This is a genomic window from Streptomyces sp. NPDC045022 (assembly GCF_056432605.1).
Window position 1 is genome coordinate 540,754 of record NZ_JBWKIR010000001.1, and the last position, 56,152, is coordinate 596,905.

Sequence of the window (56,152 nt, forward strand, 5' to 3'; positions counted from 1 at the left end):
TGGCCAGGCTGTTCATGGTGAACAGGTGACCGGCCGCACCGGTACGGACGGCCCCCGGCGGCGTCACACCTTCCGGTAGCCGTAGGCCTCCGCCGGGGCGACGGGGGAGCGGCTGGCCAGGCTGTTCATGGTGAACAGGTGACCGGCCGCACCGGTACGGACGGCCCCCGGCGGCGTCACACCTTCCGGTAGCCGTAGGCCTCCGCCGCCGCGGCCTCCACCGCGTCCAGGTCGCCTCCCGCGGCCGCGGTGACCACCGCCGCCACCGCACCCTCGACGAACGGGGCGTCCACCAGCCGCGCGCCGTCCGGCAGCTCGTCGCCCTCCGCCAGCAGTGCCTTCACGGTCAGCACGGCGCTGCCGAGGTCCGTGAGCACCGCGACCCCGGCCCCCCGGTCGACCGAGGCCGCCGCGGCGGAGATCAGCTCCGCGCTGGTGCCGAGCCCGCCGCCCTCCGTGCCGCCGGCGGGGGCCACGGGCACCGCCGTTGCCCCGCCCGCCAGACCCTTCGCCAGCTCGGCCACCGAGGCGGCGACCGCCGCGCTGTGCGACACCAGCACTATCCCGACCAGCTTGTCGGCGCTCACGGTCAGCCCTCCGCCGTCGCTGCCGTTTCTTCGAGCGCGGCGATCAGCAGTGCCGACGACGTCGCTCCCGGGTCCTGGTGGCCGATGCTGCGTTCGCCGAGATAGCTCGCCCGGCCCTTGCGGGCCTGCAGCGGGGTGGTGGCCACCGCGCCCTCCTCGGCTGCGGCCCGTGCGGCGGCGAAGCCGTCCCCGAGCGCGTCCACGGCCGGCACCAGGGCGTCCAGCATGGTCTTGTCGCCGGGCGCCGCCCCACCGAGGGTCATCACCCCGTCCACGCCCGCGCGCAGCGCCTCGGCCAGCTGCTCCTCGCCGACCTCGGCGGCATCGCCGAGCGCCTTGCCGGTCCGGCGCAGCAGAGTGCCGTACAGCGGCCCGGAGGCGCCGCCGACCGTCGAGATCAACTGCCGCCCGGCCAGGGTCAGGACGCCGCCCGGCGTGTCCGGCGCGTCCTTCTCCAGGACGGCCGCCACGGCCCGGAACCCGCGTTGCAGATTGCTGCCGTGGTCGGCGTCGCCGATGGCCGAGTCGAGGGCGGTGAGCCGCTCCGCCTCGCGGTCGACGGACGCGGCGACCGCCGCCATCCAACGGCGGAAGAAATCGGCGTCGAGCACTGGATCTCCTTGCGTGGTAGGGGTGTTGACCGGCGTGGTGGGAACGGGGATCGCCTGCTCCGCCGTATCACATCCCCCAGCGCAGCGCCGGTGTCTTCACCGGCGCGTCCCACAGCCTGAGCAGTTCCTCGTCGGCCTGGCACAGCGTCACCGAGGTGCCCGCCATGTCCAGGGAGGTGACGTAGTTGCCCACCAGGGTGCGGGCCACGGCGACACCGCGCTCCCGCAGCACCCGCTGCACCTCGGCGTTGAAGCCGAACAGCTCCAGCAGCGGGGTGGCACCCATGCCGTTGACCAGCACGAGCACCGGACCGCGCGGGGGCATGTCCTCCAGGATCGCGTGCACCGCGAAGTCCGCGATCTCCCCGGAGGTCATCATCGGGCGCCGCTCGCGGCCCGGTTCGCCGTGGATGCCGATGCCCAACTCCAGCTCACCGTCCGGCAGGTCGAAGGTGGGACTGCCCTTCGCCGGTGTCGTACAGGCGCTGAGCGCCACACCGAAGCTGCGGGAGTTCTCGTTCACCTGGCGGCCGATCGACTCCACCCGCTCCAGCCGCTGCCCCTCCGCCGCGGCGGCACCCGCGATCTTCTCCACGAACAGCGTCGCGCCGGTACCGCGCCGCCCGGCCGTGTAGAGGCTGTCGGTCACCGCCACATCGTCGTTGACGAGCACCTTGGCGACCTGGATGCCCTCGTCCTCGGCCAGCTCGGCCGCCATGTCGAAGTTCAGCACGTCGCCGGTGTAGTTCTTCACGATGAACAGCACGCCGGCCCCGCTGTCCACGGCGGCCGCGGCGCGGGCCATCTGGTCCGGCACCGGGGAGGTGAACACCTCCCCGGGGCAGGCGGCGGACAGCATGCCCGGGCCGACGAACCCCCCGTGCAGCGGCTCGTGTCCCGAGCCACCGCCCGACACCAGCCCGACCTGTCCGGCCACGGGCGCGTCCCGGCGGACGATCACCCGGTTCTCCACGTCCACGGTCAGATCGGGATAGGCGTCCGCCATGCCACGCAGCGCGTCCGCCACGACCGTCTCCGGCACGTTGATCAGCATCCTCATCGGTATCTCCTAGTGAGCCTTGCGGGTGGGCCGCGTGGTCCGACGTCGGGCCGAGTTCGCCGATAGAGCTCATGGCAAGTATCGACCTTGGACCAGGTGAGGTCACGTGCAAGCGCTCGTCGTCACGGTCCGCGATGAGTGGGGCGCCTGGGAGCGGCCTCGGGCGTCCATCGGCGCTACACAACGTGAGCAGGCGCTGCCGGTGCACACCCGGCACGGCGCGCGGGCCGCATCGGCCGGGCCGTCCGGGGAACTCGGGCGCCCGGGGACCCGGAGGCCCGTCGGCCGGCGGAGGAGGTGCCGTAGCCGTGGAGGACTGGGAGACGGGGGACATGCACGACGAGGTGCGGCTGTCGCCGCGCGAACGGCTCGCGCTGCTGCGGATCGAGGCGGACCTCCGGCAGGACCGCCGGTTCGCGCGCCGCATGGGCGCGGCACAGCGCGAGGTCTGGCTGCCGGTGGCGGTGCTGCTGTTCGCGGTCGCGTCGGTGTTCGTGGCCGTCATGGGCATGCGTACCTCGGACCCGGCGCTGCTGTGGTGCTTCGCGCTGCTGTTGCCGCTGACCCTTTCGCAGGCGTTCCGGCTGCTGTGCCGGGCGGTCCGCGGCGGGCCCCGGCAGGACACCCGGGCCGGCCCCTGGCTCTGAACCGTCCCGGGCACCTGCGCCTGCCTCTGGCGCCTCTCCCCGCCTCTGACGAACCGCGCCTCTGCCCCGTTCCCGCACGTGTGTGCCTCCGCGGCTTCGAGGCGTTCCGGCGGGCGCCCGGGCCCGTGAGCCGTTCCCGCACGTGTGTGCCTCCGCGGCTTCGAGGCGTTCCGGCGGGCGCCCCGGCTCGTGAGCCGTTCCCGCACGTGTGTGCCTTCCCGGCTTCGAGCCGTTCCGGCGCGCGCCGGAACCTTGAACCGTTCGGTGCGCGTACGCCGGGCGCACCGCAGGCCTCCCGGCGCCCGCCCCGCCAGGACGGCGGACGGGCGCCGGGAGGCCCGCAACCGGTGCTGCGGCGAACCGCGGCGCGCTCAGCTCTCCTTGCCGCGTCCCGACATCGCGTCGCGCAGCCGGTCCACCAGACCCACGCCCGGTGCCAGCAGCTTGTTGGCCGGGGGCTTGTCCGGCGCCGACGGGTGCGGACGTGTGGGGGCCGTCTTCTTCGCGCGGCGGACCTTGTCACCGAGGTCCATCAGCGCGTCGGGGGGACAGGCCGCCTCCAGCTGCGGGAAGAGGTTCTGCTCCTCGTCGGTCACATGGGACCGGATCTCGCTCATCAGCTGTGCCATGAGCGAGTCGAACCGCGGATCGTCCGCCGGGCAGCCCTCCAGGTCCTTCATGATCTGCTCGGCCTTGGCGTGATCCTCGAGCTCCTTGTCGGCCAGGGCGTCCCCGCCCGTGAGGTGCTGGCGCACCGCCGGGTACAGATAGGCCTCCTCCGCGACCGAGTGGCGGACCAGCTCCATCGTGGCCTGGTCGGCGAGGTTCTTGCGTTCTGCGGAGCCGGGCGGCAGCGCCTCGATACGGCCGAAGATCTCCTCGACCTCGCGGTGATCGGTCGTCAGTTCCTGGATGACGTTTCCGCCGTGACCCATGTCGTTACCTCCTGCGAGCATCGCGGCAGCCGTGAGCGGCCGGCCGTCGCCGCGCCGAGTGCCCCGGGCACGGCGCGTCACACGGCCGTCCCCGGCCGATCAGCGCATCGAGTGGCATGCTGCGGCCATCCGGCCGGGCTCGGACAGCGCCCACTCCCACCAGTGGTCCAGGATGCCGTCGCTCGACGCGCCCGCGTCCACCAGCGCCGGCCAGCCCACGGCCCGGGCCTGGGCGCTGACCTTGGCGCCGCCCGCGACCGGGTCGACGGCGATCACCGGCGTGCCGGTGCGCAGGGCCAGCACCAGGCCGTGCAGCCGGGTGGTGACGACCACGTCGCAGCGCGACACGAGGCCGAGGAACTGCTCGGCCGTGGCACACATCCGCCAGTCGCCGGTGGCCAGACGGGTGTCGACCGGCACGCGCGCGCAGTCCTTGCCGGCCAGCCAGGCGGTGATCCGCGCGTTGACGTCCTCGTGCCGACGGCGCCCGCCGTACTCGCCCTGCCCGTGGGAAAGGATCACCCCGGCCACGGGCGGCGGCGGACCGGCCGGGGCCCGGGCCGCGAGATCGGGGCGGGCCGGGGCCGCGGTGCCGTCCCGGGCCACGATCGTGTGGAAACCGGTGGCCGCCGGGTCCGCCGGATCGACGACCGAGACTCCACCCGCCAGTCGGCGACAGGTTCTGAACCGGTCATGCAGGGCTGTGACTTGCGGCCCGTGCACCGGACCGCACACGAAGAGGAGCGTGTCGTACGCCCCGGGCTCCGCCGTCTCCAGCGACAGCTCGCCCGGGCGGAAACCGGGGCTCCATGCCGTGTCGTGCCGGATCCCCGCTCCGGTCAGCGCCGCCGACATCTGCCGCTGGGCGAGCACGTCGCCGGCCGTCGCCTCCCCGTCCAGGAAGCTGAACCAACCGGTCAGAAGCAGCCGCCCGGGCTCCTGGCCGGGCGCGCGCAGCGTGCGCAGCAGGGCGGTCGTGAGGTCGTCGTACATGGCGCTCCCCACCGTGGTGTGCGGTCGCCGGAGTCGCGCGAGTACCCGCCAGCACGGAGAATAAGAATCAACGTATGAAACCAACTGGCAGGGGAACTCAGCTGCCAGCGCCGTCCAGCCAGTGGCGGCTCACCAGGGCGGTCCTCCGGATCAGGGGACCCCGGCCCTGTCCCTTCCCTTCCCGAACCGGCCGACGACGCCGGACCGGCGACGCGGCACGCGCCGAACGCCCAGGCAGGAGCGTTCACAGGGCGCGGACGACGTGGACGAAGGAATAGCCCCATGACTGGTGACACACCGTTTTCCTGGCGGCGCGCCCTCGTGACCGGCGGCGCCGGCTTCCTCGGCTCCCACCTGTGTGAACGGCTGCTGGATTCAGGGGTCGAAGTCGACTGCGCCGACAACCTGGTCTGCGGCCGCCGCGAGAACGTCGCGCACCTGGAGGACCGGCCCGGCTTCCGGTACGTCCACTGCGACGTCTGTGAACCGGACTGCCCGCGGCGGCTGCCCGGCCCGTACGACCTGGTGCTCCACTTCGCCTGCCCCGCCTCGCCCGCCGACTACCTGCGTTTGCCCCTGGAGACGCTGGACGTGGGCAGCCTCGGCACCCGCAACGCCCTCGCGATCACCGAACGCGACGGCGCGCGCTTCCTGCTCGCCTCCACCTCCGAGGTGTACGGCGACCCGCTGGTGCACCCGCAGCACGAGGGTTACTGGGGCAATGTGAACCCGGTCGGGCCACGCAGCGTCTACGACGAGTCCAAGCGGTTCGCCGAGGCCCTCGTCACCGCGCACGCCGGAACCCAGCGGACGAACGCCGGGATAGTGCGGCTGTTCAACACCTACGGCCCGCGGATGCGCGCCCACGACGGCCGGGCGGTGCCGACGTTCATCTGCCAGGCCCTGGCCGGGGATCCGCTCACCGTCACCGGTGACGGCAGCCAGACCCGCTCGCTGTGCTACGTGGACGACACGGTCGACGGCATCCTCCGGGTCGCCGCGAGCAGGTCGGTGCGGCCGGTGAACATCGGCGGCAGTGACGAGATCACCGTCGCGGACCTGGCCCGCCGGGTGGTCGCCCTCACCGGCTCCCGCTCACCGATCGCCTTCGTCGACCGGCCGGTCGACGACCCCGGCCGGCGCCGCCCCGACACCACCCTCGCGCGCGAGCTGCTCGGCTGGTCGCCGCAGGTTCCCTGGGAGGAGGGCCTGAAGCAGACCATCGCCTACTTCGCGGCCCCGTCCACGGACGGAGAGCCGGCCCCGCCGCAGTCCTGACCAGACCCCCGCCCGTTCGCCGCCCTGGAGACAGCGCATGCACGTCCTCGGTATCAACGCACTCTTCCACGACCCCGCCGCGGCCCTGATCACAGACGGCAAGGTCATGGCGGCGGCGGAGGAGGAGCGGTTCTCGCGCCGCAAGCACGGCAAGCGTCCCGTGCCCTTCTCCGCCTGGGAGCTGCCCGAGCAGTCGGCCCGCTGGTGCCTGGAGCAGGCCGGGCTCACCGCGTCCGACCTGGACGCCGTCGCCTATTCCTACGACCCCGCGCTCGCCCGCCCCGCCGAGCAGCTGGGCCTGCACGACCCCTGGGACCACCTGCGCCAGGAGTACGCCCGCCAGGCACCGGACTTCCTCGCCGAGGCGCTGCCCGGACTCGACCCGGCCAAGGTCCGCTTCGTCCCGCACCACGTGGCGCACGCCGCGTCCGCCGGGCCGGTCTCGCCGTACCCCGACTGTGCCGTCCTCGTCCTGGACGGCCGCGGTGAGTGCGGCTCCCACCTGGCCGGGCGCTACACCAACCGCGAACTGACCGTCCTCGGCACCCAGGAACTGCCCGACTCCCTCGGCCTGTTCTACGAGGACCTCACCCAGCATCTCGGCTTCCTGCGCAGCAGCGACGAGTTCAAGGTGATGGCGCTCGCCTCCTACGGCACCCCGCGTTTCGCCGAGCGGCTGCGCGAGTACGTCCACGCCGACGACCGGGGTGGCTTCCGGGCCCGCCCCGTGCCCTGGGCCGATGTCGTCCCGCCGCGCCCGGCCGGCGGGGCCTGGAGCCAGGACCACGCCGACCTCGCGGCCAGCGCCCAGCTGTGTCTGGAGGAGGCCGTGCTGGCGCTCGCCCGCTGGCTGCGCGAGCGCACCGGCGAGGACGCCCTGACCATGGCCGGCGGTGTCGCCCTGAACTGTGTCGCCAACACCCGGCTGTGGCGGGAGAGCGGCTTCCGGCACGTGTGGGTGCAGCCCGCCGCCGGAGACGCCGGTACGGCCCTGGGTGCGGCCGCGCACATCGCCGGCCAGAAGGACACCGTGGAGCCGATGCCGACCGCCGCGCTCGGCCGTGGCTGGAGCGACGCCGAGCTGCGCGAGTGGCTGGAACGGGCGGCCGTACCGTACGAGGAACCCGCCGACATCGCGGAGACGGCCGCCGAGGCGCTGGCGGCCGACGGGATCGTGGCCTGGTTCCAGGGCCGCAGCGAGTACGGGCCCCGGGCGCTCGGCCATCGTTCGCTGCTCGCCCATCCGGGCAGGGCGGTGAACCTGGAGCGGCTCAACGCGGTCAAGGGCCGCGAGGAGTTCCGTCCCGTCGCGCCCATGGTGCTCGCCGAACGCGCGGCCGAGTTGTTCGACGGGCCGCTGCCCAGCCCCCACATGCTGTTCGTGCACGACGTGGCCGCCGACTGGAAGGACCGCATCCCGGCCGTGGTCCATGTCGACGGCACGGCCCGCATCCAGACCGTGGACCGGGCCCAGGAGCCCCTGGTGGCCCGCATGATCGACGGCTTCGAGCGGCGCACCGGGCTGCCGCTGGTGGTCAACACCAGCCTGAACACCGCCGGGCGGCCCATGGTCGACGACCCCCGCGACGCCCTGGAGTGCTTCGGCTCGGCCCCCGTCGACCTGCTGGCGCTCGGCCCGTTCGCGATCCGCCGAGGAAAGGCGTTCGCATGACCGACGCCCCCGCCTACACCGTCGTCGTCCCGACGATCGGCCGCCCGTGCCTCGCCGAGTGCCTGCGCGCCCTCGCCGAGGCCGAGGGACACACCCCGCACGAGGTCGTCGTCGTGGACGACCGGCCCGAACCGGACGGCGACCTGCCGCTCCAGACGGCCGGACAACTCCTCGACCGGGTACGGACCCTCCGCACCTGCGGCAAGGGCCCGGCCGCCGCCCGCAACGCCGGCTGGCGGACCGTCCGCACGCCCTGGACGGTCTTCCTGGACGACGACGTCCAGGTGCTGCCGGACTGGTCCCGGCTGCTCGCCGAGGACCTGCGGGGGGCCGGCGAGGACGTCGGCGGCATCCAGGGGCAGCTGCGTGTCCCCCTGCCCCTGGACCGCCGGCCCACCGACTGGGAACGCAACACCAGGGGCCTGGAGAACGCCGCCTGGGCCACCGCCGACATGGCCTACCGCACCCAGGCGCTCACCCGGGTCGGCGGTTTCGACGAACGCTTCCCACGCGCCTTCCGGGAGGACGCCGACCTCGCCCTGCGGGTGCAGCGGGCCGGCTGGTCGCTGAGCCGCGGCAAGCGGGTCACCCGGCACCCGGTACGCGCCGCCCACTGGTGGGCCTCGCTGCCCGTACAGCGTGGCAACGCCGACGACGCGCTGATGAACCGGCTGCACGGCCGGGACTGGTGGGACCGTGCCCAGGCGCCCCGGGGCCGGCTGCACCGCCATCTGGTGGTCACCGGCGCCGCGCTGGCCGCCGCGTCCTGCGCTCTCACCGGCCGCCGCCGCGCCGCGACCGTGTGGGCGGCCCTGTGGACGCTGGGCACCGCCGAGTTCGCCTTCGCGCGCATCCTGCCCGGCCCCCGGACCGCCCGCGAGGTCGCCGGGATGCTCGGCACCAGCGTGCTCATCCCACCCCTCGCCGTCCGGCACTGGCTGCGCGGAGTCGTCCGCCACCGGCACGCCGAACCCCTGGGAGGCGCCGGGTGAGCACCGTGTCCGCCGTCCTGTTCGACCGTGACGGCACCCTCGTGGCGGACGTGCCGTACAACGGCGACCCCGGCCGGGTCCGGCTGCTGCCGGGCGCCGTTCAGGCCGTGGCGCTGGCGCGCACCCACGGGCTGGCCACCGGTGTGGTCAGCAACCAGTCCGGCATCGGGCGCGGGCTGCTCACCGCCGGGCAGGTGCGCCGCGTCAACGAGCGCGCCGACGAACTGCTCGGCGGACTGGACACCTGGGTGTTCTGCCCGCACGCCCCGGACGCCGGCTGCGACTGCCGCAAGCCCCGGCCCGGGCTGATCCTCGCCGCCGCCCAGCGGCTGGGCGTCAGGCCCGCCGAGTGCGTGGTGATCGGCGACATCGCCGCCGACGTCCTGGCCGCCCACGCGGCGGGCGCCCGCGGCGTCCTGGTACCGAACGCGGTCACAGCCGCGCTGGAGGTGGAACGTTTCGCCGACCTGAGCGCCCCCGACCTGCTCACCGCCGTACGCGGGGTCCTCGAGACCACGGCGGTCGCGGGCGGGAGGCGGTCGCGATGAAAGCCCTCGTCGTCCGTCTGGACAGCTTCGGTGACGTGCTGCTCGCCGGCCCGGCCGTGCGTGCCGTCGCCGCCCACTGCGCGCACGTCACCCTCCTGTGCGGCCCGCGTGGCGCGGACGCCGCCCGGCTGCTGCCCGGCGTCGACGAGGTGCTGGTGTGGGAGGCGCCCTGGGAGGGCTTCGACCCGCCCCCGGTGAGCCCGGCCGACGTCGACGCGCTGATCGGGCGGCTGCGCGCCGGGGCCTTCGACACCGCACTGATCCTCACCTCGTTCCACCAGAGCCCGCTGCCCACCGCGCTGCTGCTGCGGCTCGCGGGCGTCGGCCGGATCGGCGCCGACAGCGTCGACCACCCCGGGCGGCTGCTGGACGTACGCCACCGGCGGCCGGCGGGCCGCCACGAGGTCGAGGCGGCCCTCGACACGGCCGCCGCCATGGGCTTCGCGCCCCCGCCCGGGGACGACGGCCGGCTGCGGGTGCTGCCACCCCCGGACACCAGCGGCCTGACCGGCCACGGCCCGTACGTCGTCCTGCACCCCGGCGCCAGCGCTCCCGCCCGCGCCTGGAGCCCGCACCGGTGCGCGGAGGCCGTCGCGCTGCTCGCCGACGCCGGGCACCGCGTGGTGGTCACCGGCGGCCCGGACGAGACGGACCTCACCCGGCGCGTCAGCGGGAGCCTGGCCGTGGACCTCGGCGGCCGGACCAGCCCACGCACCCTCGCCGGGGTACTGCGCATGGCCGACGTGGTGATCAGCGCCAACACCGGCCCGGCCCACCTCGCCGCCGCCGTCGGCACCCCCGTGGTGTCCCTGTTCGCGCCGGTGGTCCCGGCCGGCCGCTGGGCACCGTACGGCGTCCCCACCATCCTGCTCGGCGACCAGTCGGCGCCGTGCGCGGACACCAGGGCCCTCACCTGCCCGGTGCCCGGCCATCCCTGCCTGGACGAGGTCACCGGGCAGGACGTGGTACGCGCGGTGCACAAGCTCATCCAGGAGCGGCACTCATGAACATCCTCGTCTGGCACGTGCACGGATCGTGGCTCACCGCCTTCGTGCAGGGCCCGCACACCTACCTGGTCCCGGCCACCGAGGACCGGGGACCCGACGGGCGCGGCCGGGCCGTGACCTGGGACTGGCCGCAGTCCGTGCGGGAACGGACCCCGACGGAGCTGGGGGACTGCGAGATCGACCTGATGGTGCTCCAACGGCCGCACGAACTCGACCTGGCCCTGCGCTGGACCGGCCGCCGGCCCGGCGTGGACGTGCCCGCCGTGTACGTCGAGCACAACAGCCCCGACGAGTCACCCGAGCGGCAACTCCACCCGCTCGCCGCGCAGTCCAGGATCCCGGTCGTCCACGTCACCCACTTCAACCGGCTGATGTGGGACACCGGCCAGGCCCCGACCGAGGTCGTGGAGCACGGCATCATCGACCCCGGCCGGCTGTGGACCGGCACCGAACGGCGCGCGGCGGTCGTGGTCAACGAGCCCGTACGCAGGGGCCGTACCACCGGCACGGACCTGCTGCCCCGCTTCGCGCGGTCCGCGCCCCTGGACGTCTTCGGGATGCGCACCGAAGGCCTCGCCGCGCACCTCGGCCTGCCGCCCGAGCGCTGCCGCACCCGCGACCTGCCACAGGGGGAACTGCACCGGGAGATGGCCCGCTGCCGGGTCTATCTGCACCCCGTGCGCTGGACCTCGCTCGGCCTGTCCCTGCTGGAGGCCATGTTCCTGGGCATGCCCGTGGTCGCCCTCGACACCACGGAGGCCCGGGAGGCGATACCCGACGGCGCCGGGGTGGTCTCGAACCGCCTCGACGTACTGGAGGACGCCGTGCGGGCGTTCCTCGCCGAACCGGAGCACGCCCGCCGCACGGGCGAGGTGGCCCGGGCCGCGGCACAGGCCCGCTACGGAGAGCGGCGCTTCCTGGACGACTGGGAGCGCCTGATCAAGGAGGTCACCCGATGAGCCGTATTCCGCACACGGCCGGGCGCGTCGCCATGGTCTCCGAGCACGCCAGCCCGCTGGCCGCGCTCGGCGGTCCGGACGCGGGCGGCCAGAACGTGTACGTGGCGCAGGTCGCCCGGCAGCTCGCCAGGAAGGGATACCGGGTCACCGTGTACACCCGGCGGGACTCGGCGGGCCTGCCGGACCGGATGACCCTGATCGACGGCGTGCAGGTGGTGCACGTACCCGCCGGGCCGCCCGCACCCGTACCGAAGGACGAACTCCTGCCCCACATGGCGGAGTTCGGGAACTTCCTGGCCCGACAGTGGGTGACGAGCCCGCCCGACGTGGTGCACGCCCACTTCTGGATGTCCGGTCTGGCCGCCCTGACCGGCACCCAGGGCCTCGGCGTCCCCGTCGTGCAGACCTACCACGCGCTCGGCACCGTCAAGAAGCGCTACCAGGGCGCCGCCGACACCAGCCCGGCCGAGCGGCTCGCGATCGAGGAGGCCATCGGTCACGAGTGCGCCCGGATCATCGCCACGTGCAGCGACGAGGTGGCCGAACTGAAGGCCATGGGCCTGCCGGAGGACCGGATCAGCGTCGTGCCCTGCGGCGTCGACCCCGACCAGTTCGCCCCCGTCGCCCCGACCCGGCCGCCCGGCGCGCGCAGGCGGCTGCTGGCCGTCGGCCGGCTCGTGCCCCGCAAGGGCTTCGACCGCGCCATCCGCGCCCTGGCCGGCGTCCCCGACGCCGAACTCCTCGTCGCGGGCGGCCCCGAGGCCGACCTGCTCGGCACCGAACCCGAGGCCGCGCGCCTGTACGGCATCGCCGGCGAGTACGGCGTCTCGGACCGCGTGACCCTGCTCGGCGGGGTCGGCCGGGCCCGCATGCCCCGGCTGATGTCCAGCGCCGACCTCGTCCTGTCACTGCCCCGGTACGAGCCGTTCGGCATCGTCCCGCTGGAGGCCATGGCCTGCGCCACCCCGGTGGTGGCCACTGCGGTGGGCGGTCAGCTCGACACGGTCGTGGACGGCACCACGGGCGTCCTCGTCCCGGCCGACGACGACTACGACCTCGGTGCGGTCGTCCGCTCCCTCCTCGCCGACCCGGACCGGCTCGCCCACTACGGCGCCGCCGGCCGCGAACGGGTGCTCGCCCACTACACCTGGGACCGCGTGGCCGACGGTGTGGCCGGGGTGTACGGCGCCGTGTCCTCGATCCGCTCGCTCTCGGGAGTCGTCCGATGAAGACCGTCACCGACACCAAGACCGTCACCGGCACCACCCACTGCGACGACCTGATGAAGGCCCTGGAGGCGTTCCGTGCCTGCGGCCCGCTCATCGAGCGCTGGGGCACCGAACTCGCCCGGCGCCTCGGCGGCGGCTCCCGGCTGCTCGTCGCGGGCAACGGCGGCAGCGCCGCCCAGGCACAGCACCTGACGGCCGAACTGGTGGGACGCTACCGGGACGACCGGCCGCCGTTCTCCGCGGTGGCCCTGCACGCCGACACCTCCTCCACCACCGCCATCGCCAACGACTACGGCGTCCAGGAGGTCTTCGCCCGCCAGACCGCCGCCCACGGCCGCCCCGGAGACATCCTCATGCTGTTGTCCACCAGCGGCGCGAGCGCCAACCTGCTGGCCGCCGCCGAACGCGCCCACCGCCTCGGGGTGACCGTGTGGGCGCTGACGGGGCGGGCCCCCAACCCCCTGCAGCTCGGCGCGGACGAGGCGCTGTGCGTCGACGCCCCGGTCTCCGCCACCGTGCAGGAACTGCACCTGGTGGCCGTGCACATGCTCTGCGAGGCCTTCGACCAGGCGGTCGAGCGGGGCGCGGCCGACCGGACCGGAAACGACGGTGCCGACGGCAAGCCGAGCGTCGTGGGCCGGCTCGTCGGCCGGGCCCGTACCGTCGGCCGCGCCGCGCCCGACGTGCCCGTAGCCCCCCGGAAGGGACACGCATGAGCGCCGAGCGTACGCCCCTGGTCGTCGTGGGCGACGCCCTGCTCGACCACGATCTGTGCGGCCGGGCCGAGCGGCTCGCCCCGGACGCGCCGGTGCCGGTGGTACACGGCACCCGGCGCAGCTCCCGCCCGGGCGGCGCGGCCCTCGCCGCCTGCCTCGCGGCCTCCGACGGCCGCCCGGTCACCCTCGTCACCGCGCTCGGCGACGACCCGGCCAGCGGCACCCTGCGGGAACTGCTGGCCGGGCGCGTCGACCTGGTGGAGGTGCCACTGGACGGCACCCTCAGCAGCAAGACCCGTGTTCTCGCCGGAGACCGGCCGCTGCTGCGCCTGGACGACGGCGAGGGCCGCGCGCGCGAGGCGACCGAGGCCGCCGAGGCCGTCCTGGCCCGGGCCGACGGCGTCCTGGTCGCCGACTACGGCCGCGGCACCGCCGACGTCCTCAGGACGGCGCTGAGCACCGCCGCCACGCGGGTGCCCGTCGTCTGGGACCCCCATGTGCGGGGCCGGGCCCCGGTGCCCGGTGTCCGCCTCGCCACCCCCTCGGCGCAGGAGGCGCGCGCCTTCGCCCGGCAACTGGGCGACGGCGAGGACTCCGGCGGGGAGGCCGGACTGCGCACCGCGGCCCGCGACGCCGGCACCCTCGTCCGGGCCTGGCAGGTCCAGACCGTCGCGGTGACGCTCGGCGAGCGCGGCGCGCTGCTCTCCCACGGCGAGACCCCGTTGCTCGTACCGACCCCGGCCACCGCGGCCGGCGACCCCTGCGGAGCGGGTGACCGGTTCGCCGCGGCCGCCGCCGGGCTGCTCGCCGACGGCAGCTTCACCGAGGCCGCCGTCCGGGACGCCGTGCACGCCGCCACCCGCTACGTGGCCGAGGGCGGCGCCCGCGCGATCGCCGCTCCGGGGCAGCCGGACCGGGCCGAAGCGGTCCCGTCCGACGGCGACACCACCGCGGACGCCGTGCGCACGGCCGCCCGGGTGCGGGCCGCCGGCGGCACGGTCGTCGCCGCGGGCGGCTGCTTCGACCTGCTGCACGCCGGTCACGTCGCCCTGCTCCAGGCCGCCCGCCGGGCCGGCGACTGCCTGATCGTCTGTGTCAACTCCGACAGCTCGGTGCGCCGCCGCAAGGGCGACGGGCGTCCCCTCGTCCCGGTCGCCGACCGGGTCCGGGTGCTGCGCGCCCTGGAGTGCGTGGACGCCGTCGCCGTCTTCGACGAGGACACGCCCGAACGCATCCTCGGCGAACTCCGCCCGCACATCTGGGCCAAGGGCGGCGACTACGCGCGCACCCGGCTGCCCGAACAGCCCCTGGTGGAGAGCTGGGGCGGACAGGTTCTGCTGCTGCCCTACCTCGACGGCCGCTCCACCACCGGCCTCGCCCGCCGCGCGGCCCTGGCGCCCGCACCCACCGGAGGACACACGAGGTGACCAGCGACCACGCCCAGCAAGCCGTAGGCCCGGCCGACCGGCGCACCGCGCTCCCCGGCACCCCGCGCACACCCACCGTCCCCGAGAAGCCCCCTGCCCGCTGCCCGGCCTCGGTTTCCGTATCTGCCGGGGGGCCGGCTCGGGCGCACAGGAGCCCTGCCGACCGGGGTGCCCGGGTTGCGGGGCGTGGGGCGGTCCTCCCCCCGACCGTCCTGGTGCTGCGCGCGCTGGGGCTCGGTGATCTGCTGGCCGGCGTGCCCGCTCTGCGCGGCGTCCGGCGGGCCTTTCCGGGCCACCGGGTCGTCCTCGCGCAGCCGCCGGGGCTCGCCGAACTCGCCCTGGCCAGCGGTGCGATCGACGCGGTGTTCCCGGCCGAGGCACCGGGGCGGGCGGTGCCGTCCCTCAGGCACTGGGCCGGGCCGCCGCCCGAGGTGGCGATCGACCTGCACGGGAACGGTCCCGAGAGCCGCGACGCGCTCGCCGTCCTGCACCCCCGCCGGCTGCTCGCCCACGCCTGCCGGGACGGGCCGCCATGGCAGGGCGATACCCACGAACGGGACCGCTGGTGCGCCTTCCTGCACGCCCACGGCATCCCGGCCGACCCCCTGGACCTGCGGCTGCCCCGCCCCGGCACGCCGTCCCCGGCGCCGGGCGCGGTGGTCGTGCACCCGGGAGCGGCCTCGGGCTCGCGCCGCTGGCCGGGGGAGCGGTACGCCGCAGTCGTACGGTGCCTGCGCTCCGCCGGACACCACGTGGTGCTCACCGGCGGCCCGGGCGAGGACGCCCTGGTCCGCTCGGTCGCCGAACGCAGCGGACAGCGGGCGCGCGACGTGCTGACAGGCGGCCGCCCCCTCGGGGAGCTGTCCGCGCTGGTGGCCGAGGCGTCCCTCGTGCTCAGCGGCGACACCGGCCTCGCCCATCTCGCGGTCGCCCACGGCACGCGCACGGTCACCTTGTTCGGTCCCGTCTCCCCGCGCCTGTGGGGACCGCCCCCGAGCCCGGACCACCTGGCCCTGTGGAAGCCCGGCCCGCCCGGTGACCCGCACGGCCGCACCCCGGACGCCCGCCTTCTGCGCATCCGCACCGGCGAGGTCGCCGCGGCGTGCCTGACGCTGCTGCGGCCGGTCCGCGACGGGACCCGGCCGCCAGGACCGGAGGTGACCCGTGTCCACTGAGCACGCCCACAGCCGCGCCCGCCGTCCCACCACCGCGGGCGATCCCCGGATCACCGTCGCCGTCATCACCCGCGACCGGTGCGCCAGCCTGCTGCGCACCCTCGACGCGCTGGCGGCACTGCCCGAGCGCCCGCCCGTCATCGTCGTCGACAACTCCCGCGACGACACCACCCACACGGCCGTGCGCGGCCACCCGGCCGTCGCCCGCCTGCTACGGCCCACCGCCAACACCGGCGCCCTCGGCCGCAACCTGGCCGTCCGCCACGCCGGCACGCCGTACGTCGCCTTCAGCGACGACGACTCCTGGTGGGCGCCGGGCAGCCTCCGCCGGGCCGCCGACCTCCTCGACGGCCACCCCCGGCTCGGCCTGCTCGCCGCCCGCACCCTGGTCGGTGACGAGGCCGCCGAGGACCCCCTCAACGAGATCCTCGCCGCCTCGCCGCTGCCGCCCGAACCGGACCTGCCCGGCCGCCCGGTGCTCGGCTTCCTCGGCTGCGCCTGCGTGGTGCGCCGGGAGGCCTTCCTGAGCGCCGGGGGCTTCCACCCGCTGCTCTTCTTCGGCGGCGAGGAGACCCTGCTCGCCTACGACCTGGCCGCCCGGGGCTGGGGCGTCTCCTACGAGCCCACGCTGCGCGCCTTCCACCACCCCGAGGACCACGGCCGCACCGGCCGGCCCTTCCTCGTCCGGCGCAACCACGTGCTCACCACCTGCCTGCGCCGTCCCTGGCCCGTCGCCCTGCACGCCGGCGCCGACCTCGCCCGGGCCGCCGCCGCCGGCCGCCCCGGCGCCCGCCGTGCCCTGAAGGAGACCTTCGCGCGACTGCCGGCCGCCCTCGCCCGCCGCCGCACTCTGCCCCCGCACGTCGAAGACGCCGCCCGTCTGCTCGACCGGCAGGCGGCCGGACGCCGCGAGGAGGGCGCCGCGCCATGACCGGGACGCACCCCGACGACCGTACGACCGTCGTGCTGATCACCCACAACCGCCGCGACGAACTCCTGCGCACCCTCGCCCTGCTGCGCCGGCTCCCCGAACGCCCACCTGTGATCATCACCGACAACGCCTCGGCCGACGGCACCGCCGAAGCCGTCGCCAGGGACTTCCCCGAGATGACCCTGCTCCGCCCCGGCCACAATCTCGGGGCCATCGGCCGCAACCTGGCCGTGCAGCGAGTCCGCACCCCCTATGTCGCGTTCTGCGACGACGACACCTGGTGGGAACCGGGCAGTCTGCGGCGGGCCGCCGACCTGCTCGACACCCGGCCCCGCCTCGCGGCCGTCACCGCCCGCATCGTCGTCGAACCCGGCGGCACCGAGGACCCGGTCGTCCGGGAACTGCGCGAATCCCCGCTGCCTGCCCCCGACTGGCTCCCGGGCCCCGCGCTCGGCTCTTTCCTCGCCGCCGCCACCGTGCTGCGCACGGACGCCTTCCGCGCCGGCGGCGGCTTCCATCCGGGCCTGTGGCTCGGCGGCGAGGAGGAACTGCTCGCCTGTGACCTGCTGCGGCGGGGCTGGTGGCTCGCCTACGTCGAGGAGCTGACCGTCCACCACCACGCCTCCCGGCTGCGTGACAGCACGGCCCGCCGAATCCTCGGGCTGCGCAACACGCTGTGGTTCACCTGGCTGCGCCGCCCGCTGTACCCGGCCCTGCGCCGCACCGGGCACCTGATCCGCACGGTGCCCCGCGACGCCGCTTCCGTGCGCGCGTTCGCCCGCGCCACCGCCGGACTGCCCTGGGTGCTGCGCCAGCGCGACCCGGTGCCACCGGACCTGGAACGCCGCCTGGCCGCACTGGAGCGGGCACGCAGAACATCACCCGCCCGGCGGTACGTCGGCTGAGTCCCACGGTGTAGGTCGGCCGGACCCGGGTGGCGCACGTCGACGGACCCCGGCGGCGGAATGCCGGACGCACCCGAACGGCAGTACGCCGCCTGCCGGCATCGCCGCTGTGCCGCCCCCCGACACGCCCGGCGAGTGTCGTTGCAACGGGCCCACGCCGGGGGCACAGTGAGGGCCCCGGTCAAGAAGCGGCTGGCTGATCCTCCCCGCCCAGGAAGCCCGATCCCATGGAAAACGGTCAGCCCCTCCCTGCCCGCGTCCGCCCCGGCGGCCCGGCCCCGCTGCTCCTGCAGACCGTGCACGAACACCGCCGCGAGGTCGGGGGGATCAGTGTCCTGAAAGCCCGGGGCACGGTCGACGCCTGCAACGCGGTGGAGTTCTCCGAGGCCCTCGCCGAGCACATCGCGCACGCCGACAAGGCCGCGGAACACCCCGTCCTGGACATGACCGAGGTGTATCTCGCCGGCGCGGCCGCCGTACGCTCCCTCGACCGGGCGACCGGCGTCCTCGCCCGCTCCGGCCGCGCCCTGCCCGTCGTGCAACCGAGACCCCACGTGCGGGAGGCGCTGCGGACGGCCGGCCTGCCGGGTCTTCGGGTGCATGCCACGATGGCGTCGGCCCTGCACACCCTGGAGGCCCACCGGCGCCCACCGGAGGAACCCGGCACCGCCGGCTGACCGCAAGCACGGCCGGCTCCCGCGCCCGGCGCGGTGGGCGGTGCGGTTGAGCGCCGGTCACCTACCGTGCAAGGTGGTCAGGAAGAGGCTGATCGAGTCTTCTGTGACGTCTTGTCTGGGTGATGCCATGAAAGCCCCTTCCCACCGTTCCGGCGGACCGGCCTCCCTGGTCATCGAGTCCTCCGTCGTCGAGGGACTGCCCGCCGAGGGCGCCCTGCTCCTGCGCATGTCCGGCAGCCTCGACGCGAACGGGGCCCAGGCCTGGTCGGCGGAGCTGCGCGGCCATCTGGAAGAGGCGGACCGCGCCGGACTGCGGCCCGTGCTCGACATGGCCCACGTACAGCTGGGCGGCGCCGCCGTGCTGCGCACGCTCAGCGAGACGACCCGGACGCGCGTCGGGCGCCCGGACCTGATCATCGTCCGGGCCCGGCCCGGTGTGCGCGAGGCGGTTCACCTCGCCCGCCTGGACGGCGTCCGGCTGTACGCCACCCTCGACGAGGCGTTGCGCGAGCTGGCCCGCGCCACCGCCCGGGTGGAGGAGCTGCCCGTCTGGCGGTCGCAGATGGCGGACCCGCTACGGCCCTCCTACGAGGACCTCCACAAGGAGGTCCGCGCGCTGCGCGCCCGGGTGCGGACCGCCCCGGTGATCGGCATGGCCCAGGGCACGCTGATGGTCCGTTACGGCCTGCCCGACGCGGGCAGTGCCTTCCGGGTGCTGCGCGAGACGTCGCAACGGTTCAACGTACCGCTGCGCGTCCTCGTCTCCGCCGTGGTGGTGGCCCGGCCCCCGGACGGCGAGGTGTGGTTCCCGGGCCGCCGCTCCCTGCCCGTGCCACAGCTGCGGCTCCTGGGCAGGGGCGGCCGGGACCCGCGCTACCGGCGGCAGATGATCGACGCCGTGCTGCGTGAGGCGCTGGCCGTCGGGCGGGCGCCCACCGGGTATGTGCAGCTCGTCGACCCGGCGGTCAACGTGCTGACGCTCGAGACCCACTACGGCTGTGCGGAAACGTTCCTCGACCACCTGGTGCGCGGCCGGGACGACGGCACGGCCGACGCGGCCGCCCGGACGCGGGGGCGCCGGGTGAGCGTGCCCGACGTGGCCGTCGACGCGCTGCTCTCCGACGAGTGCCGGCGCGTCCTGCTGACCACCGGCGCGCACGCCGTGCACAGCGTTCCCGTCCTGTCCTCGGCCGGTTCCTGCACCGGTGTGATCACCCTGCACTGGCCCGACCCCGGCCACCGGCCGACCCCCGCGCAGGCCGAGGCCTTCGGTGTGCTGGCCGCCGACACGGCGGCATGGCTGAGCTGGTACCACCGCTCGGTGCTTCTCGACGCCCTCGAACATCTGCACCGGGTGCTGACCCGCTCCGCACCGTGAGGTGATCCACCGGCGGGGTGTGCGTCACCCGCGCTGCCCTGGGAACCCGGACCCCGCACGGAACACGCACCACCGGAGGGAGTCCGGCGCATGTCCAATCCCCAGCAGCCCGAACAGCGACGCAGCGACAAGGGAGGCTCCACCCCGCAGGACAGCGGCGAGCTGAAGGCCCGCCAGTCGGCCGGCCCCGACGAGGGCGCCCGCCCGCACGGCACGGACAAGGGCCACAAGGGCGGGGGCGAGGGTGGCGGAGTGCCTCCGGCACAGCAGCCCGATCACCCCTGAACACGTCGATGGCGGACGGTCACGGCCGAGGGGCCACTTTCCGTGACTGAGGTCCCCTGTCCGTGACCCACCTGTTGTCCGTGACCCACCTGTCCGTGACCCCTGCCCCTTGGCCGTGAGGACGTCCTTCCGCCAAGGGGCATGGCTATGGCCGGTGAACCATTACTACGGCCTGACCGTCTCGACGGTCGCGCAGGCACCCCCGGCTCCTGCGGGGCCGTCGTGTGCGTCGGGCGTGCCGCCGACGGTAGGGGCTACGCTCCGCATATGCGGATCTCCGTCTCCTCCGACATGGACGAACCCGTGGCCCGCCTCCTGGTGACGGAGCTGCGCAACCGCGGGCATGAGGTGCGCGCGCACGGGGCCCTGCGGCCCGGGGCCGACGCGCAGTGGGCGGCCTGCTCGGCGGCGGCCGCCCGGGACGTCGCCGAGGGCCTGGCCGAGCAGGCGGTGGTGTGCTGCTGGACCGGTACCGGCGCGTCCATCGCGGCCAACAAGGTGCCGGGCGTACGCGCCGCTCTGTGCACCGACGCCACCACTGCGGACGGCGCCCGCCGCTGGAACGACGCCAACGCGCTGGCGCTGAGCCTGCGGCTGACCTCCGAACCGCTGCTGAAGGAGATTCTCGACGCCTGGTTCGCCGCCGAGCCCAGCCAGGACCCGGAGGACGTGCGGAACGTGGCCCGCGTCGGCCGCCTGGACGCCGCCCGGGAGGGCTCTCGGGCGGACGTCGGACGGTCCGGCGCGGGCCGGTGACCGGGACGTGGTGCGGGCAGGCTCCGGCTGAGCGGGCCCCGGGATTCAGGTAGGCGACCGGTACGTGTCCGAGTAGCCCGGGGCTTCAGTGGGCGCCGAGTCCGCCGCCGCCGAACGAGCCGCTGGAGCCCCGGCTCCAGCGCGGGCGGTCCGTGGACTCGCTCGGCCTGGAGTCCATGTTGCTCAGCTCGTACGGGGTGAGCGCGCGACCGCCCTTGGGGACCTGTGGAACCTCCGCGGATTCCCGGTTCTCCCGGAGTTCGTGCACCGGCCCGTCCGGTGGCAGCTGAGGCTGCTCGTCGGGTCGCGGCCGAGCGGACTCGCGGTACTTGACGCGGGAGTTCATCCAGAAGCCGCCGGCGAGCAGCGCCAGGAGGCCCATGGCCACGACGAACAGCACGAGGCTCATCAGGCCGCTCGCTGCGGCCAACTGCGTCGATGCAGTAGTCATACGACTGGAATACCCCATCAGAACCGGATGAACCGGATGAACCGGATGAACCGGACAGGATCGGTGACCGGGTTTCGACGGACGGCGACGAAGAACCCCTGGCCGCCGCCCGGGTCTGCTCCGGCGTCGTACCGGGCCGGGGACAGTGGTTTGCGGCTTGCCGCCCCGGCTACCCGCACGGTGTGACACCGCCGACCTCACAGCAGCAGCTCTACCGGTTCCTGGAGGACCGATTCACCTGTGCCCAGGCCTGCACAGAGTGCGCCCGGGCCTGTGCGGTCCGTGCGAGCCTCGTCGACCCGGACGGCACCGAGCGCCAGGAGCGCGTGCGCCGGCTGGGGATCATGTGCGCCGAGGTGTGCGACGTCACCTGCCGTGTGCTCTGCGAGGAGAACCGCCAGGACGAGGAGGGCATCCGGGTCCGTCTGGAGTGGTGCCGCTCGGTGTGCCTCGAATGTGCCCGCGCCTTCGACGAGTACCCCGGTGCCGAGTCGGCGGCGGCCGCCTGCCGGACCTGCGCCGACGCCTGCTCGGACTTCCTGGAGAGCCTCCGGTGACCCTCCTCGGGTAGCCCCGCCCCGCCGTCCCCCCGCCGGAATCCGCCCGGGGCTCGGCCATTCCCAATTTCTGAAACACGTTCTACGGTGTGCGCCGTCAGGACCGCCCTTGGGGAGCCTGGAGGCGCCGTGCATCTCGATCACACGCCCGAGCAGCAGCGATTGCGCGCCGACCTGCGCGCCTACTTCGGCCGGCTGGTCCCGGACAACGCCTACGCCCGGTACGCCGACCCGGCGGCGCGCAAGCGGTTCTACCGCGCCACCATCCGCAGGCTCGGCGCCGACGGCTGGCTCGGCGTCGGGTGGCCCGAGGAGTACGGCGGGCGCGGAATGACGGCGATGGAGCAGTTCATCTTCTTCGACGAGGCCGCGCAGGCCGGCGTACCACTGCCCCTGATGGCCCTGAACACGGTCGGCCCGACGCTCATGCGGTACGGCACGCCGGAACAGAAGGCGTACTTCCTGCCGCGCGTCCTCTCCGGCGAGATCGACTTCGCGATCGGCTACAGCGAGCCCGACGCCGGCACCGACCTCGCCTCTCTCAGGACCCGGGCCGTACGCGACGGCGACCAGTACGTCGTCGACGGGCAGAAGATCTGGACGACCAACGGCGACACCGCGGACTGGGTGTGGCTGGCCGTGCGCACCGACCCCGAGGCGCCGCCGCACCAGGGCATCACCATGCTTCTGGTGCCGACCTCCGACCCCGGCTACTCCTGCACGCTCATCAACACCCTCGCCTCCCACGACACCACCGCGAGCTACTACGAGAACGTCCGCGTCCCCGTCTCCCGCCGGGTCGGTGAGGAGAACCAGGGCTGGCGCCTGATCACCAACCAGCTCAACCACGAGCGCGTCACCCTCGCCGCCCACGGCACCATGGCCATCCGCGCCCTGTGCGACGTACAGCGCTGGGCGCGGGAGACCAAGCTCGGCGACGGCCGCCGGGTGGCCGACCTGCCCTGGGTGCGCCGGCTGCTCGCCCGCACCCACCTCCGGCTCGACGCGATGAAACTGCTGAACTGGCAGATGGTCTCGGCCGTCGAGGAGGGCACGCTCACCCCGCAGGACGCCTCCGCCGTCAAGGTCTACGGCTCCGAGGCCCGCCGCGACGCCTACGCCTGGCTCATGGAGATCGTCGCCGCGGCCGGCCCCCTCAAGGAGGGCTCGGCGGGCGCCGTCGTGCACGGCGAACTCGAGCGCGGCTACCGCTCGGCGGTCATCTTCACCTTCGGCGGCGGCAACAACGAGATCCAGCGCGAGATCATCTCCTGGATCGGTCTGGGGATGCCGAGGGTACGGCGTTAGCCTTCTGCGACCACCGCCTTTAGTTGTCACAAACCGGGGATAGTTGGCACCAAGATCACCGGCTGTCCTCAGGGTACCCGGCCCGAGGCGCACGCCGCCATCGACGGTGGCGCTAAGCCTTGGTGCAAGGCCAGCAGGCAGTTGGCTCGGCGGTCAGCTGGTGTCGTGCGCAGGTGCCCTCTGCGGCACGGCTCCAGCGGCCAAGGAGCGCGTGAGGCGGCGATGTGCTCCGAGTGCTCACCGGACCACGACTGATGGCGTCAGTGTCCATCGCAAATCGTCAGGCACCTGGTCTGCACCCCAGTACTTCAGGACGTGTGTTCTCTTCAGGTGGTCAAGGGTGCCGTGGAGTGCATGAAGGGGGATCCCGCATTCCCACGTGATTTGCTCTGTCTCGGCGGTCCCACTGTGCTCGCCAGGGGGGCAGTGACTCGCCAGGCACAGGGTGACGAGCATGGAAAGAGAGTCCGAGCCCGGACGAGCACGGCAGGCGGTGCGCAGCGCCCAGTCTGCGGCCTGTAGCCGGTCAGGACGGGCGGGATGCTGCGCGAGCAGGGCGACGTCAACCATCCGAACCTCCACTGCGCGTTCGCCGGACGCGAGCGGGCGCAGCCACCCGGCTTGGGTGAGCTCATGCCATGCATCTGCAGCGGCTCCAAGGCGAAGGCTTCGAAGCACTCCGTAAGGCAGCCTCGTTTGAGCTGCGTCGTTCATGCGAAGTGCGCACTGCAGGGCGATCAACCGGGCGTCAGCTCCCACATCGGCGGGCAGGGCGGCGGCAAGGTAGTTGAGCATCTCCCGCACCCGTGTTCGACTGTCAGGCGCTCGGGTGCGGCGCCGGCGCGCGGGTTCCTGCCTCTGCGGTGGGGCGGCGGGGACCAGGACCGTTTCGGGGACGATGGACGCCTGCGACGTAGCAGCGGCGCATGCGACGCACGCGTCGGTGAGGCGCCACAGGCGTCCACCGCGCTCGCGGATCAGCAGGAGCTGGATTGGTCCGTGGCAGCCCCGGTGCCGGGAGTGCCACGTACAGCCCCGCTCCTGGCACTGACATGTCCGCAGATGTACGGGAAGTGGATTTCGCCGCGCGTGCAGAGCTAGATGGGCCAGGGCCTGAGTCCGCGCTTTGGAGCCGATGAGTCGCCGTCCGCCGTGGGCGCACTGCTGACAAACGAGGACGGGCCCGCCGGGCTGCGGGCGCAGTTCAACCGTCCACGTACGCCGTACACCGGACTGAGCAGAGCAGAGCCTCATGGCGCGCGCGTTCCTCCTGCCCTTTCCGCGCTGGTCCCCGTCGGCCGGGTTCGGCGGCACACGGTAGTGCAGACCCCTGCCCTCTCGCCGAGCGCCGCGCTGTCGGAAATAGGGCAGAGGTCTGCACTGACAGGGCAGGGTGCTGCACCGTCGGATGGTCGGGTGACGATCTTCACGCCCGAGCCGGACTTCGAGGCCCTGCGCCTGGAGCTCGCTCGGCTACGGGCGGCGCGGGGGTGGAGCTATGACGAGCTGGCCGCTCGCAGTGGGCTGGCCAGAAGGACCCTCATCGAGATCGAGCAGGGTCGCACCATTGGGACCCTCAAGACGTGGCACGCCCTGGCCCACGCGCTGAGCACCCCGCTTGACGAGCTGTTCGGCGCCCTGTGTCACGGGCACGAGCCCCCGACGAGCGGTGGTGGCTGACGGCCGCTTCAGGGTCGGCACGGCTTCCACCCGCACGGATGGCGCGACTCGCATTCTTGGTCGAGGTGTCGAACCCTTGTTGCCATAATTGAGGCCATTCGGTGGATGAAGGCGGCCCGGTCATCGCCTCCATGGCGTGTCGCTTGGCACCTTCGCGCTCATGAGCTCTTCATCTGCTCCCCGACGCCACTGGGACGGCAGCTCCACAGCCGACCACAGGCGGCGTTCGCTGCGCGTCGCTGCTGACAGCCCCACCCGGCTTCTTCGCTGTGCTCAGCGCGACCGTTGCCGCGCATGCGGCAACGCGATCGAGTGGTATCGCCGCAGTGACGAACGATCCGCGTGCCTGCATCCCGAAGAACTTCCGTCAGCCAACGTGCCTGACAAGCTCCGCTGGCATGTCAGTTCAGGCCTCGCCCATCCCGCCGGAGACGGCAGACCTTGGTGCCGCATCGCCCATGCCGCCGTCTGCCCTGCCTCCACTGGAGTCACTGCCAATCATTCAGGGCTGTCGGGCTTGCGGCGGGCACTGGCTGTCAACACACGCCGCCTGATCGACTCCGGCGCGTTCACTCCCTCCGCCTCAGAACCGGGTCCTGCACAGACGCCGGAAGCGTGCCGACCTGCACGACCCGTTGTGCAGCTTCTGTACATCCGCTATCTGGCCGCCCAGCCGGTAGAAGAGATCCAATGCGTTGCCCAGACGCGTCACCGCGGTCGTTGCCCTCAGCGGCTCCTCACCCAGGGCGCCCTTGCCGGCAGGTGGACCCTGGTGCCGGCCACAGCCAGGCAGGAACAACTTGCCTTGCCCTCCGAGATCATGGCGTTGTACGACCTCACCCACCTGCCGTACAGCGAACAGTTGCGCTGGCGCGCTCAGCGTTGCAGCGCCCACGCTGCTGCCACTGCGGCAGCTGACCTGGTGATGGCCGAGTGGGAGCCCTTCGATCCTCTCCTGCACCACACGCACATCTACCGTCGGCTGCCCACTCGTGTTCGGCATCCACAGCGGGGCGCTCACCCACGACGTCAGCCGGGCCGTCACTAGCTCTGCCTGGTGAGCTGCTCGCGACGATTCGGAGCCGCACGGCATGCACCTCAGGCCACGGTGCCCAAGCCACCGGCTTGGGCACCGTGTCCCACCGTCTGAAACCTGCGGCACATCCACCTGTTCCTGTCTCTTTCGGAGTCCGAATGCACACGCCCACCGACGAACAGGCTCAGGCCGTCGAAGCCTTTCGGCAGGGTCACCATCTCGTGCTACAGGCAGGCGCTGGCACCGGAAAGACCAGCACGCTGGCCCTGCTTGCCGCGAGCGCCCGTAGCCGCGGCCGCTTCCTTGCCTTCAACAGGGATGTCGCCCATGAGGCTTCCAGCCGGTTTCCGCGGTCGGTGACGTGCAAGACCGCCCACGCCATGGCCTACGCCGCTCTTGGGCATCGTTTCGCTCACCGCCTCAGAGGCCCCCGTCAGCCCGCCTGGAAGAGCGGCCAGGCGCTCGGCATCGACGGACCGGTCCGGATCGGTGACCGTGATGTCAGCCAGAGGACGTTGTCCCACGCCGTGTTGCGCACAGTGACACGCTTCTGTCACTCCGCCGATCGCACCGTGGATTTCCGGCACGTGCCGAGCCTCCGGGGTTTGGAAGAGCCGGACGATCACGCTGAGCTTGCCGAGATCGTCGTACCCTTCGCCGGGAAGGCGTGGGGGGATCTGCAGAATCCCGAGCACGGTGTTGTCCGTTTCGAGCACGACCACTATCTGAAAATGTGGGCGCTCACCGACCCCAGGATCGATGGTGACTTCCTTCTCCTGGACGAGGCACAGGACACCAACTCGGTGGTGGAGCAGGTGTTCACAGCTCAGGGGGCCCATGCCCAGCTGGTAATGGTCGGCGACTCCGCTCAAGCCATCTATGGCTGGCGTGGGGCACGTGATGTGATGACCGGCTTCGATGCCACCCGCCTCAGCCTGACCCGGTCCTTCCGGTTCGGCCCCCTTCTCGCCGATCAGGCCAACACGTGGCTCAGCCTGGCCGGAGCATCGATCCGGTTGACAGGCACCGAAGCGATCCCGACGGAAATCGGCCACGTCGCACATCCGGACGCCGTGCTCTGTCGCACCAACATCGGGGCCATGACGGAGGTGCTGCGGCTGCTTGCGGCCGGACGCCGTGTCGCACTGTCGCGAGGTGGGGAAACACTCGTCTCGCTCGCGATCGCCGCCAGGGCGCTCAAGGACGGCCGCCCCACCTCCCACCCGGAGTTGTTCCTCTTCTCCTCGTGGGGCGAGTTGCAGGACTACGCGCAATACGATCCTGCCGGCCGGGATCTGCAGCCGTTCGTGGAACTCGTGGAAACTCATGGTCCAGAGGCCGTCATCGCTGCCGTCAATGCACTGACCGACGAAGACCAGGCGGACGTCGTCGTTTCCACCGCGCACAAGGCGAAGGGGCGTGAATGGCCCCGAGTGAGAATCGGCGATGACTTCCCGCCGCCCCCGGACTCCGACCAGCAGGACGCCTCTGGGCGTCCGATCCCCGAGCCCGTGAACGAAGCCGACGCACGCCTCGCTTACGTTGCGGTCACCCGCGCCCGGTCCCGACTCGACTTGGGCGGACTCGCGTGGATCAAGAACCATCCGGCTGTTGCAGGGTGAGCAGGAGGACTGCCCTGCTCGGGACGAAGCCCTTGGACGCCAAGCTCTCACGGGGGCTGGATTTCGGATCAGGCGTACCGCTGTCAGTCGCTCCCCCTGCTGTCACCGGTCCATCCTGGGGCATCGTTTTCGCCGAATGGCCGTAGGTTGTTCGCTATGCCAAGTGTGCCGACGGACCCTGCTCCGTTCCTGTCCACTATCACGACCGCCAGTTCAGCCCTTGTCGCCATCGTGGGCGGCCTTCTCGTCGCCAGATTCGTGACTCTGGGTTCCGAGCAAGAAGGGGCCCAGCGCGTCCTGACTGATGCCGATGCGCGGCTCGAGGCCGTGAAGACGCGGGCGGAGGCAGCTCGCTGGAAATGGCTGTCCTTCGACCTTGACCGCTTCTTCAGCAGAGAGGTGATCGTGGCCGTCGACAACGGTGTGCTCGACGCCGCTGGACTTCGTGAGGTAGGACGGTACTCGGCCTTGCAAGACGAAGAAATCGAACATCACGCCGCCGTGGTGGCCGAGGAGTTGACACGAGCCGAGGCGGCCTGCAGGGCGTTGCTGTCCTCCGACGAGGCGGCCGAGCCATCCAGTTGGGATGACCTTCGTCGAAGCCACCCCGAGCTTCAGATCGAGATTGAGGACGCGTGGGAGATCAAGTTCTGGCAGCTCACGGCGCCTCCCGTGAGAAGTCACAACTTGCCCGGCCTTGGCTTTCGCCATCTCCCCGCGATGATGACGAGGCCGAGCCTTTCCGAGACGCTGATGTTGCAGCGCGGTATTCGACGAGATGCGCTGAAAGCCCAGGAGGAGCGGTCGCAACAGCAATTGGAAGATCTTGTGGGCGAGGTTGCGCGGCTGAGACAGGCCCGTGAAGCGATCGTCAAACCGAAGGGGCTCGGCTTGGGCCTCGGAATTCTGAGTTTCTTCACGGTGGTTGGCGTGGTCGTGCCGCTGTTCATCATGAGTACGGCACCGAAGGACTTGACCAGCACCATGGGGGACACCGTCTTCGGTCTGTTCATGGCTGGCCTAGTGGCACTGCTCGGCTATATGGCGATTCTGGCCCTGCGCCTTCGAGTCAGCCGCTCGAGGGGCGGCAGAGATGCCACCACTTCGCCATCGTGAGGTCTCCTGGAGCGACCTCATGGCAGGGCTGGAACCGCTTCAGGCAGCAGTAGAACGCCGATGCCGGCGTCGGCTAACAGGCGCGGTCTGGAGTAGCGTGACGAGCCGTCTGGGCGAGGTCCGGCACTACGAGGGAGCAGGTTTCCCCAGGCGCGATGGTCACCGCCCGATCGGCCAGCATCACCCGAATCGGCGACTCCTCCGAGTCCGGCACGCTGATCTCCAGCTGCCCGCTCCGGCGGCGTATGCCCACGCCCCAGTGACCGCGATAGTGCATCGTGAACCCGTACTCGGAGAGCGCCGGGAGCGGCACCGGGTCGAGCCACAGGGCGTCCTCGCGCGTCTCCAGCCCCGTCAGGCCACGCTGGACCAGGTCCAGCGTCCCGGCCATGGCGCCCAGATGGATGCCCTCGCCGGTTGTGCCGCCCTGGATGTCGGCGACGTCCGCCTTCAGGGCTTCATGGACGTACTGCCATGCCTCGGCCCGTCTGGCCCTGGCGAGGACGAAGCCGTGGACGAGTTCGCTGAGGGTGGAGCCATGACTGGTGCGCTGCAGGTAGTAGTCCACGGTTCTGCGCCAGATGTCGTCGTCCAGGTCGTACCCGAGACGACGGAACAGGGCTCGCAGCTCGGCGGGTGAGAACAGGTAGCCGAGCATCAGAACGTCGGCCTGCTTGGACGCCTTGTAGCGGTTGGCCGTGTCGCCCTCGGCTTCCAGGATCCGGTCCAGCCTGCGGATGGTGCTGTAGCGCGCCCGGTAGACGTCCCAGTCCAGCTCGGCGAGGTCGTCGTAGCCCTCGAACTGGCTGATGACGCCGTGGTGGAACGGCACTCGCAGCCGTCGGGAGACCTCCTCCCACTTCAGCAGTTCGTCGGCGGTCAGCCGGAGCCGGTCGCACAGTTCCTCGCGGCGCCATGTGGGAAGGCGCCGTAGGAGCTCCAGGGTGCGGGTGAGGACCCAGGCCGCGGTGACATTGGTGTAGGCGTTGTCGTCCAGTCCCGGCAGGGTGGCACCCGGGTAGCCGTCGTGGTACTCGTCGGGGCCGACGACACCGCGAATTCGGTAGCGGCCCCTGTCGGGGTCGAAGGCGGCGAGGTCGGCCCAGAAGCGGGAGATCTGCAGCAGCATCTCCGCGCCCCTGGTGTGGAGGTACTCCGTGTCGCCGGTGGCCTCGCAGTACTGCCAGACGTTGTAGGCGATCGCCGAACCCACGTGGTGCTGGAGGCGGGAGTGGTCCGGCAGCCAGCGGCCCGAGGCCGGGTTGAGATGCCACTCCTGGGACTCCTCACGGCCGTCGCTGCCGCTCTGCCACGGGTACATCGCCCCCGCCCGGCCGGTCGCGGTCGCCGTTCGGCAGGCGCGCGGGAGCCGCTGGTAGCGGTAGTTCAACAAGGATCGTGAGACCTCAGGGAAGTGCAAGTTGAGATAGGGCAGGACGAAGAGCTCGTCCCAGAACACATGGCCCCGGTACGCCTCGCCGTGCAGGCCCCGAGCTGGAGCCCCTACGTCAAGGTCCGCTGTGTTCGGTGACAGCGTCTGCAGGATGTGGAAGAGGTGGAAGCGCAGGATGCGGCCGGCTTCGCCGGGCACCTGGAGGTCGGCGCGCCGCCACAGCCGTTCCCACGCGGCGGTATGGGAGTCCAGGAGCGCGGGGAAGTCCGGTGCTGTGGTCACCCGGTCGACCGCTTCGCCGAGCGGGTCGCTGATCGCCGTGTCCCGCGAGGTGTGAAGGGCCACGGTCTTGTCCACGGTGATGGGTCGGCCTGATGAGAAGGGGATCATCAGACGGTGGACCGCGCGTTGGCGGGCCGGACGGAGCACCGACAAGGCTGGAGCCCCGTCGGCGATGACCGTCGTCCGGGCGGCCAGGGCGACGGAGATGTCCGACGTGCTGGTCCGGCAGGTCAGCCAGACCGTGTGGGGTTCGTGGGTGCCGGTGCGCACATGGGTCACATGGTGGCGGTTGAGGGCGCGGTAACGGTGCACGTTGCCGTTGATCACCTCGCCGTCGATCGAGCTTTCGATCTCGATCTCGCCTGACCAGTCCTCGGCCGTGATGACCGTGCGCAGCGCGGCCAGGTGTGGGTCCCCCATGTGCACCAGGCGGATCTGCTCGACGCTGAGCGTACCCCTCTCGCCCATCCGGTGCCGGAAGGATCGGGTGAGCGTGCCGCGGCGCAGATCCAGGGTGTGCTTGTGGTCCAGGAGCGTGTGCGTGCTGGGAGAGATCCACGGGCCCCACGCTCCCTCGGCGCGGCGCAGACGGCATCGGAGAAGCAGCCAGTTGGGGAGGTTGACCAGATCCTCATTCACCACGCGCCGCCCCGCCACGGTCGACTCCAGGCGGTTGTAGCAGCCGGCCACATAGGTCGCCGGGTAGTGCACCAGGCCGGCCCGGCGCTCTGGCAGCGCGCCCCGAGTGGCGAAGTAACCGTTGCCGAGGGTGCAGAGGGATTCGCGCAAGCGCTCGGCGGCGGGGTCGTAGCCCTTCCACTCCCACATCCACTCCGGCATCCGTCACCTTCCTATCCTCCGGAGGCCCTGGAAGCCCAAGTACGTGCGGCGAGTCTCAGACCGGTTGCGGAACGACGACGACCGGGCATTCCGAGTGGTGCAGGAGGGCGTGGGCGGTCCTGCCGAGTTGCAGACCGAAGTGTCCGTGTCGTCGCTGGGCGCCGACGACGATCATGTCGGCTTCGGCTGACGCCTTCAGGAGAATCCGGTGGGCGGGGCCTTCGAGCGGCTGACGTCGGACATCCACCTGAGGGTGCTCCCGTACGGCCTCACGTAGTGCGTCGTCGAGGCCGGTGGAAGCCCGCTCCTCGCGCAGCCGGGCAGCGTCGTCCGCGATCAGCATGTGGTCCACGGGCTCCTGCGACGGGTTGCGCCAGGCCCGTACGGCCGTCAGGGCGCAGCCGCGCACCTCGGCCTCGCGGACGGCGAACCGTACCGCCGCCGCGCTGCCGGTCGAGTCACCAACACCCACGACGATGCGGCCGAGGGCTCCCCGGCGGTTCGGATCCGCGCCACGGACCACGACGACCGGGCAGACGGCGCGGGCCGCGACCGCGAGGCTGACGGATCCGAGGAGCATCCCGGCGATCTCGCCTCGCCCGCGTGAGCCCGTGACCAGCGCGAACGCCTCGGGGCCCGCCTGCAGCAGCGCGGACACGGCGTCCTCGGCCAGTACCTCACCCGAGACCTTCACCTCGGGGTTGCGGCGCCGGGCCCGCTCCACGCAGGACGCGATGATGTGCTCGGCCATGACTTCCTCGGCCGGGCGGTCCGTGGTGAAGGACGGCTGGGCGCCCTCGTACACCTCCCACAGGGAGGCATGGATGAGGCGAAGCGGCAGCCCGTACCGTGCCGCCTCGTCCACGGCCCAGTCGACCGCCGTCAGACTGGAGTCCGACCCGTCGACGCCTACGACCAGTGGGAGGTCCATCGCCGTCACCGCCTTTGCCGCCGGACTGCCGTGAGCCCCTGTGAATACCGTCGCACTGCCTGCTCGGCGCCGCGACACGCCACCGGGCCGGACTGGTCGGTCGCCGGCCGATTTGCGGTGGGTGCGCTCGCCGTGAAGCTGGAGGCAGTGGCCGAGCCAACCCCCTCCGGAACCTTTCAAGGACTCAGGGCATGCCTGTCGCTGTTCCGCACATCGTGAGCGATGTGATGACCGCGCCCGCTGTCGCCGTCGGGCGTGACGCGCGCTTCAAGGAGCTCGTGCGGGTCATGGACGAGCGCCATGTGAGTGCCGTGCCGGTCGTCAGTGGCGAAGGGCGGGTCGTCGGTGTGGTGTCCGAGGCCGATCTGCTGCTCAAGGAGGAGTTCCGGGACCGCGAGCTGTCCCACTTCGAGCGGATCCAACGCCGGTCCGACCTGGCCAAGGCGGAGGGCATGACCGCCGAGGAGGTGATGAGCACGCCCGCTGTCACGGTCCGACCGAACGACACCCTCACCCAGGCGGCCCGCCGCATGGCGGTAAACCACGTCAAACGGTTGCCCGTGGTCGACGACGCGGATCGGCTGCGTGGCGTCGTCAGCCGTGGCGACCTGCTGAAGGTGTTCCTGCGGTCGGACGAGGACATCGAGGAGGAGGTCCGCCGCACGGTGGTGTCCTACCTGTTCCCCATGCACGCTCATGCCATCCACGTGTCCGTGGGGGACGGGATCGTCACGCTCCGCGGGCCCGTCCACGACACTTCGCTCATCTGGGTCGCCGAGCGCCTCGTCCATGGCATCGAGGGCGTGGTGGGTGTCGAGTCGCAGCTCAGTGGGGAGGACTCCCGCCCGGTGGGAACCTGCCCGGCCGAGTGACCCCGTGGGTGTTGGTTGGCGCTCCGGTTCACCTCACAGGGCGGGTAAACCGCGGCTGTCTACTGATCAGCCGGAGTTATCCGGCGGCCCGTGAGGCTTGTGGGCCGGATCGACACCCACATCTCGCGCTCGCCGCCGGCCCAGGGGGTGGTGTGCGCGTGCTGGGTGAGCCTGTGTACTGCCTCCGGCTCCGTCACGACGCTTGCGGGGCCGACGGCGAGAACGCTCCAGCCCTGGCTCATGGCGTCGTCCACGTGGTCGACCTCGAAAGCGACTTCTGTCTCAGCTGCCGCGGCCGCCACGGAGTCGGGAGCGGTCCGGAAGACGATGGCGTCGGCGACGATCTCGTAGTTGACCGGGACGACCGCCGGGCGGCCGTCGGACGCCGACACCGCGACGCGACCCACACCATGCGTGGACAGCAGGGTGCGGCACTCTTCCGGGGCCAGGTCCCGCAGCTCGGGGTGCAGCAGTGCGTGGCCCTGACCGGGGGGAAGATCCATGCCTCCGCCACGGAGTGCGGCGACTGTGGTGCCGAGGGCGTCGGCCAGCCGGATGAGAGTCGCAAGGCTCGGGTCGGCGGGCTGCCCCTCCAGGTAGGCGAGGTAGTCGGGCGACATCACGGCACGGCGGGCCGCTTCTACCAGGCTCAGCCCTTGCCGTCGGCGTTCGACCCCCACGCGCCGTCCGATGTCGCCAGGATTGGTCGCTCTGGTCGACCGCGGAGCGGTGAACACGGTCTCCGCTTCGTGTGTGTCGGGCAGGGGCTCGCGTGTGGCCACGGGTTGTTCATGTCCCAGATGGTGGATGTGGGCGTCGGGCCCCGGGAACACGAGCGTCACTTCGTCCGTGTCCGACCAGCGCACGTCGTAAGGGGGTGTTCCGTCCTCGTGGTGCAGTCCGACGATTTCGCCGTCGCGCCTGGCGGCGCCGGTCGCCGGACTTTCGACGACGAGTTGATCGCCGAGGTGAGCTCGCATGATCGCCGCCCTCTCCTCAGAATGGTGCTGTATCCAACCTGCCACGCGGGCCGCACCGCCGCACGGGGCGGCTGCCCCGTCTCCGCGAGCTGGGCGGCACGTTCCCGGGAGGCGACATGCACCACCGAACGGTCGAGGAGCTCATGAGCCGGGACGTCGTCCGGGCACGGCGTGACACGCCGTTCAAGGAGCTCGTCAGACTGCTGGAAGAGAACGACGTCACCGCCGTGCCCGTGGTGGACGAGCTGGACCGTCCCCTGGGTGTGGTGTCCGAGGCCGACCTGCTCCGAAAGAGCGCCGACCAGGCCGACCCCTCGGGCAGGACGCCCGTCCCGCACCTGGAGGCCTGGGAACGGGCCAAGGCCGAGGGCTCTCGTGCCGAGGAACTGATGTCCGCTCCCGCGGTCTGCGCACGTCCCGAGTGGACCGTGGTCGAGGCCGCCCGACTCATGGAGGCCCAGCACGTCAAACGACTGCCTGTGGTGGACGAGACGGACCGGCTGCTGGGCATCGTCAGCCGCGGTGATCTGCTGCGGGTCTTCCTCCGCCGTGACGAGGCCATCCGCGAGGAGATCACCGGCGATCTGCTGCGGCGCACCTTGGGACTCGATCCACGGGACGTGAGCGCGGAGGTGCGCGACGGGCGGGTGACGCTCGCCGGCACCGTCGAGTACAGCAGTCTGATCCCCGTCATCGAGCAGTTGTGCCGTGGCGTCGACGGCGTGGTGTCGGTGTCCGGGAATCTCTCCTACAAGAAGGACGGTTCCCGGGATGCGTCCACCGACACTTGAGCCGCGGCCGGATGAAACCCCCGGCCCGGGCTGCGAGCGCAGGCTCTCCCCCTTGCTTGTCTTCCCACGAACCATCGGAGTTCACGCGGGCCGTTCAGCGGTCTGAGGAATGCTGGGACGGGACGCCGCCATGCCCTGGACGTCGCGTTCGGCGGCGTTCAGGAGTTGGTGGGCGAGGTCGTGCATGGCCCTTCCTGCCGCCAGTTCGTCGCCGATCTCCGGCACGTTCGTGTCCACCGGATTGCAGTGCGCGGTTCCGTGCCCGGTGAGCGCCGTGGTGCCGGTGGCCAGCGTGACGTGTGCCTTCGTTGTCCCGTCGTCGTCTTCGAAGAGGTGGAGACGCACGGTCCACTGTCCGGTGTGCGACATCGTTCTCTCCTTGCCTGTGTGCAGCGCGCTGCTGCAGTCCGAGCAGCGGCGCTCCAGGTGACCGCACCGGATGGGCGGGATGGCTGGAAGCCAGGTGGATGGCATCCAGTCGGCCACTGGGCGGTCCCCCGGTCTTTCCACGATCAGACGACGCCGCTCCTCGGCCACAGGGCCGAAAGTCCCTGTCGAACCGGCGACCGGCCCTGGAAGCCGACTGCGTCCCGTTCCCCTCGTGGCGGGGCGGTCACATCTGAGGGACGACGGCGACGGGACACGGTGCGTGATGCAGCAGTGCGTGGTTGATCAGGCCGAGCTGCAGGCCCGGATGCCCAAGTCGTCGACGGGCGCCCACGACCAGCAGATCCGCCGTCGACGCGGCTTCCAGCAGCGCCGGGCGCGCCGGTTTCTCGATCAGTCTTCGGCTCACCGCCGCGTCCCCATACCTTTCAGCGGGGTGGCGCAGAGCGTCGTCGAGAACCTGAGCCGGCGGGCGACGGTGGGCTTCCAGGAACCACGACGGGGCCTGTGGGGTCGTACAAGCACCGGACGGTGCACTCCAGGCATGCACCGCCACGAGCCGGCAGCCTCGCACATTCGCCTCGCGCAACGCGAAGTCGACGGCCGTACCGCTGCCTTCCCCGTCCTCGATGCCCACGACCACGTTTCCGAAATGGGCAGCGTGATGCTCCGGGGAGCCGCGAACCACGACAACCGGACAGTCGGCGCGTGCCGCCACAGCGAGGCTGACCGAGCCCAAGAGCATGTCGGCTAGGTCTCCGAGTCCCCTGGACCCCAGGACCAGCGCGAAGGCATTGCGCCCCTTGCCGACCAGTGCTGAAGCCGCGTCCTCGTGTGACACCTCGCTGGACAACCGGACCGCTGGAGCGCTCCCCCTGGCGCGCGCGGAGGCGGCGCTGATCACGTGGGACGTTTCCTGCTCTCCGGCCGTCGCGTGCAGCAGATGGAGCGGAACCCCGTGCCGGGCTGCCTCGGAGGCGGCCCAGTCGACCGCCTCCAGGCTCGCCTCGGATCCGTCGACGCCCACCACCAGGGGAATGGTCACCGCGCCTGTCTCCTCTCGCGCCGGATCACACGGCTCCGGTCCCCTCCGCCGCGGCCCCACATGCGCCGCGGTGAGGACCAGGGGATCCTCGAATGGGAGATACGCCTAGCGCCCGGTATGCAGGTGACGTGCGGACCGTTCACCCGGTCGGACTCGTCCGCCGCCCCCTCCAGCTTCGTACGAGACGGAGGCCGTCGCCATGCCACCAGTCGTCACCGTAGGGCTCACAGTCCGTCTGGGTGTTTGGCCGCCGCCTTCCGGGCCGCCGACTCGGAGACGGAGACGACACAAATCACGGGCGCTTCCCCGTCGCCGCCGTTCCTCATGACGGAGTCCAGCCTTCGCGCGTCTCGGGCCGACGCGTCCGCGCTTCAGTCGGCCGCCAGGCACGACAACGAGCCGCTCCCGCGCGCCGGGGTGTGCGAGACCCACACCGCGACGCTGTTCTTCGTCGGCGATCGGGCCTACAAGCTCAAGAAGCCGGTCGATCTGGGATTCCTGGACTACACCACGGTCGCGGCACGCCGGGCCGCATGCGAGCGCGAAATCACCCTCAACCGCCGGTTCGCCCCCGACGTCTACGTGGGTCTGGGTGAGTTCCGCAGCCCCGATGCCGAGGTGCCTGAACCGGTCGTGGTGATGCGCCGCATGCCGGAGGACCGCCGCCTCTCCCGTCTCGTACGAGCAGGGGATGCCGTGGACGACATCCTTCGGACTGTCGCCCGCCACCTGGCGGCGTGGCACGCGGCCGCACCCCGTGGCCGCGATGTGGACGAACAGGGCACGCGAGACGCGCTGTCGGCGCGTTGGGAGGCGAGCTTCGCGCAGCTGCACGCGCTGGCGGCGGTGGGAGTCGTACCCGACTGCCTGACGGATATCGAGCGGCTGGTGCGCCGCTATCTCGCCGGTCGCAAGCGGCTGTTCGACAGCCGTATCGAGCAGGGACGGGTGGTCGACGGCCACGGCGACCTGCTCGCCGAGGACGTGTTCTGCCTCGATGACGGGCCCCGGGTCCTGGACTGCCTGGAGTTCGACGATCGCCTCCGCTACGTCGACGGCCTGGACGACGCCGCCTTCCTCGCCATGGACCTGGAACAGCTCGGCGCTCCGGAGGCCGCGGCGTACTTCCTCGCCCGGTACGGCGAGTACTCAGCGGACCCCGCGCCTCCTTCCCTGTGGCACCACTACGTCGCCTACCGAGCCTTCGTCCGTGCCAAAGTCTCGCTGATCCAGGCCCGCCAGGGCGCGCCCGGCGCGCAAGCGGCGTCGCGGCGGCTTGCCACCGTGGCACTGCGCCACCTGCGCAGCTCGGCTGTCTGCCTCACCCTCGTCGGCGGACTGCCGGGCAGCGGGAAGTCCACCCTCTCCGGAGCCCTCGCCGACCGGCTGGGAGTCACCCTGCTCAGCAGCGACCGCATCCGCAAGGAGCTGGCAGGCATCCCGGCCGAGCGGTCCGCGGCCACCAGCTACGGCGAAGGGCTGTACACACCCGAGTGGACGGCGAGGACCTATGCCGCCCTGCTCGACCACGCAGCCGTTCTGCTGTCGTCCGGCGAGTCCGTCGTCCTCGACGCCACCTGGTCCGACGCCATCCAGCGTGAGGCAGCGGTGCGGGTGGCCGAGTGCACCAGCGCCGACCTGGTGGCCCTGCACTGCCATGTGCCGGGTGATGTGTCGGCGGCCCGCCTGATCACGCGCGCCCCCGGCGCCTCCGACGCGAGCCCCGAGGTCGCCGGTGCCATGGCCGCGAGGGAAGCGCCGTGGCCCGAAGCCGTCCCGGTCGACACCAGTGGCGCGCTGGAATCCGCCGTCTCTCGGGCGCTGACGGCCGTACGCCCGTGGGGAACCGGTCAGGCCCCAGTCTTCCGCCGTCCGTACATGGAGCCGGACTGAGGCACACGCGCGTCCGTGTTGCCCGGGGGCACTGTGGGGGTGACCGTGGAGGTGGGGGAGCGAGGAGTGAGTTCGGTGCGAGCGCTCGTCTACCACGGCCCTGCACACACCTCCTGGGATACCGTTCCCGATCCCGTGATCGAGGAGGCGACCGACGCGATCGTGCGCGTCGACGCCACCACTGTGTGCGGCACTGATCTCCACATCCGGCGGGGAGACTTCCCCGAGGTGAAACCGGGGACGGTACTTGGCCACGAGGCTGTCGGCGAGGTCAAGGAGATCGGTAGCCAGGTCCACCACCTGCGCCCCGGTGATCAGGTGATCGTGTCGTCCGTCTCCGCCTGCGGTCACTGCAGGGAGTGCCGCGACACCAGGTACGGGCAGTGCCGTGGCGGAGGCGGATGGATGCTGGGGAATCTGGTCAACGGCACCCAGGCCGAGTCGGTGCGCGTGCCCTTCGCCGACCACTCCACCACCCGGCGACCCTACGACCTCGCGCTGGATGACGCGGTGCTGCTCGCCGAACTCCTTCCGACCGCCTACGAGGTCGGAGTGCGCAATGGACACGTCTGCCCGGGAGACACCGTCGTCGTGGTGGGCGCGGGCCCCGTCGGGCTCGCCGCCGTGGTTCTTGCGCGGCTGTACTCACCGCGCAGGATCATCGTCGTGGACCTGGCCGGTGCTCGACTGGAGACCGCTGCCCGGGTGGGGGCGGATGTCGCTGAATCGCCGGGGAAGATGATCACTGACCTGTCCGAGGGGCCGGGCGCAGACGTGGTCATCGAGGCGTCGGGCGACCCGGACGGCTTCGTGCTGTGCACACGCGCCGTCCGCACGGGAGGGCACATCGCCAACATCGGCACGCACGGCAAGCCGGCGACGCTCCACCTCGAGTCCCTGTGGCGCAAGAACGTGACGATCAGCACGGGCCAGGTGGACACGTCCTCCACATCATGGCTGCTGGAGCTGATGAGGTTCGGACATCTGCCCGTCTCACGGCTGGTCACCCACACCTTCGATATGGACCGGATGGAGGACGCGTACGAGGTGTTCGCGTGCGGCCCCAGCACAGGAGCCCTCAAAGTCGTCCTGCACCCCGACTCGACCCCCGGATGAGTTCCGGGCGCTGCGAGCGTGCGGGTGGGGTGGTGTGGCCTCGCGGGACTGGCGCTGGGCTCGGTCGGCGGGCCGCACCATGCGCACTGCCACGCCGCCGTCGTGCGACGCGAGGCGCGGTCATGACCGGTCGGCAGCAGTCCTGTCGACCAGGAACCGCGCCGCGTCGGACAGCGTGGTCAGCTCCGGGTAGTCTTCCTCGTCGATACGGGCTCCGGTGCGCTCGGACAGCAGTTCGATCAAGCTGAGGAAATCGAGCGAATCCAGGTCGAGCACGTCGCGGAACTTGTCGTCCGGTCCAACCAGAGTGAAGTCGGCGTCTGGGATGATCTGTGTGATCGACTCCTTGATCACCGTCAGAGCCTCCGCGTTGTTCAAGGGCTTCATCTGACTCACAGCTCCTCGGGTTTCTGCAGCAGGCGGTCGACCGCCGTGAGGTAGCGCGCTCCCACGGCTCCGTCCGTGGCCCGGTGGTCGGCGGCCAAGGTCGCGGTCACCACCGGACGTACGCCGACCATGCCGCTCGCGGCCCAGGGCCGCTCGACGACCGCTCCGAAGCCGACCAAGGCCACCTGGGGCGGGTGTATGACCCCGAACACCGCCTCTACGCCCTGGTCGCCCAGGTTGGTGACGGTCAGAGTGGCGCCCGTCGTCTCGCTCCCGCGCAGCCGTCCGCGGCGGGCTCGTTGGACAAGGTCCTTGAGGCGGACCATGAGGGCGTCGGGCGGCAGGGTGTCGGCGCGGTGGATCACCGGCGCGAGCAGTCCGCCCTGCCGGAGCGACACCGCGACGGCCAGGTTGATCTCAGAAGCCGGGACGAATCCGTCGTTCCGCCAGTAGCCGTTGAGAGTCGGCACCTCGCGAGCTGCCAGGGCGGCGGCTTTGAGGAGCAGAGCCGCGGGCACGAGGCGGTCGGCGGGCGGACGACCGCGGTTGATCCTGCGCAGCCATTCCTCGGCCGCCGCGAGATCAATGGCGGTGGACAGGTAGTAGTGCGGGATCTCCCGTTTGGAGCGGCTCATGAGGTCGGCGATGGCACGGCGCATGGCGTTCTCCGGGCGGCTGTCGATCGCGACGCCCGCGGGCGGGCGCTGCTCGCCGTCACGCGGGCCCCGATCCGGCCGCTCGGCCCCGGCGCCTGTGCGCAGGGCCGTGTGCACGTCCGCCGCCCGCACGGCTCCGCCGTCGCCGGTGCCCCGCACCGCTCTCAGGTCGATGCCGAGGTCGTGGGCGAGGCGCCGTGCGTACGGTGTGGCGCGGACCCTGGACGTGAGAGGCTGCGCGGCGTGCTCCACGTCGGCACGGGTGATGCGTCCGCCCGGCCCGGTGCCGTGCAGAGTCGTCAGGTCTACACCCCGGTGCTCCGCCAGGTGCCGTACGAGGGGCCCGGCGCCGGTCACCGAGGAGGCTGCGGCGGATGGCTCCGGCAGCGCTTGCACGTGCTGCCTGGCCGGCTGCTTCCGGGGCTCGGCTTGTGCCGGCTTGGAGGCGTGCTCGGGCTTGCGGGCCGCCTTCGGCCGAGGCTGCGGGCGCTCGTGCCGGGCGGCCGGTTCCTGGTCGGCCTTCGCGCGTGCAGGCGTCGGGGGCGGCTGAGCCTCACCGACGGGCTCGCTCGGTCCGGCTGCCACCGGCTCCCCGGGGGCGCCTGCCGGCACGCCGGAGGCGGCTTCGCCTTCGATCACCGCGAGCGGCGTCCCCACCGGAACCCGGGCGCCCGGCGCAACGAGCAGCCGTCCCACGGTCCCGGACTCGAAACACTCGACCTCGATGGCAGCCTTGTCCGTCTCCACGACGGCCACGACGTCGCCCTTGTGCACGCGGTCACCGGGGCTCACGAGCCACTCCTGCAGGAGTCCCTCTTCCATGTCCGCGCCTAGTGAGGGCATGGTGAACGCGGTCATCTCAGCCCGACCTCCCGCTGACCGGCGGCCGCTCCGGCGTGCCGGCTCCGGTCGGCACCGGTTCGCCTACGGCGCGATGCGCGGCAGCGACGACTCCGTCCACCTGGGGCAGCGCCGCCTCCTCCAGCCTGCGCGCGTACGGCATGGGCACCTCGGCGCTGCACACCCGCTCGACGGGGGCATCGAGGTCGTAGAAGTGCTGTTCCGTCAGACGTGCCGAGATCTCCGCGGCGAGGCTGCCGGTGCGCCAGCCCTCGTCGATTACGACGGCACGATGGGTGCGCGTCACCGACTCGCCGATGGTGGCGTCGTCCAAGGGACGCAGGGTGCGCAGGTCGACGACCTCCGCGCTGATGCCGCCGCTCGCGAGGTCGCCGGCCGCGGCCAGGGCCTTCGGCAGTGAGCCCCCGTAGGTGATCAGGGAGACGTCCGTACCGGCTCGGCGGACGACCGCGTTGTCGATGTCGACCGGCCCCGCGTCGGCGGGTAGCTCACCCGAGACGTTGTACAGGCTGCCGTGCTCGAAAATCAGCACCGGGTCCGGGTTGGCGAGCGCGGGGGCCAGCATGTAGCGGGCGTCGGTGAGGGTAGCCGGGGCGAGCACCCGCAGGCCGGGGATGTGCGCGTACCAGCCCTCCAGGCTGTGCGAATGCTGGGCCGCGAGCTGGCGTCCCGCGCCCGTGGTCATCCGGATCACGATCGGCACGGGCAGCTGGCCGCCCGACATGTGCAACAGGGTCGCCGCGTTGTTGAGGATCTGGTCGAGGGCCAGCAGGCTGAAGTTGACCGTCATGATCTCGACGATCGGGCGCATGCCCGCCAGGGCCGCGCCGATGCCGGCTCCGACGAACGCCGACTCGGACAGCGGGGCGTCGCGGATCCGTTCGGGCCCGAACTCCTCCAACAGTCCGAGACTGACGCCGAAGCAGCCGCCGTACCGGCCCACGTCCTCACCCATCAGGAACACTCGCTCGTCCGTGCGCAGCGCTTCGCGCAGGGCCTCGCGCATCGCCTCCCGATAGGTCGTCTTCCGGTCGTCGGGCGCGGCGGGTCCGGCGGTACGCGTGCGGGTGGCGGTCATGGCCGGCTCGCCTCCGGGCTGGTGACGTACTTCAGCAGATCCTCGACGGGTTCCTCGGGAGCCTGATCGGCGGCCTCGACGGCGCGGTCGATCTCGGCGGCCAGGCGGTCCTCCAGGGCGGTGCGGGCCTTGTCGGTCAGCTCCTTCGCCTCCCGCAGTCGCCGGGCGAGCCCTTCGACCGGGTCGCGTTCCTTCCAGTGCTCGATCTCGGTCTTGTCGCGGTAGCGGTCAGGGTCGTACATGGAGTGGGCGCGGAAGCGGTACGTGCGCATCTCCAGGAAGTGCGGTCCGGTTCCGGCGCGTACGCCTTCGGCCGCCCGGCGGGCGGCGTCCTCCACGGCGAAGACGTCCATGCCGTCGACGGCCCAGGAGACCATGCCGTACCCGGCGGCACGCAGCGCGAGGTCGGTCTGGGCCTGGTGCCGGGCCAGGGCGGTGCCCATCGCGTACAGGTTGTTCTCGCAGACCAGCAGCAGCGGCAGCCCCCACAGCGCGGCGAGGTTGGCGGTCTCGTGGAACTCGCCCTCGGCAAAGGCGCCGTCGCCGAAGAAGCAGCAGGTGACACGATTGCGGCCGGTCATGCGGTCGGCGAGGGCGAGGCCGACCGAGAGCGGGAGCCCACCGCCGACGATCGCGTTGCCGCCGTAGAAGCGGCGGCCGGCGTCGAAAAGGTGCATCGAGCCGCCACGGCCGCGGCTACAGCCGGTCACCTTGCCGAACATCTCCGCCATGATCGCCTCGGCCGGAACCCCGCGGGCGAGTGCGTGCCCGTGTTCGCGGTAAGTCGACACGACCGCGTCGTCGGCTGTGAGTGCCTCGGTCACGCCGATGGCCACGGCTTCCTCGCCGATGTAGAGGTGCATGAAACCCCGGATGCGGGCGGCGCTGTACAGCTCCACGCAGCGCTCCTCGAACCGGCGGATGCGCAGCATCGACTCCAGCAGGGCCAGCCGGTGCCCGGAAGCTTGACGGTTCGGACGGGAGGCGGTGCGCGGTGAGCGAGGGGTGTGGGTAGCACTCATGCGGGCTGCTCCGTCCTCGGCGCGGAGGAGGACGCCTCCAGGGTGGAGTCCTCCAGGGTGGAGATGTCACCCTCGGGCAGTCCGAGTTCACGGGCCCGTAGCAGGCGGCGCATGACCTTGCCGCTGCGGGTGTGCGGCAGGTGCTGGTCGAAGGCGATCTCGCGGGGCGCCACGGCCGGGCCCAGCCGGCGCCTGGCGAAGGCCAGCAATTCCTGCCGCATCGTGCTGGTCGCATCGAAGCCCGGCCGCAGGGTGACGAAGGCCTTCACGATGTTCCCGGCGACGGGATCGGGGCGGCCGATGACGCCGGACTCGGCGACTGCCGGGTGCTCCATCAGGGCGCTCTCGACTTCGAAAGGCCCGATGAGGTGGCCCGCAGACTTGATGACGTCGTCGGCGCGCCCGACGAACCAGTACCAGCCGTCGGTGTCGCGTCGTACGAGGTCACCGGTGAGGTACCAGCCGTCCGCAAAGGCCGCCGCGGTGCGTGGCTCGTCGTGCAAGTAACCGCGGAACATGGACGGCCAGCCGGGCCGGAGCGCCAGTTCTCCCTCCACTCCGGGCTCTTCCAGTACGGTGACGCGTCCCTCTGCGACCTCGGCCCGGCCGTCCTCGCCGCGCCGCAGTACCGCCGCCTCCACACCGGGCAGGGGGCGCCCCATCGAACCGGGACGGATGTCGCAGGCAGCGAAATTGGCGATCATGATGGCGCCGGTCTCGGTCTGCCACCAGTTGTCGTGCACCGGCAGTCCGAGAACGTCCCGCCCCCACACCACCGCCTCCGGATTGAGCGGCTCGCCGACCGACGCGATGAACCGCAGCGCGCTCAGGTCAAACGAGCGGGGCAGGTCGTAGGGCCCGGTCCTCGGCGTCGTGCGCATCAGCATGCGCAGGGCCGTCGGCGCCGTGTACCAGACGCTCACCCGCTGTTCGGCGAGGATCCGGTACCAGCGGCGGGCGTCGTATTCGCCCTCGTCCACCACGACCGTCACGCCGTGCATGAGCGGGGCGATGATCCCGTAGGACATCCCGGTCACCCAGCCCGGGTCGGCAGTGCACCAGAACACGTCGTCCGGGTGCAGGTCGAGGGCGTACAGCGCGGTCATGTAGTGGGCGACGGCCGCCTGGTGCACGTGCACCGCGCCCTTGGGAATGCCCGTCGTGCCGCTCGTGAAGTGCAGCAGGGCCATGTCGTGCGGTGAGGTCGGCGGAATCGTGAAGGTGTCGGCAGCGTCGGCCATCAGCGCGTCGAGGGACAGGGTGTCAGGCAGGTCGTCGGCCCCGTCGCCGACGATCAGTACATGGCGCAGGGCGGCCAGGGCCTGGCGTCGTCCGGCGACCTTCCTGCGGTACAGGTCCGCCGTGGTGACCAGCACCTGTGCGTCGCTCAGCGTCATCCGCTGGAAGACCGGGTCCGGTCCGAAGGCGGAGAACAGCGGGCAGAGGACACTGGTGTTCTTCAGCGTACCGAGGACCACGGTGTACAGCTCTGGGCAGCGCCCCAGTAGCGTCACGACCCGGTCGCCGTGACCGATACCGAGGCCGCGGAGCACGTTGGCGAATTGCGCCGTCGAGCGGGCCAGATCCCCGTAGGTCATGGAGGTCACGGAATCGTCCCGCCCGACACAGCGCAACGCGACCGCAGTCGCACGGCCAGATGCCACCTGCCGGTCCGCGGCCTCGTGGGCGATGTTCAGTCCCCGTCCGCCGGGCAGCCCCTGCAGCCTGCTCCCCGCCGCCTGCCACGAGAAGTCCGCGCACTCCTCGTCGTAGTCGCGCAGATTGGGGACGACGAGCGGCGGGGTGTCCTTCCGGATGGTCTCCCATGGCATGGCGGCCCCTCCTTCCTTCGGGCCTTCTTCGACCATCCGTCCGGTCCGTTCCGTCCGCACTGGGTCGAACGGCCCCCGTCCGTGGCCGGACGGCTCCGGTCCACGCCTGTGGCTTGCTGAGACGATGGCCGGACCAGCCTCTCCGGGAGGTGAACGGCCATGGGGCCTCGGCTCCGGTTCACGCTGCTGGGCGTGGGCGCCATGGCCTCCCCGCGCTTTGCGCCGGCCGGGTTGTTGGTCGTCTGTGGCGTCATCGTGTCGCGTTCGACGGCGGTCCCGGGGCGGAGCCGCCCGAGGGCCGGCTGGACGCCTGGCTCGTCACCGACGACCACGCCGAACTCCGCTCCGCCGTGGGATGTCTCGCCGCCGAGCGAGGACTGGAGCCGCGTATGACGGACGCGGACCTCGGTGAGCTGCGCATCAGGGCGCTGCCGGTCTTGCACACCTCTCACCCGACGTGCGGTTACCGGATGGAGGGAAGCGTGGGGACGGTGGTGTGAGCGCCGGAGTTCTGGATCTTCCCGGCCTGGGCGGCGGACGCGGACCTGATGTTCTGGAAGCCTCCGCCTGGGACCGCCCATCCGCTTCCGCGGTGGAGTGGGCGGGCACGCTCCCGTGCGGGAAGTCGGCGCAGAAGAGGCCAGGAACCGGATCGGACGCCTGGTCTACGCGCACATCGGCCGCCCCTGCCTGCGGGTGATGGACGCCGGTCTGATGCCCGAGTACGGGGAGTGGGGGCGGGAGGGGCACACCTACTTCCTGTCACCCCACGGCCGAGCGTGCTGATCGTCGTGGAGGCACCTCCGACGCTCGCCCGAGATCACGGTGTCGGCTCGTCTGAGGTCAGGGACCAAAGGGCCCCCGCGGCCGTGCCCATGTGGCTCTGTCGGCGCGACGCCGTACCGTTGAAGCTGCGGTCGTGGGCCTGAAGGGGACGACAGGGTCCGATGTGCCGTCCGCCGTGCTGAAGGAGGTCGGTCATGAGTGCCGACACCGATGTGAACGCCGTCCCGGCCCCCGCGTCCGAGGGGCTCGTGATGGGAAAGGACGGCATGGCCGCGCTTGTGGACGTGCTGGTCCGGCGCGGCTTCACCGTGATCGGCCCCACGGCCCGGGAAGGTGCGATCGTGCTGGCGGAGCTGCGGTCGGCCGACGAGTTGCCGTACGGATGGGGCGTGGAGCTGGAGGCCGGGCGGTACCGGCTGCGGGAGCGGTCGGACGGCGCGGCCTTCACGAACGCGGCGGGGCCCCAGTCGTGGAAGTCCTTCCTGCATCCGGCGCGGGTGAGGGAGTGGAGCGCCGACCGGGTGGAGGGGGAGCTGGTCCTCACGCCCGACCAAGCCGCGCCTCCTCGGTATGCCTTCCTCGGTGTGCGCCCCTGCGATCTGCGGGCCATCGCCATCCAGGACCGAGTGCTCACTGGTGGGGCATACCGAGATCCTGTCTATACGGGGCGGCGCTCCGGGGCACTGTTGATCGTGGTGGAGTGCACGGAGCCCGGCGCCACGTGCTTTTGTGTCTCGATGGGCACCGGACCCGCTGCCGGCCCCGGTTATGACCTGGTGATGACCGAAGTGGTGGATGCGGACGGGCACCGATTCTGGGTCCGCAGCGGCAGCGAGGAAGGAGCAGGGATTCTGGCCGAGCTGCCCGCTCGTCCGGCCGACCCGAAACCCGGGAGAAGGCTCACACTGACGTCACAGCCGCTGCGGATCGTATGGGACGGACCATGCCCGAGGCCGACCTGCGGGAGCTGATGGCCGGAACGCTCGACGCGCCCCGCTGGGACGACGTCGCCGGGCGGTGCCTGACCTGCGGCAACTGCACCATGGTGTGTCCCACCTGCTTCTGCACCACCACCGAGGACGTCACGGACCTCACCGGTGACCACGCGGAGCGGTGGCGGTTGTGGGATTCGTGCTTCGACCTGGACTTCTCCCAGCTGCACGGCGGCCCGGTCCGCGCCTCCTCGCGCAGTCGCTACCGGCAGTGGATGACCCACAAACTCGGCACCTGGTACGACCAGTTCGGCTCATCCGGCTGCGTGGGCTGCGGACGTTGCATCGTGTGGTGCCCGGTCGGCATCGACATCACCGAGGAAGCGGCCGCCCTGCACGACTGGACACAGCCCGGCGTAACGGCAGCGGAGCCGGAGGAGGGATGACCACCGTGCCGCCCCCGCTGCCGTACCGTGTCGCCGATGCCTGGGCCGAGACCGCCGACACCCGGTCGATCGAGCTGGTACCGGCTGGAGAAGCACTCTCACCCTTCTCACCGGGTCAGTTCGCGATGATCTACGCCTTCGGGGTCGGTGAGGTGCCGGTCTCGGCCAGTGCCCTGCGCGGCCGCCACGGGGGTCTTGTGCACACCGTGCGCGCGGTGGGCGCGGTCTCGACCGCGTTGTACCGGCTGCGCCCTGGTGACAGCGTCGGTCTCAGCGGGCCGTACGGCACCGGCTGGGACCTCGAAGCGGCCGCCGGCCATGACGTACTGGTGGTCGCCGGCGGCATCGGGCTGGCCCCGCTGCGGCCGGTCGTGCACACGGTCCTGGACCGGCCGGCCGCGTACGGTCGGCTCGCCGTCCTGATGGGTGCCCGCACCCCTGTCGACCTTGTCTTCCGGGACGAGATCGAAAGCTGGCGCGGCCCGGCCCGGGTGGAGCTGACCGTCGACCGCCCCGGTCCGGGTTGGCAGGGCGCGGTGGGCGTGGTCACCACTCTCCTCGACCGCCTCGACCTGCACCCCGAACGGACCTGCGCGCTGGTGTGCGGACCCGAGGTGATGATGCGACACACCGCACGCGATCTCGTGACCCGCGGACTGGTCCCGCACCGCGTCCAGGTGTCCTTGGAACGGAACATGCACTGCGCCACCGGCCATTGCGGCCACTGCCAACTCGGACCACTCCTGCTGTGCCGGGACGGGCCGGTCGTCGGCTACGACCGTGTGGCAGACCTGCTCCTCGTGAGGGAGTTGTGACATGGTCACCGAACTCGGCCCGGTCATTCGCACACGGCCGACGCTCGCCGTGTGGAAGTTCGCCTCCTGCGACGGCTGTCAGCTGACCCTCCTCGACTGCGAGGACGAGCTGCTCGGCCTCACCGAGCGCGTCCGGATCGACCACTTCCTTGAGATGACCCCGGCCGAGGGCGCCGAAGGGGGCCGCGCGCGGCTGGAGGGCCGAGGGCCGTACGACCTCTCCCTGGTCGAAGGCTCGATCACCACCGCAGAGGACGCCGAGCGCATCCAGCACGTCCGCCGCATCTCCCGCTATCTGGTGACCACCGGAGCCTGCGCCACCGCGGGCGGCATCCAGGCACTGCGCAACTTCGCCGACGTCGACGACTTCCTCGCCGCGGTCTACGCCCGGCCGGAGTACATCGCCACGCTGGAGACCTCGACACCTATCTCGGCCCACGTTCCGGTCGACTTCGAACTGCGCGGGTGCCCCATCGACCGACGCCAGCTCCTCGAAGTCATCAACGCCTACCTGGCCGGACGCAAACCCCAGATCTCGAACCACAGCGTCTGCTTCGAGTGCAAGAGGCGCGGCACCACCTGCATCACCGTGGCCCACGGCACCCCCTGTCTCGGCCCGGTGACACACGCCGGCTGCGGCGCCATCTGCCCCGCCTACGGACGCGGGTGCTACGGCTGCTTCGGACCGTCGAGCAAGCCCAATCTGCGCTCCATGGTCGCGCAGTTGCGCAGCGACGGGATGAGCGAGCGAGACATCCAGCGTGTCTTCCGCACCTTCAACGCCGCGTCGCCGGAATATGCCCCCGTACCCGACCTCGCGGCCGAGGAGCAGCAGCAGAGCCCTCCGGCCTGACGGACCTCCGCCCGGAAAGGCTCGCATGAACGATCGCGGAACCCGCGTCCTGCGACTGGACGCGCTGGCCAGGGTGGAAGGCGAGGCCGCTCTCCACCTACGCGTCGAGGGTGACACGGTCGCCGAGACGCGGCTGCGCATCTACGAACCACCGCGCTTCTTCGAGTCCTTCCTGACCGGCCGGGGCCACACTGAGCCTCCCGACATCACCGCTCGTATCTGCGGCATCTGCCCGGTCGCCTACCAGATGAGCGCCTGCCGGGCGATCGAGGACGCCTGCGGGGTCACGGTGGACGGCCCTCTTGCAGACCTGCGGCGCCTGCTGTACTGCGGCGAGTGGATCGAGAGCCACGCCCTGCACATCTACCTGCTGCACGCTCCGGACTTCCTCGGGCGCGCGGACGTCGTGGAACTCGCCCGCGACCAGCGCGCCGCCGTCGAACGAGGCCTGCGCATCAAACAGACCGGCAACGCGATCCTCGAACAACTCGGCGGCCGCCCCATCCACCCGGTCAACGTCCGGATCGGCGGCTTCTACCGGACACCGGCACCGGACGAACTCCGCCCGCTGGCGGAACGGCTGCGTCAAGCCCGTGATGACGCCCTGGAAACCGTCCGCTGGGTGGCGGCGTTCGACTTCCCCGACGCCATGTGCGACCACGACCTGTTCGCACTACGCGACCCCGGCCGCTACGCCATCGACTCCGGAACACCGGCGGTCGTGTCCGCTCAGGGCCAAGGCCCGGCGCTGCGCGAGTTCCCCCTGCCCGACTTCGAACAGCACGTCCAGGAAGGACAGGTACCGCACTCCACCGCCCTGACGGCCACTCTCGACGGCCGCCGCTACTTGACCGGTCCGCTGGCCCGCTACGCGATCAACGGCCGTTGGCTCCACCCCGTGGCTGCCGAGGCGGCGCGGGACGCCGGCCTGGGCGACCCGGAGACCGGCGCCGTCTGTAACAACCCCTTCCGCAGCATCGTCGTACGCGCCGTGGAAGTGGTACAGGCCATCGAGGAAGCCCTGCGGATCATCGACACATACGAACCGCCTCCCCGTCCGGCCGTCGGGGTCCCGCCGCGTCAAGGGGCCGGCGCCGGGGCCACCGAGGCGCCCCGGGGGCTGCTGTACCACCGCTACGTTCTCACCGAGGACGGCACGATCACCGAGGCCCGCATCATCCCACCCACGGCCCAGAACCAGACGGCCATCGAGGAGGACGTGCGCAAGACGGTCCAGGCGCGACTGGAAACGGCCGGACCCGCCGCTGACGACGAGGAGCTCACGCATCTGTGCGAACGGGCCATCCGCAACCACGACCCCTGCATCTCCTGCGCCGCCCACTTCCTCGACGTGACCGTGGAACGTCTATGAACGGCCGGGTCGTGGTGATCGGTGTGGGCAATCCGCTGCGCGGTGACGACGTGGTCGGTCCGGCAACAGTGGAGGCGTTGCGCGGCCGTGTCCCGGATGGCACTGTCCTGACGGTCAGCGACGGCGAACCCGCACGCATGCTCGACCTATGGAGCGACCCTGACACAGTGATCGTGGTGGAAGCCCTCCGGACACTGCCGGCCCGGCCGGGCGACCTGCACACTCTGACGGCGGCGGACGCGGCCAACCGGACAGCAGCTACGGCGAGCACCCATGCGCTCGGCCTCGGAGAGTGCCTTGCCCTGGCAGAGGCACTCGGGCGGCTGCCGCAGAGACTCGTGGTGCACGCCATGGAGGTGGCGGACGTCGAACTCGGCGCGCCCCTGAGCGAAGCGGTGCGGTCGGCTCTCCCCGAACTGATCGACCGAGTCGCCGCTTCCGTTCGGCAGGCCTACGGACCGGACCACGAGGAGTAGGGGGCCGATGGTCCTCCGGCACGGGCCGAAGCGCCCTCGCGACTATGAAAGGCGGTGGGGACAATGACACTTCCTCTGGTGGTGGGCGTAGACGGATCGGACTCATCCCTGCTGGCGGTCGACTGGGCCGTGGACGAAGCCGCCCGTCATGGCGTTCCGCTCAGGCTGGTGTACGCCTCCTTGTGGGCGCGCTACGAGGCGGCCCTTCCCTCGGCGGACCCGAGGCGGCCCTCCGAACAGGTACTGGCCGAGCACATCGTGGCCTCGGCGGCCGATCGCGCCGAACGGCGCAACCCGGATGTGAAGGTCACCACCGACATCGTGCCGGAGGACGCGGTGGACATTCTCGTGCGCGCGGGCGACGAGGCGTTTGCTCTGGTGACGGGTTCGCGCGGTCGTGGTGAGCTCAAGGGTCTGTTGCTGGGGTCGGTCGGTCTCGGCGTGTCCGCCCGGGCGCACTGTCCGGTGGTCGTGGTCCGGGGCGATCGTGCGGGCCTGGAGGGTGCGCACGAGCGGATCCTGCTCGGCCTAGGCGAAGCCGACATGAACGCGGAGGCCGTGCGTTTCGCCTTCCGTGAGGCCGAGGTGCGCGGGTGCGTCCTCGACGTCGTGCGGGCCTGGCGCAGGCCTGCCTACGACAGGCACGGCGACCGGTTGCAGCCCGGCGGACCGGCGGATACGTACGAGGAGCGCGCCTCCGCCGTGATCGATGCTCTTCTCAAGGCGGCGAGCGCCGAGAATCCGCATGTCCGGACGCGCCCGGCGGCCCTTGAGGGACCGGCCGGCAAGATACTCGTGGACCGGTCGGCCGCCGCGGACCTCGTGATCGTCGGAGCACGGCGCAGAACGGGGCACCTCGGGTTCCAGCTCGGCTGCGTGAGCCATGCCCTCCTCCACCACGCGCAGTGCCCTGTAGCGGTCGTGCCCGGACGGCAGTGAGAGCGCTCCGAGGCATGCCTGCGGTCCCACTCCTCAGGGCGTGGCGTCGCCCGCGCCACGCTCTCAGCCGAACAGACTTCGCACCCTGATGGTCTCGACGCGCCGCCACGTGCCGTCGGGCAGCAAAATCCGATCTCTGTCCGCGCCGCGAGTACTCGGGCATCAGACAGAACCGACGGTCGGACGCGTGGCGCGCCGCCGGGCCTGCCTCGCTGACGGCAACGGGGCACCGCAGCGAGAGCTACGGCCAGGCGTTCGCCCGGAACCTGGCGGAGGCGATGGAGACGTCCGAGATTGTGAGGGGTCCATCAAGGGTCGTCGAACAGGGCCTACCCACGAAGTGATCGATCTACGACAGGCCCGGCGCTGTCTCGAACACGAAGGGGCGAGTACAGGCGTCATGGGAGACCTACGCACTTGACATTTCAGTCGTCGTTGCTGCGGGTGATGCGTTCGCGCAGTTTCAGCAGGCCCGTGCGTTCGGTGGAGTAACCGACGGCCTTCAGCGCCTTGGTGCCCCGTTGCGCGAGGCTGCTCCACTTCGTGCCACTTGCTTCGACGGCTTCACGTACGGCCTTGCCCATTCCCTTGGGGACGGACTGCATCAGCTGCGGCAGATAGAGGATGGCGTACTCGGCGGCTCCCTGGTTGACCTCAAGCATGGGGAGGAGGATTTGCTGGATCAGGTCGCGGCGTGCAGCTGGCGAAGTGACATCCGCAACCTTCCACAGGTCGAGGACGACTCGGCGGTCGGGATTCCTGGATGCACGGGTGTACCTGTCGATCAACAGCTCGGCCGTGAATGCATCTGACAGTGACGGCCATCCGGCTGCAGTCAGCGTCTGCTCCGGCAGGTGAGTGCCCGGGCCCCCTAGCAGATCCCTCCAGAAGCCGGCCTGGTCCTGCGCGGGCAGATCAGCCAGTCGTGAGGCCACTGCCTGAAGCAGCGTCGCGTCGGTCTGCAGCGGCGACTGATGCCGCAGGCCTGCCGAGACGGCTGTGTACAGCTCCGATACCGAAGGCCCTTCGAGAGCGATCCAGGCAGCCAGCGTTTCGCCGACACGGTCGGAGCGGCTTCGGGCGTGGGTGGCCATTTCCGCTGCCGACGGCAATGCTTGAAGACCCCGCCTGTCGATGCCGCCGGTCAAGAGAAGATGGCGTGCGCGAACCCGTAGGCGGGTGTGCTCAAGTTCCGGGATCCAGCCACTGTTGTCGATGGCATTCACCAGGGCGCGGGCTGCATCCGCACTCAGCGGTGGTGATCCGGGAGAGTCCACGTCACGCAGGCAGTCGTTCAGGAGTGACTCAACGTAGGCCAGGATCGCGGTGTCGTGTGAAACGACGAGATCGTTTCCGTCGGCGAGCAGCTCGGTGAGAGCTGCCGCCTGATGGGAGACGAAGTCTCTGCGCTTGACCAGGCCGCCACTCTCAAGTGGCTGGAGCACGCCGAGAAGTCGTAGTTGCTCGGCGGCTTCCTCGTCGGTCGAGGGCCGGGAGAGCGACGGGAGGACGAAAGACGTGATGTGCGGGCAGCGATCCGGGGGCTGGTTGTCGAAAAGCCGCATCAAGCTGTCCGCGGCGCGACTGACCACTTCAGGCTCCGGAGCGTCGTCACGCTTACTGGCTCTCTCCCACAGCGCTCCCAGCAGTTTGTCAAACTCCTCGGTCATGTCGTCGATGGACGACCGCGGGTCCAGCATCCCGAGCCAGTCCGGCCACCGGTCGGTCGAACGTCGCCAAGCGCTCGACAGTACCGCCCGTGCCAGGGCCGTTTCCCTGATCGCGGGGATCGCGCCCGTGTTCCGCTCCACGATGGTCCGGCAAAGTTGATTGTCGGACGCCAGCAGCAGTTCCACGACGGCGTGTGCTGCTTCGGGGCCCTCCTCGCACCAGTGCTCGAGAAGCGATTCCAGTCTCTGGAGTGCCTCGTCGGGAGATCTCGGCTCTGCTGAGGAGTCCGATACGACGGCTCCCGGCTGAGCTTTCGCTTTGCGCCATGCTTCGTGCTGCTCGATCAGCGCCTGCAGTTCCTTCGCGACAAGGGGACCGACCTGCCTCATGAGAGTCGCGGCTTCCGGGGAGGGGAGATCGGCGAGCATGTCCGCCATGTCCTCCTCCGTGCCCAAAAGATGGCGGGACACCAACTGCTGTACAACGCCGGGCTCTGCTGCCAAGGCCGGCCTGGCATGGCGCATCACCATGGCGGCCACCGAAGCACTCTCTCTGACCGAGGAGTGTCGAAGGACGATCGTGCGCATCTCGAGAGCTGCCGGACGGTCACTCGCCAGTGCCAGCCGCCAGCAACCGGCCAGTATCTCGTCGGGCAGTCCGTGCGGGGAGTTGGTCAGGATCGGTGTGAGCGTCTCGACCGTAGTGTCCGCCATGCCGTTCAGCGAGATGGATGTGTCACCACAGACGGCTAGGACGGCATAGGCGACGTTCTCCTCCTCAAGACCGATCGCATCCCGGGCCTGCTGCGTCAGAAGGGCCAGCGCGGCAGGGCGTTCTTCGACGGAGAGGCCACCAATGGACGCCAGCACCTCGTCCACCTCGGCGTTCTGGGCCTGCTGCTCCAGCGTCTCGGCCAGGACGGCCGGCAGCCCGAACACGCTGCCGCTGGTCTCCAGGAAGATCAGGTCACGACCCGGGCCCGGCACCTTCCGTGTCCGCTTGAGGTAGGCCACGAGCTGCTGGCCATGGTGCTTTCGGACGTCGGCCGCCTTCTCTTCCCCATCCTCGTCTTCATCGGGGTCTTCAGGGTCACTGAGACGCTGGTCGACGTCAGCATCGAGATTCGCGTACCTGCTCGCGGCCTGTCTGACCTGTTCTCCCACGTGGAAGCCCAGATCAGCCCGGGGATTGGCGTCCAGGGCCAGTACGTACTCGCACAGCCGGTGGTCGAGCAGCAAGTCCCTGGCGAAGAGAGGGAACTCCACCCGGAGACAGACCAGCTTGGCGATCTCCTCGACCCGCGTGGCCGGGTCGGTCTCCAGCAATCCGTCCGCTGCCCGCCGCTGAGCCAGCCGGTAGGTCAGAGCGAATGTGTTCAAGAGCGCCTTCACTCTGCGGGGGCTGCGTACATGCGAGGGCACGAGGACGCTCACCACCAAATTGATGTCGATGGCAGCCCACAAGCCTCCCCGCCCGCGAACCAGGTCGGCGGCGAAGCTGGTGACTTTCGGCACCAGCAGGGGCGGGAGACTGAGCTGGTACTGGAACACCTTGTCCAGATAGCCGCTTCCGCTGCTGTAGTACGGGTTGACGGCGTCGGCGGGCGTGGCCTGCTCCAGAGCTCGTGTGAGTGCCTCTTCCAGGACCTGCTGGTCGGCGGCGACGACGAAGACACAACCGTCAACCCCCAGAAACGTACGCAGGGCGTCCAGGGTGGCCACGACGTCGGAAGGCTTGCACCTGTCCAGCTCGTCGACGAATACGATGATCCGCTCCACACCGGCACGGGCGACGAGGGCGGCGAAGATCTCCTCGAACTGCTCGTCGCTGTCGGCTGCTTCCGTCTTGTGCTCGCGGGTGAGAGTGCGTGAGACCAACACCATCATGGAGGTCAACAGGGCGGCCGGTGCGATACCCGCCTTCAGGGCTCCGGCCGCCATGTTGGCGAACGTGGGCCGGAAGGCCCCACCGTGCAGCCAGGCGAAGAGCGCCATGGCGGCGCCGAAGAAGGCGACAACAGCTCCGAAGGTCAGGCCGAACATCTTCAGGAGGCGCCCTACGTCGTTCCGCCCGAACTGAAGCTTCACGGCGACCCGTCCACCGTACAGCTCCTCGTGGAACTTCGCGTCCTTGATCTCCAAGGCGGTGGCGGCCGCGATGATGAAGTTCCTGCGTAGTGGGTTCTCCGCGTACCTGAAGGCGTCGAACCGAACGAACCGCACATCCTCCCGCTCGTCGAGCAGCCCTTTCAGGAGGTTGGCCACGCCCGACTTGCCAGAGCCCCAAGGGCCCCACACCGCGATATTGGTCGGCGTGGGCACCGACAGCACTACGTCGTAGAGCTGATCGGCGATGTGACTGTGAGCCAACCGGTCGCTCCGGGCGCTGTCGACCTCGCGGTCCTGTATGAGGTCGTCCGGCGCCATACGGCTGCTGTCCCCTCGTGCCACTACTTCCCCCGCGTTCGACCTCTGCGCCCACGTTCCCTGAAGTTGACGGCATGCACCGTTACTTCACCTGGACAACACGATAAACGGCACCACTGACAACCGGACGCTTCCGTGTTCACGGTGGCTGCCCGGTTCCGGGCGGGGAGGACGAGCTCGTGATCGTCCCGAGCAGGTCTATGTCAGGGCATGCAACGGAGCCTCAGCGCGAGGGCTAGGCAAAGAACGAACCCAGGCACGGAAGGATCAAGCATTCAGCGCAACGAGCTCTGGGAAAGCCTCCTCCCGCACGATACGAAGGTGACGGCTCACCAGCCGTCGCAGTACCGGCCACTGGGCGACAAGCAGGATTTTGTTGAGGAAGCGGTCAGATCCTGCGGCTGCTGTCCTTCGGCGAGCACGACCCGATAGGGACTCATCCAGGCCTTGGGCGGCTCCAGGGGGTAGCTGTTGCGGGCCGGACCAGGACCACATGGTGCCCTGGTAGGGGCCTGCGAGGTCTTCCAGCCGA

Annotated in this window: 50 protein-coding genes and 1 pseudogene; 34 read left to right on the forward strand and 17 right to left on the reverse strand. The window is 71.2% G+C overall.

What is annotated here, in order from left to right; genetic code table 11:
- Positions 1-176: 176 nt before the first annotated feature.
- From AC07C1_RS02360 to dhaK, 3 genes are all read right to left on the reverse strand, one after another.
- The gene (locus tag AC07C1_RS02360) at positions 177-587 is read right to left on the reverse strand and encodes a PTS sugar transporter subunit IIA domain-containing protein (protein ID WP_478936340.1); all 411 of its coding nucleotides are present in this window, start codon (positions 585-587) and stop codon (positions 177-179) included.
- A 2-nt stretch (positions 588-589) separates the two neighbouring features.
- A complete protein-coding gene (dhaL, locus tag AC07C1_RS02365; protein WP_478936341.1) occupies positions 590-1,198 on the reverse strand; it encodes a dihydroxyacetone kinase subunit DhaL in 609 nt (202 codons plus the stop codon).
- Positions 1,199-1,265: 67 nt separating this feature from the next.
- Entirely contained in the window at positions 1,266-2,258 is a 993-nt protein-coding gene (dhaK, locus tag AC07C1_RS02370) for a dihydroxyacetone kinase subunit DhaK (protein WP_478936342.1), read from the reverse strand.
- Between the two features lie 308 nt (positions 2,259-2,566).
- On the opposite strand from dhaK, the gene AC07C1_RS02375 reads away from it, so the two are divergent.
- Positions 2,567-2,905, forward strand: a complete 339-nt coding sequence (locus tag AC07C1_RS02375) for a DUF3040 domain-containing protein (RefSeq protein ID WP_478936343.1) — start codon at positions 2,567-2,569, stop codon at positions 2,903-2,905.
- Positions 2,906-3,276: 371 nt separating this feature from the next.
- On the opposite strand, the gene AC07C1_RS02380 is transcribed toward AC07C1_RS02375, so the two are convergent.
- Positions 3,277-3,840: a hemerythrin domain-containing protein gene (locus AC07C1_RS02380; protein ID WP_478936344.1), complete on the reverse strand. Its 564-nt coding sequence runs from the start codon at positions 3,838-3,840 to the stop codon at positions 3,277-3,279.
- Between the two features lie 99 nt (positions 3,841-3,939).
- Positions 3,940-4,833 carry a polysaccharide pyruvyl transferase family protein gene (locus AC07C1_RS02385; RefSeq protein ID WP_478936346.1) on the reverse strand — a complete coding sequence of 298 codons (894 nt, stop codon included), beginning with the start codon at positions 4,831-4,833 and terminating at the stop codon, positions 3,940-3,942.
- Positions 4,834-5,115: 282 nt separating this feature from the next.
- On the opposite strand from AC07C1_RS02385, the gene AC07C1_RS02390 reads away from it, so the two are divergent.
- The 16 genes from AC07C1_RS02390 to AC07C1_RS02465 all read left to right on the forward strand — a co-directional run bounded on the left by AC07C1_RS02390 (position 5,116) and on the right by AC07C1_RS02465 (position 20,768).
- On the forward strand, positions 5,116-6,111 hold the full coding sequence (locus tag AC07C1_RS02390; RefSeq protein ID WP_478936347.1) for an NAD-dependent epimerase/dehydratase family protein: 996 nt from the start codon (positions 5,116-5,118) through the stop codon (positions 6,109-6,111).
- Positions 6,112-6,148: 37 nt separating this feature from the next.
- Positions 6,149-7,783 carry a carbamoyltransferase family protein gene (locus tag AC07C1_RS02395; RefSeq protein ID WP_478936348.1) on the forward strand — a complete coding sequence of 545 codons (1,635 nt, stop codon included), beginning with the start codon at positions 6,149-6,151 and terminating at the stop codon, positions 7,781-7,783.
- On the forward strand, positions 7,780-8,775 hold the full coding sequence (locus AC07C1_RS02400; protein WP_478936349.1) for a glycosyltransferase family 2 protein: 996 nt from the start codon (positions 7,780-7,782) through the stop codon (positions 8,773-8,775). Before AC07C1_RS02395 ends, AC07C1_RS02400 begins: the two co-directional genes overlap by 4 nt.
- Entirely contained in the window at positions 8,772-9,323 is a 552-nt protein-coding gene (locus tag AC07C1_RS02405) for a D-glycero-alpha-D-manno-heptose-1,7-bisphosphate 7-phosphatase (RefSeq protein ID WP_478936350.1), read from the forward strand. The genes AC07C1_RS02400 and AC07C1_RS02405 overlap by 4 nt, the downstream gene beginning before the upstream one ends.
- Positions 9,320-10,330, forward strand: a complete 1,011-nt coding sequence (locus AC07C1_RS02410; RefSeq protein WP_478936352.1) for a glycosyltransferase family 9 protein — start codon at positions 9,320-9,322, stop codon at positions 10,328-10,330. Before AC07C1_RS02405 ends, AC07C1_RS02410 begins: the two co-directional genes overlap by 4 nt.
- Positions 10,327-11,289 (forward strand): glycosyltransferase, encoded by a 963-nt coding sequence (locus tag AC07C1_RS02415; protein WP_478936354.1) that lies wholly within the window; start codon positions 10,327-10,329, stop codon positions 11,287-11,289. Before AC07C1_RS02410 ends, AC07C1_RS02415 begins: the two co-directional genes overlap by 4 nt.
- On the forward strand, positions 11,286-12,518 hold the full coding sequence (locus AC07C1_RS02420; protein WP_478936355.1) for a glycosyltransferase: 1,233 nt from the start codon (positions 11,286-11,288) through the stop codon (positions 12,516-12,518). The genes AC07C1_RS02415 and AC07C1_RS02420 overlap by 4 nt, the downstream gene beginning before the upstream one ends.
- Positions 12,515-13,234 carry a D-sedoheptulose-7-phosphate isomerase gene (locus tag AC07C1_RS02425; RefSeq protein WP_478936357.1) on the forward strand — a complete coding sequence of 240 codons (720 nt, stop codon included), beginning with the start codon at positions 12,515-12,517 and terminating at the stop codon, positions 13,232-13,234. Before AC07C1_RS02420 ends, AC07C1_RS02425 begins: the two co-directional genes overlap by 4 nt.
- Positions 13,231-14,661 carry a PfkB family carbohydrate kinase gene (locus AC07C1_RS02430; protein WP_478936359.1) on the forward strand — a complete coding sequence of 477 codons (1,431 nt, stop codon included), beginning with the start codon at positions 13,231-13,233 and terminating at the stop codon, positions 14,659-14,661. The genes AC07C1_RS02425 and AC07C1_RS02430 overlap by 4 nt, the downstream gene beginning before the upstream one ends.
- Before the next feature lie 212 nt (positions 14,662-14,873).
- A complete protein-coding gene (locus AC07C1_RS02435) occupies positions 14,874-15,836 on the forward strand; it encodes a glycosyltransferase family 9 protein (protein ID WP_478936583.1) in 963 nt (320 codons plus the stop codon).
- Positions 15,826-16,767, forward strand: coding sequence for a glycosyltransferase family 2 protein (locus AC07C1_RS02440; RefSeq protein WP_478936361.1), 942 nt, complete (start codon positions 15,826-15,828; stop codon positions 16,765-16,767). Before AC07C1_RS02435 ends, AC07C1_RS02440 begins: the two co-directional genes overlap by 11 nt.
- Positions 16,764-17,672: a glycosyltransferase family 2 protein gene (locus AC07C1_RS02445; protein WP_478936362.1), complete on the forward strand. Its 909-nt coding sequence runs from the start codon at positions 16,764-16,766 to the stop codon at positions 17,670-17,672. The genes AC07C1_RS02440 and AC07C1_RS02445 overlap by 4 nt, the downstream gene beginning before the upstream one ends.
- Before the next feature lie 227 nt (positions 17,673-17,899).
- Positions 17,900-18,349: an STAS domain-containing protein gene (locus AC07C1_RS02450; RefSeq protein WP_478936364.1), complete on the forward strand. Its 450-nt coding sequence runs from the start codon at positions 17,900-17,902 to the stop codon at positions 18,347-18,349.
- 127 nt (positions 18,350-18,476) lie between these two features.
- Positions 18,477-19,727, forward strand: coding sequence for an ANTAR domain-containing protein (locus tag AC07C1_RS02455; protein ID WP_478936365.1), 1,251 nt, complete (start codon positions 18,477-18,479; stop codon positions 19,725-19,727).
- Between the two features lie 90 nt (positions 19,728-19,817).
- Positions 19,818-20,012 carry a hypothetical protein gene (locus AC07C1_RS02460; RefSeq protein ID WP_478936366.1) on the forward strand — a complete coding sequence of 65 codons (195 nt, stop codon included), beginning with the start codon at positions 19,818-19,820 and terminating at the stop codon, positions 20,010-20,012.
- A gap of 267 nt (positions 20,013-20,279) precedes the next feature.
- Complete coding sequence (locus AC07C1_RS02465; protein ID WP_478936367.1) at positions 20,280-20,768, forward strand: RpiB/LacA/LacB family sugar-phosphate isomerase; 489 nt, start codon at positions 20,280-20,282, stop codon at positions 20,766-20,768.
- An 85-nt stretch (positions 20,769-20,853) separates the two neighbouring features.
- Here AC07C1_RS02465 and AC07C1_RS02470 read toward each other — a convergent pair whose 3' ends face one another.
- Complete coding sequence (locus AC07C1_RS02470; protein ID WP_478936368.1) at positions 20,854-21,219, reverse strand: DUF6479 family protein; 366 nt, start codon at positions 21,217-21,219, stop codon at positions 20,854-20,856.
- A 182-nt stretch (positions 21,220-21,401) separates the two neighbouring features.
- Between AC07C1_RS02470 and AC07C1_RS02475 the strand changes: the two genes are divergently transcribed.
- From AC07C1_RS02475 to AC07C1_RS02500, 6 genes are all read left to right on the forward strand, one after another.
- The gene (locus tag AC07C1_RS02475; protein ID WP_478936369.1) at positions 21,402-21,776 is read left to right on the forward strand and encodes a four-helix bundle copper-binding protein; all 375 of its coding nucleotides are present in this window, start codon (positions 21,402-21,404) and stop codon (positions 21,774-21,776) included.
- Positions 21,777-21,905: 129 nt separating this feature from the next.
- Positions 21,906-23,084: an acyl-CoA dehydrogenase family protein gene (locus AC07C1_RS02480; protein ID WP_478936370.1), complete on the forward strand. Its 1,179-nt coding sequence runs from the start codon at positions 21,906-21,908 to the stop codon at positions 23,082-23,084.
- A 1,416-nt stretch (positions 23,085-24,500) separates the two neighbouring features.
- Entirely contained in the window at positions 24,501-24,764 is a 264-nt protein-coding gene (locus AC07C1_RS02485; RefSeq protein WP_478936371.1) for a helix-turn-helix transcriptional regulator, read from the forward strand.
- A gap of 160 nt (positions 24,765-24,924) precedes the next feature.
- A complete protein-coding gene (locus AC07C1_RS02490) occupies positions 24,925-25,812 on the forward strand; it encodes a DUF6083 domain-containing protein (protein ID WP_478936585.1) in 888 nt (295 codons plus the stop codon).
- A gap of 146 nt (positions 25,813-25,958) precedes the next feature.
- Positions 25,959-27,422 carry a UvrD-helicase domain-containing protein gene (locus AC07C1_RS02495; protein WP_478936372.1) on the forward strand — a complete coding sequence of 488 codons (1,464 nt, stop codon included), beginning with the start codon at positions 25,959-25,961 and terminating at the stop codon, positions 27,420-27,422.
- A gap of 156 nt (positions 27,423-27,578) precedes the next feature.
- The gene (locus tag AC07C1_RS02500) at positions 27,579-28,538 is read left to right on the forward strand and encodes a hypothetical protein (RefSeq protein ID WP_478936373.1); all 960 of its coding nucleotides are present in this window, start codon (positions 27,579-27,581) and stop codon (positions 28,536-28,538) included.
- Positions 28,539-28,611: 73 nt separating this feature from the next.
- Here AC07C1_RS02500 and AC07C1_RS02505 read toward each other — a convergent pair whose 3' ends face one another.
- Both AC07C1_RS02505 and AC07C1_RS02510 read right to left on the reverse strand, forming a co-directional pair.
- The gene (locus tag AC07C1_RS02505) at positions 28,612-31,053 is read right to left on the reverse strand and encodes a glycoside hydrolase family 65 protein (RefSeq protein WP_478936375.1); all 2,442 of its coding nucleotides are present in this window, start codon (positions 31,051-31,053) and stop codon (positions 28,612-28,614) included.
- Positions 31,054-31,108: 55 nt separating this feature from the next.
- The gene (locus AC07C1_RS02510; RefSeq protein ID WP_478936377.1) at positions 31,109-31,984 is read right to left on the reverse strand and encodes a universal stress protein; all 876 of its coding nucleotides are present in this window, start codon (positions 31,982-31,984) and stop codon (positions 31,109-31,111) included.
- 191 nt (positions 31,985-32,175) lie between these two features.
- Here AC07C1_RS02510 and AC07C1_RS02515 point away from each other — a divergent pair, with 191 nt between their 5' ends.
- Positions 32,176-32,856, forward strand: coding sequence for a CBS domain-containing protein (locus AC07C1_RS02515; RefSeq protein ID WP_478936379.1), 681 nt, complete (start codon positions 32,176-32,178; stop codon positions 32,854-32,856).
- 59 nt (positions 32,857-32,915) lie between these two features.
- Here AC07C1_RS02515 and AC07C1_RS02520 read toward each other — a convergent pair whose 3' ends face one another.
- Positions 32,916-33,836 carry a DUF1918 domain-containing protein gene (locus AC07C1_RS02520; RefSeq protein ID WP_478936380.1) on the reverse strand — a complete coding sequence of 307 codons (921 nt, stop codon included), beginning with the start codon at positions 33,834-33,836 and terminating at the stop codon, positions 32,916-32,918.
- A gap of 116 nt (positions 33,837-33,952) precedes the next feature.
- Between AC07C1_RS02520 and AC07C1_RS02525 the strand changes: the two genes are divergently transcribed.
- Positions 33,953-34,627 (forward strand): CBS domain-containing protein, encoded by a 675-nt coding sequence (locus AC07C1_RS02525; RefSeq protein WP_478936381.1) that lies wholly within the window; start codon positions 33,953-33,955, stop codon positions 34,625-34,627.
- Positions 34,628-34,708: 81 nt separating this feature from the next.
- On the opposite strand, the gene AC07C1_RS02530 is transcribed toward AC07C1_RS02525, so the two are convergent.
- Together AC07C1_RS02530 and AC07C1_RS02535 are read right to left on the reverse strand one after the other, a co-directional pair.
- Positions 34,709-34,996: a dsRBD fold-containing protein gene (locus AC07C1_RS02530; RefSeq protein ID WP_478936382.1), complete on the reverse strand. Its 288-nt coding sequence runs from the start codon at positions 34,994-34,996 to the stop codon at positions 34,709-34,711.
- Positions 34,997-35,240: 244 nt separating this feature from the next.
- Positions 35,241-36,059, reverse strand: coding sequence for a universal stress protein (locus AC07C1_RS02535; protein WP_471508634.1), 819 nt, complete (start codon positions 36,057-36,059; stop codon positions 35,241-35,243).
- 417 nt (positions 36,060-36,476) lie between these two features.
- Between AC07C1_RS02535 and AC07C1_RS02540 the strand changes: the two genes are divergently transcribed.
- Both AC07C1_RS02540 and AC07C1_RS02545 read left to right on the forward strand, forming a co-directional pair.
- Positions 36,477-37,952, forward strand: a complete 1,476-nt coding sequence (locus AC07C1_RS02540; protein WP_478936586.1) for a bifunctional aminoglycoside phosphotransferase/ATP-binding protein — start codon at positions 36,477-36,479, stop codon at positions 37,950-37,952.
- A 75-nt stretch (positions 37,953-38,027) separates the two neighbouring features.
- Complete coding sequence (locus AC07C1_RS02545; RefSeq protein WP_478936588.1) at positions 38,028-39,068, forward strand: alcohol dehydrogenase catalytic domain-containing protein; 1,041 nt, start codon at positions 38,028-38,030, stop codon at positions 39,066-39,068.
- Positions 39,069-39,188: 120 nt separating this feature from the next.
- Here the strand turns inward: AC07C1_RS02545 and AC07C1_RS02550 are convergent, their stop codons facing one another.
- From AC07C1_RS02550 to acsA, 5 genes are read right to left on the reverse strand one after another with little or no spacing between them, the layout of a single operon-like run.
- A complete protein-coding gene (locus tag AC07C1_RS02550; protein ID WP_478936384.1) occupies positions 39,189-39,455 on the reverse strand; it encodes an acyl carrier protein in 267 nt (88 codons plus the stop codon).
- A 5-nt stretch (positions 39,456-39,460) separates the two neighbouring features.
- A complete protein-coding gene (locus AC07C1_RS02555; protein WP_478936385.1) occupies positions 39,461-40,969 on the reverse strand; it encodes a 2-oxo acid dehydrogenase subunit E2 in 1,509 nt (502 codons plus the stop codon).
- Between the two features lies 1 nt (position 40,970).
- On the reverse strand, positions 40,971-42,050 hold the full coding sequence (locus AC07C1_RS02560; protein WP_478936386.1) for an alpha-ketoacid dehydrogenase subunit beta: 1,080 nt from the start codon (positions 42,048-42,050) through the stop codon (positions 40,971-40,973).
- On the reverse strand, positions 42,047-43,072 hold the full coding sequence (gene pdhA, locus AC07C1_RS02565; RefSeq protein ID WP_478936388.1) for a pyruvate dehydrogenase (acetyl-transferring) E1 component subunit alpha: 1,026 nt from the start codon (positions 43,070-43,072) through the stop codon (positions 42,047-42,049). Before pdhA ends, AC07C1_RS02560 begins: the two co-directional genes overlap by 4 nt.
- The gene (gene acsA, locus AC07C1_RS02570; RefSeq protein ID WP_478936389.1) at positions 43,069-44,904 is read right to left on the reverse strand and encodes an acetate--CoA ligase; all 1,836 of its coding nucleotides are present in this window, start codon (positions 44,902-44,904) and stop codon (positions 43,069-43,071) included. The genes pdhA and acsA overlap by 4 nt, the downstream gene beginning before the upstream one ends.
- Positions 44,905-45,519: 615 nt before the next feature.
- Between acsA and AC07C1_RS02575 the strand changes: the two genes are divergently transcribed.
- The 7 genes and pseudogenes from AC07C1_RS02575 to AC07C1_RS02605 all read left to right on the forward strand — a co-directional run bounded on the left by AC07C1_RS02575 (position 45,520) and on the right by AC07C1_RS02605 (position 51,523).
- The gene (locus AC07C1_RS02575) at positions 45,520-45,690 is read left to right on the forward strand and encodes a hypothetical protein (RefSeq protein WP_478936391.1); all 171 of its coding nucleotides are present in this window, start codon (positions 45,520-45,522) and stop codon (positions 45,688-45,690) included.
- A gap of 194 nt (positions 45,691-45,884) precedes the next feature.
- A pseudogene (locus AC07C1_RS02580) lies at positions 45,885-47,068 on the forward strand (4Fe-4S dicluster domain-containing protein).
- Positions 47,065-47,883 (forward strand): FAD/NAD(P)-binding protein, encoded by an 819-nt coding sequence (locus AC07C1_RS02585; protein ID WP_478936393.1) that lies wholly within the window; start codon positions 47,065-47,067, stop codon positions 47,881-47,883. The pseudogene AC07C1_RS02580 and the gene AC07C1_RS02585 overlap by 4 nt, the downstream one beginning before the upstream one ends.
- Before the next feature lies 1 nt (position 47,884).
- Complete coding sequence (locus tag AC07C1_RS02590; RefSeq protein WP_471508616.1) at positions 47,885-48,736, forward strand: NADH-quinone oxidoreductase subunit B family protein; 852 nt, start codon at positions 47,885-47,887, stop codon at positions 48,734-48,736.
- 25 nt (positions 48,737-48,761) lie between these two features.
- Entirely contained in the window at positions 48,762-50,108 is a 1,347-nt protein-coding gene (locus AC07C1_RS02595; RefSeq protein WP_478936394.1) for a Ni/Fe hydrogenase subunit alpha, read from the forward strand.
- Positions 50,105-50,584, forward strand: coding sequence for a hydrogenase maturation protease (locus tag AC07C1_RS02600; RefSeq protein ID WP_478936396.1), 480 nt, complete (start codon positions 50,105-50,107; stop codon positions 50,582-50,584). The genes AC07C1_RS02595 and AC07C1_RS02600 overlap by 4 nt, the downstream gene beginning before the upstream one ends.
- Before the next feature lie 63 nt (positions 50,585-50,647).
- Positions 50,648-51,523 carry a universal stress protein gene (locus AC07C1_RS02605; protein WP_478936397.1) on the forward strand — a complete coding sequence of 292 codons (876 nt, stop codon included), beginning with the start codon at positions 50,648-50,650 and terminating at the stop codon, positions 51,521-51,523.
- A 425-nt stretch (positions 51,524-51,948) separates the two neighbouring features.
- Here the strand turns inward: AC07C1_RS02605 and AC07C1_RS02610 are convergent, their stop codons facing one another.
- A complete protein-coding gene (locus tag AC07C1_RS02610; protein WP_478936399.1) occupies positions 51,949-55,620 on the reverse strand; it encodes a KAP family P-loop NTPase fold protein in 3,672 nt (1,223 codons plus the stop codon).
- Between the last annotated feature and the right edge of the window lie 532 nt (positions 55,621-56,152).

What these genes read in the sequence shown, in the direction of transcription:
- dhaK (WP_478936342.1), bottom strand. Translation starts at nt 2,258, where the DNA reads ATGAGGATGCTGATCAACGTGCCGGAGACGGTCGTGGCGGACGCGCTG.
- AC07C1_RS02380 (WP_478936344.1), bottom strand. Translation starts at nt 3,840, where the DNA reads ATGGGTCACGGCGGAAACGTCATCCAGGAACTGACGACCGATCACCGC.
- AC07C1_RS02385 (WP_478936346.1), bottom strand. Translation starts at nt 4,833, where the DNA reads ATGTACGACGACCTCACGACCGCCCTGCTGCGCACGCTGCGCGCGCCC.
- AC07C1_RS02390 (WP_478936347.1), top strand. Translation starts at nt 5,116, where the DNA reads ATGACTGGTGACACACCGTTTTCCTGGCGGCGCGCCCTCGTGACCGGC.
- AC07C1_RS02395 (WP_478936348.1), top strand. Translation starts at nt 6,149, where the DNA reads ATGCACGTCCTCGGTATCAACGCACTCTTCCACGACCCCGCCGCGGCC.
- AC07C1_RS02400 (WP_478936349.1), top strand. Translation starts at nt 7,780, where the DNA reads ATGACCGACGCCCCCGCCTACACCGTCGTCGTCCCGACGATCGGCCGC.
- AC07C1_RS02410 (WP_478936352.1), top strand. Translation starts at nt 9,320, where the DNA reads ATGAAAGCCCTCGTCGTCCGTCTGGACAGCTTCGGTGACGTGCTGCTC.
- AC07C1_RS02415 (WP_478936354.1), top strand. Translation starts at nt 10,327, where the DNA reads ATGAACATCCTCGTCTGGCACGTGCACGGATCGTGGCTCACCGCCTTC.
- AC07C1_RS02420 (WP_478936355.1), top strand. Translation starts at nt 11,286, where the DNA reads ATGAGCCGTATTCCGCACACGGCCGGGCGCGTCGCCATGGTCTCCGAG.
- AC07C1_RS02425 (WP_478936357.1), top strand. Translation starts at nt 12,515, where the DNA reads ATGAAGACCGTCACCGACACCAAGACCGTCACCGGCACCACCCACTGC.
- AC07C1_RS02430 (WP_478936359.1), top strand. Translation starts at nt 13,231, where the DNA reads ATGAGCGCCGAGCGTACGCCCCTGGTCGTCGTGGGCGACGCCCTGCTC.
- AC07C1_RS02445 (WP_478936362.1), top strand. Translation starts at nt 16,764, where the DNA reads ATGACCGGGACGCACCCCGACGACCGTACGACCGTCGTGCTGATCACC.
- AC07C1_RS02450 (WP_478936364.1), top strand. Translation starts at nt 17,900, where the DNA reads ATGGAAAACGGTCAGCCCCTCCCTGCCCGCGTCCGCCCCGGCGGCCCG.
- AC07C1_RS02455 (WP_478936365.1), top strand. Translation starts at nt 18,477, where the DNA reads ATGAAAGCCCCTTCCCACCGTTCCGGCGGACCGGCCTCCCTGGTCATC.
- AC07C1_RS02460 (WP_478936366.1), top strand. Translation starts at nt 19,818, where the DNA reads ATGTCCAATCCCCAGCAGCCCGAACAGCGACGCAGCGACAAGGGAGGC.
- AC07C1_RS02465 (WP_478936367.1), top strand. Translation starts at nt 20,280, where the DNA reads ATGCGGATCTCCGTCTCCTCCGACATGGACGAACCCGTGGCCCGCCTC.
- AC07C1_RS02470 (WP_478936368.1), bottom strand. Translation starts at nt 21,219, where the DNA reads ATGACTACTGCATCGACGCAGTTGGCCGCAGCGAGCGGCCTGATGAGC.
- AC07C1_RS02490 (WP_478936585.1), top strand. Translation starts at nt 24,925, where the DNA reads ATGAGCTCTTCATCTGCTCCCCGACGCCACTGGGACGGCAGCTCCACA.
- AC07C1_RS02495 (WP_478936372.1), top strand. Translation starts at nt 25,959, where the DNA reads ATGCACACGCCCACCGACGAACAGGCTCAGGCCGTCGAAGCCTTTCGG.
- AC07C1_RS02500 (WP_478936373.1), top strand. Translation starts at nt 27,579, where the DNA reads ATGCCAAGTGTGCCGACGGACCCTGCTCCGTTCCTGTCCACTATCACG.
- AC07C1_RS02505 (WP_478936375.1), bottom strand. Translation starts at nt 31,053, where the DNA reads ATGCCGGAGTGGATGTGGGAGTGGAAGGGCTACGACCCCGCCGCCGAG.
- AC07C1_RS02510 (WP_478936377.1), bottom strand. Translation starts at nt 31,984, where the DNA reads ATGGACCTCCCACTGGTCGTAGGCGTCGACGGGTCGGACTCCAGTCTG.
- AC07C1_RS02515 (WP_478936379.1), top strand. Translation starts at nt 32,176, where the DNA reads ATGCCTGTCGCTGTTCCGCACATCGTGAGCGATGTGATGACCGCGCCC.
- AC07C1_RS02520 (WP_478936380.1), bottom strand. Translation starts at nt 33,836, where the DNA reads ATGCGAGCTCACCTCGGCGATCAACTCGTCGTCGAAAGTCCGGCGACC.
- AC07C1_RS02525 (WP_478936381.1), top strand. Translation starts at nt 33,953, where the DNA reads ATGCACCACCGAACGGTCGAGGAGCTCATGAGCCGGGACGTCGTCCGG.
- AC07C1_RS02530 (WP_478936382.1), bottom strand. Translation starts at nt 34,996, where the DNA reads ATGTCGCACACCGGACAGTGGACCGTGCGTCTCCACCTCTTCGAAGAC.
- AC07C1_RS02550 (WP_478936384.1), bottom strand. Translation starts at nt 39,455, where the DNA reads ATGAAGCCCTTGAACAACGCGGAGGCTCTGACGGTGATCAAGGAGTCG.
- AC07C1_RS02555 (WP_478936385.1), bottom strand. Translation starts at nt 40,969, where the DNA reads ATGACCGCGTTCACCATGCCCTCACTAGGCGCGGACATGGAAGAGGGA.
- AC07C1_RS02560 (WP_478936386.1), bottom strand. Translation starts at nt 42,050, where the DNA reads ATGACCGCCACCCGCACGCGTACCGCCGGACCCGCCGCGCCCGACGAC.
- pdhA (WP_478936388.1), bottom strand. Translation starts at nt 43,072, where the DNA reads ATGAGTGCTACCCACACCCCTCGCTCACCGCGCACCGCCTCCCGTCCG.
- acsA (WP_478936389.1), bottom strand. Translation starts at nt 44,904, where the DNA reads ATGCCATGGGAGACCATCCGGAAGGACACCCCGCCGCTCGTCGTCCCC.
- AC07C1_RS02585 (WP_478936393.1), top strand. Translation starts at nt 47,065, where the DNA reads ATGACCACCGTGCCGCCCCCGCTGCCGTACCGTGTCGCCGATGCCTGG.
- AC07C1_RS02590 (WP_471508616.1), top strand. Translation starts at nt 47,885, where the DNA reads ATGGTCACCGAACTCGGCCCGGTCATTCGCACACGGCCGACGCTCGCC.
- AC07C1_RS02595 (WP_478936394.1), top strand. Translation starts at nt 48,762, where the DNA reads ATGAACGATCGCGGAACCCGCGTCCTGCGACTGGACGCGCTGGCCAGG.
- AC07C1_RS02600 (WP_478936396.1), top strand. Translation starts at nt 50,105, where the DNA reads ATGAACGGCCGGGTCGTGGTGATCGGTGTGGGCAATCCGCTGCGCGGT.
- AC07C1_RS02605 (WP_478936397.1), top strand. Translation starts at nt 50,648, where the DNA reads ATGACACTTCCTCTGGTGGTGGGCGTAGACGGATCGGACTCATCCCTG.
- AC07C1_RS02610 (WP_478936399.1), bottom strand. Translation starts at nt 55,620, where the DNA reads ATGGCGCCGGACGACCTCATACAGGACCGCGAGGTCGACAGCGCCCGG.